Source organism: Variovorax sp. V213 (assembly GCF_041154455.1).
Taxonomy (GTDB): domain Bacteria; phylum Pseudomonadota; class Gammaproteobacteria; order Burkholderiales; family Burkholderiaceae_C; genus Variovorax.
On sequence record NZ_AP028665.1, the window covers coordinates 620183 to 674350 of the forward strand.

Here is a 54168-nt window from a genome sequence, read left to right on the forward strand (position 1 = left end):
ATGGCCGGAACAAAGATCCTCGGCGTGTTCTCTGTGCGTGACGCGCTGCCGCGGGAGCTCGGCACGGCGGTGAGCCTGACCGAATTCCGCGAGCAGGTGAATGACGCGCTGGGTTAGGGCAACGGATTCGGAACAAGGACGGCGCCGGAACTCGCCGGGCTCGCGGAATTGCGCTTCCACAATGCACGCCCCCGCTGCTCACCGTCCACACGATCTTTTTTGCTGACGCATGAATCCTTTCCGCTGGGTCTTTGCCGCCGTCCTGGCAATGCTGCTGCTTCCAAATTCGGCCCTGGCTTCGAAATGCTCGGTGGCCGCTGACGTGTTCTTTGCTCCGAACAGTGCCGCCATGGATGAAGAGAGCCTCGAGAAGCTCTTCGAGCCCATCAGGAAAGTTCAGAAGAGCAACACTGTGCTCGCCTTCATTGCGTCTGGACATGCAGACAAATCAGAGGCTACCGGAGAGCAGGCGAAGTCGCTCTCCTTGGCAAGAGCCGGGGAGGTGGCTGCGCAGGTCGTGCGGCGCTACCCAGCGTTGGCCAACGTTGTGCACATCGCAAGCCACGGTTCAACCCAGCCAGTCGCAGCCGACGCCTACAAGAACCGAAGAGTGGAGGTTGAAGTGGTGTGCGTCGTGCCACCTCCACACTTTGACAAGAAGGGCAATCCAGTCATGTGAGCCGGTGAATCAGTGGGGCGATCGAGACGTTCCGGCATGGGCTTGACACAGCGCTCCCGAACCTCGTGGGAGCCGGTGGGACTGGGCGACCGGCCCCTGCTTCCGGGACTTGGCATTCGCGGCGACGTGCACATGGTGATGACGGACCGCTGCCTCCTTTCCTACCAGACATGCGGAATGAGGCGATAGCGCACACGGCTTGCGTATTCGTTGTAGCCGGGAAGATCGCGGCGCAAGATCTTTTCCTCATCGAGAAGCCGCCATAAAAGCACCGGCAGGACGAGCGGGACGAGACAGATCGTGAGCCACGAGCCGAGTGCCAGCGGCATGCCGATGAAGAGCCAGAGCGCGCCAGCGTACATGGGATGACGCACATAAGCGTAGGGGCCGCTGTCGATCACCTTCTGGTCATCCGCGACGCTGATGTTGGCTGCCGCATAACTATTGACCTTCAGCACCCAGAAAATGAAGAGGAAGGACAAGACGATCACGATGTTCCCTACAAGGGACAGGTATGCGGGAACCGGCGAGACGCCAAATCGGTAATCGAGCGGGGGCAGGATGATAAAAACAAAAAACGCGAGGATGATGAGCGACACGATGATCTTCTGTGGCCACTCTTTCTCATGCTGTGGTCCGGCATTCATGCGGCGCTCGAGAAGCGGCCTGTCGTGGAGGGCGAGATAGACGGTGAAGGCGATGGTCGAGACGGAAAAGACGCCGATAAAGAGCCAGCCCTGCCAGTATTGCCACGTGCCCGCGGGCAAGAAAATGAAGGCAACGAATACGGCCATTCCCGCAACCCCTTGCGCGATGGCTTTCTTGTACAGCGGATCCATAGACAAGTGAATGGTATATCCGACGCCCCATTCCGCAATGACCGATGACTGGGTTCAAGCGGCAATCCGCCTTCTCGTCGACGCTTGCGCCTCATGCAGATACGTCGTGAAGCCATCCTTGGCCGGTGGAACTGAATTGAGCAGCATCACTGCGCTGACCTGCCCACGATGACCTGTTCCGTGCGTGACGACATGCATGAGCATCTCCTCGCGAGACATACGCCCCGGTGCGCCGTCAGTGAACGCGAAATCGATTCGTTCGGCCAATTGGGAAAGATCGAGCGTCGATACATAGTCGATGTATTCCTGATCGCTTCTTCTGAGGTCAGCGGCTAGAGCTTCAAGCGTTGGCAACTCACTCAAGTTGGCCGAAGGGTACGCGTGAGCTTCTCGTCTAATGTGCGCGGCGAATATGCGGTCGACCACATACGTGTGGCTCAAAGCCTTGATGGCCAATGCAGTGATTGGAGAGTTGTCGCCGAGCCGGGCAAGCGCCGTCAATAGCTGGTCGTTTGCCCAAGCTTTGAATGTGAAGAGATGGTGCAAGGTGCCGTCCATGTCATGGGTCTCCTAGGGTATTTGCGCTATGGGCCTCGCATGCAAGATGCTGCGCTGCCTTTGCGCGTCTGCCTAGAATATGAGCGATCATTCGCTTTTGCTACTCGCATTGACGGCATCAGAAAATGGCGCGAAGACCGGTCACCAAGCCCAGAAAAATCGCGACTCAGGAGCGATCGCGCGCGACTGTCGACAGCCTGATTGAGGCAACTGCTCGCATTCTGGTCAAGGACGGCTTCGACAAAGCGAGCACCAACCGCATTGCGGAAGTTGCGGGGGTGAGCATCGGCTCGCTCTATCAATATTTCCCGAGCAAGGAGGCACTCGTCGCCGCCGTGATTGAGCGCCACCAGCATCAGATCATGCAAATGGTCCGGCGCGAGTTGGCGCAGGTTTCGACCCAGTCGCTGGACGAGGCGATGCGCAAATTCGTCGCGATCGCGGTAGAAGCGCATCGTCTCGATCCAAAACTGCATCGAGTGCTCGCCGAGCAGATCCCGCGCGTGGGAAAGCTCGAGAAGCTGGAAACCTTCAGTCGTGAAAATTTCAGTCTGTTCAGAGCCTATCTCGAAGGAGCTCGGGACGAACTCGGCGTCGATGACCTCGAGCTCGCATCATTTGTATGTGTCACCACAATCGAGGCGTTGACGCATAACGCGGTCCTGCACCATTCCAAAGTGCTGGCCGACGATCGAATGGAAACGCTCATCGACGAGGGCGCGCGCCTCGTGATCGGATATCTCAAAGGCTAGCGCGGAAACCGTCTTGACGAGAGCCGCTATGGCCGCCCCCGACTTGCGAGATTTCAGGGCGACCGCGCGCATCTCGCACTGCATTCGATGGTGGGATGGGTTGCATGAACCATTTGTCATAGAGCTTGGCCACCGTGCCGTCTTTGACCTGGTGCGCGATGCTGTCGTCGACGGCCTTCTTGAACGCCGGGTCGTCCTTGCGGATCATGAGGGAGATAGGTTCGATTGAAAGGGCCTCGCCGACGATCTTGAAGTCCTTGGGATTTAACGGATCTGCAACATGTCGTTGAGAGCATCAGATATTGTTCCCATCAGCGAAGCGCGCGCCCGGCTCACCGAGTTGGCCGAAGACGTGGTCGGCAGCGGCTCAGAGAAGGTGCTGACCAAGAACGGGGCGAGCTACGTTGCCTTGGTCGATGCGCGCCGGCTGGACTACTACCATGCCCTCGGGTCGGAGCACGCCAACCTTGTGCTGGCTGAAGACGCCATCACCGGCCTGCGGCAGGCCTTGGCACGACAATTCGTGTCTGTCGAGGAACTGGACCGGGCACTCGGCGTCGCATCGGCACCATGAGCATCCCAGTCAACTCAAGGGTTCGAGCGGTTCCGAACTTTCTGGTGTGCCTGCACGCTGCACGTAGCTTGATGGAGGAACAGGACACCGCTTCTGCGCCTGTGCGCTTCAAGAAGTTGCGTCTTGCTGTACGCACATTCTGAGCGAGAAGTGGTGCTGCTCTCAACACGGCACGAGGGAGTTGGGCTACGGGTTGCTCAAGCCATCCACCTGACGAGCGCTGAGGAAGACTTGACCGCCAGCAGTCGGCCACAAGAGAAGCGGACCGTTGCACCCACCCTCTGGAGCGGCCAGCTGACCGTTCGACGCTTTTCAGGGCGACCCCGGAATTCCTCAAGACCCACTTGATTCGGCTGGCAGAAAAGCAGAAATGCGGTCTGACGCATGGCGCCGCGGCGCCCATCAAGGACGATCGGGCCTGATGTCCGGTGCGGGGGTCGAGGAGACGCCCTGCGCCTTGGCGGCGCTCGATTGCGCAGCCATCGCGGCCTTGAAACCCGGTCGCGCCTGCAGACGCTCCCAGTAAGCCGCCACCGAGGGAGTGAAGCGCTCGGACAGGCCCAGGTGCTCGGCCAGCAACAGGGCGTAGCCGACCGATACGTCCGCCGCAGTGAAGCGGCCTGCACAAAGATAGTCGCGCGCGGCGAGCAGCGGCTCCAGCGTCCGCAGGCGTGCCAGGAACCACTTGGCGTAGTCGTCGGCGACCTGCGGCTGTTTTCGCTCCGCCGGTTCGAAGTGTGCGTACCGCAACACGAGCGTTTGCGGAAAGGTCAAGGTCGCCTCGCCGAAATGGAGGTAGTTGAGGTACGGCCCGAAGTCCGGCTCGCCGCAACCTACATCCAGCTGGCCCGCCGAGAATCGCGCGGCCAGGTATTGGCAGATCGCGGCCGATTCCGTCATTCGCATGGCGCCATCGGACAGCATCGGCACCGTGCCGAGTGGGTTGACATCGAGATACGGCCGCGACAGCACGCGCGGTGGAAAGGGCAGCATCTTGAGGTCGTAGGAAAGCCCGATCTCTTCAAGCGTCCACAGGGGCCGGAACGAGCGTGCGCTGACGCAGTGGTGCAGGGTGATCATGTGTGGGGAGCAGCTGCTCATTGCGGAGATAAGAACAAGGATTCGATCTCCCGGGCTGCAGAGGCGATGCGTGCCTGCATGCTCTGCAAGTATTCAGGCGACGAGTACCGCGTGCTGGTTCCCGAGAGCGAGAGCGCGCCGAGCAACTTGCCTCTCGCATCGAAGACCGGCGCGGCGACGGCCGCGAGTTCCGGATCGCGCTCCCCAAGGCTCGTCTGCACCACGTCCGGGTTGCCGGCAGGCCGGCCTCCTTCGTACTGCCTCAGCACCCGTCCTCCAGCGCCGCGCTCCGTGGTCAGCACGTCGCCAACCTTCAACGTGTGGCCGACGGCACGGTGGCCGGTTGCGACCGCCACGCACAACCGCAAATCGCCGTGCCTCACGAAGAAGCCCGCGGTCTCGCCCGATTCCTTGGCGATCCGATCGATGACCGGCTGCACGACCGCTGCGATCCCCTGCGTGGTGTCGCCCGTGGCCTCGAGAACAGCCGTCGCCGGTCCCAGGCGATAGCGCTCCTCGTCGTCTTTCATCGCGAACGAATACCGCATCAAGGAGCGCAGCAGCCTGGAGGCGGTGGCCTTGTCGAGCTGGGTTGTCCGGGCCAGTTCGCTGAGCTTCTGACCCTCGTCCTTGCGCAAGGCCATCAAGAGCCGGAGTCCGCGTTCGAGCGCGTTGACCCCCAGGCCCTTTGGAGAAGCCGCCGGGGGAGTACTTTCGTTGATTGACATCAGGTACCTCGATCCCTATAGTTTCATACAACGATCATAAAGGATCACTAGATGAAACACAACAATGATTTGGGCGACGCAGAACTGCCACTGACCGGAGTGAAAGTTCTTGATTTCGGTCATACGGTCATGGCACCCACCTGCGGGCTCATCCTTGCGGACCTGGGTGCCACGGTGGTCCGGATCGAACGCCTCGAAGGCGACCCGACACGCACCTTGGCGGGTTTCGGCTCTGGCTTTTTTGGCTACCTGAACAGAAACAAGGAAAGCGTGGCGGTCGATCTGAAGAATCCGCAGTCACGTCCCATCCTGGAGAACGCCATCCAGTGGGCCGACGTCCTGATCGAGAACTTCGGGCCCGAAGTCATGACGCGCCTGGGCTACGGCCATGCCGCTGCCAGCGCGCTGAACGAGCGGCTGGTGTACTGCTCGCTGAAGGGCTTCCTGCCTGGGCCCTACGAAACGCGCACCGCGCTGGACGAGGTGGTGCAGATGATGGGCGGCCTGGCGTACATGACCGGGCCGGCCGGGCGCCCGATCCGTGCGGGGGCGTCGATCGTCGACATGACGGGTGGCATGTTCGGTGTCATCGGCATCATGGCCGCCCTTCGCGAACGCGAGAGGTCCGGGCGCGGCGCCCTGGTGACCAGCGCGCTGTATGAAACCACGGCATTCCTGGTCGGGCAGCACATGGCCATGGTGCAGTTGGGCGGCACTGAACTGGTCCCCATGCCGGACAGGACGCAGGCCTGGGGCGTGTATGACCTGTGCCAGTGTTCCGATGGCCAGATGTTCATTGGCCTCACGAGCGATGCGCAATGGCTTCGCTTTTGCAACGAGTTCGGTCTCGACGATCTGCGCGACGACCCGCGATTGGCAACCAACACGGCTCGCGCGGCCGCCCGGAGCTGGATGCTGCCGCGCTTCAACGAGGCGTTGTCGGCGTTCTCGATGGCAGAGGTAGAGGCGCGCTGCATTCGAGCCCAGGTTCCGTTCGGACCTGTGCGCACTCCCCTCGACCTGCTGGACGACGAGCACCTGGGCGCAAACGGCTCCTTGCTGGATGTCTGCGTCGAAGGCAAGCATGCAGCACTCCCGGCAATGCCGTTCCGCATCAACGAGCAAAAGCCTGCGGTTCGCCTGCAGCCACAGAGCGTGGGTGCGCAGACGGCCAAGTATCTCGAGGCTTGGGGATTGTCGGCGACGGATTCACGCGATCTCTTTGCATCCGGCGTTGTCACCGGTCCGCACTGAACACGCAAGAGCGCATCGTGCCGCGGCGCAGCTAGCCACTCAAAAGAACAAGACCCATCACGCGCACAAATCAACCACATGGAGACAACATGCCCCACCTGAACCGAAGAACGATCGTCACCGCGCTTGCAGGCCTCGTTGCCACATTCGGGCCGGCCTGCGCAGCCGAGCCCTACCCCAGCAAACCCGTCCGGTTGATCACGCCGAACTCGGCCGGCTCCGGCGCCGACAACATGACGCGACGCCTGGCCGACCAGATGTCCAGGGCATTGAAGCAGCCGTTCGTCGTGGAGAACATACCGGGCGCCGGTGGCGTCGTGGGCACCGAGGCCTTGCTACGGGCCCCTGCCGATGGATACGCGATCGCGCTGATCAGTTCGAACTACGTCGTGTTTCCGCACGTCTACAAGAAGCTGACGTTCGACGCGATGAAAGACATCACGCCGATCGCAGGCGTCGCGACGTCGCCCATGGTTCTGGTCGCGCGTTCTGACCTGCCCGCGAACAATGTCGGCGAACTGAAAGCGCTGGCGTTGAAGCAACCGAACAAGCTGACGCTGGGCTCCTCCGGCAACGGAACCATTCTTCACCTTGCTGGCATGTTCATGCAGGACAAGGGGCAGTTCTCGCTGCTGCACGTTCCATACAAGGGCGTGGCCCCGGTGCTTCCGGACCTTGTCAGCGGCGTTGTCGATGTGGCTTTCATGTCATACGCAGCGGTGGAAGGGCTGGTCCAGCAGGGCCGACTCAAGGTGCTGGCGGTATCCAGTGCCAAGCGCGCCCCGGCGCTGCCCAATGTGCCCACCCTGTCTGAAACCTTTCCCGGCTGCGTCCTCGAAGCCTGGTACGCCGTGATCGGCCCCAGGGGGATGCCCCCAGAGGTGGTCGGCAAGCTCAACGAAGTCATCAACACAACGCTGCAAAGTCCGGCCTTCCAGAAACAGATCGCGGCCGAAGGCGCGCTGGTAGCGCCCATGACGCCGGATCAATTCAAGGCGTTCATCGCGTCGGAGTACGTCAAGCACGGCGAACTGGTGGCACGCTCGGGTGTCGTCATCCAGTAAAGGCGGGTTGCCATGACGCCGCGCACGCTGTTCCAGAAGCTCTGGGATCAACATCACATTGCCGACCTTCCAGGTGGCGAGTCGCTGATCCACATCGACCGGCACCTGCTGTACGAGATCACGAGCGCCCAGGCATTCGAGGGTTTGCGATCCACCGGACGCACCGTGCGCAATCCGGAGCTGACCTACGGAACCACGGACCACCTCATTTCGACGGAGCGCGGCCGCGGAGACGACACGGTCGAGGGGGGCAAAATACTGATCCAGGCTTTCCGGAAGAACACGCGCGAGCACGCGATCCGGCACTTCGATGTGCACGATCCGCAGCAGGGCATTGTTCACGTCGTCGCGCCCGAACTCGGCATCGCACTTCCCGGCGTCACGCTGGTCTGCGGGGACAGCCACACCGGAACCGTCGGCGCGCTGGGTGCGTGGGCGTGGGGCATCGGTACATCGTCGGTCGAGCAAGTTCTGGCAACACAAACCCTGGCCGTACGCAAACCGAAAACGATGCGCATCCGTGTGGATGGCGTGCTCGGCGATGGTGTCACCGCCAAGGACCTCATCTTGTATCTGATCGGTCAGATCGGCACCGCGGGTGCAACAGGGTACGCACTGGAACTGTCAGGCCAGGCCATCTCTGCGATGCCGATGGAAGGAAGATTCACCTTGTGCAACATGGGTGTCGAAGCGGGAGCCAGGACAACGTTGATTGCACCGGACGACACCACGTTCGACTACGTCAGGGGACGCGAATTCGCGCCCGCCGGCGATGCGTTCGAGATGGCTGCTTCGCACTGGCGCGAGCTTGCGAGCGACGAGGGAGCCGCTTACGACGCCGAGCTCCACTTCGACGCCAGCGTCGTCGCACCGCAAGTGACGTGGGGTACCAGTCCGGAGCAGGTTGCCGCCATCGATGCACTCGTGCCCGACCCGGCACACATCGTGGACAAGGAAGAGCGCGACGCCGCGCAACGCGCCATCGAATACATGGGCATCCGGCCCGGAGCGCCATTGCTTGGCCTGAAGATCGACAACGTCTTCATCGGCTCTTGCACCAACAGCCGCATTTCAGACCTGCAAGCCGCGGCTGCCGTCGCACAAGGCCGCAAGGTTGCCGCGCATGTGCGGGCCATCGTGGTTCCGGGATCCATGAGCGTGAAGCGGGAGGCGGAAGCGCTCGGCCTGGACCGCATCTTCCTGGATGCAGGTTTCGAGTGGCGCGAGCCGGGGTGCTCGATGTGCGCTGCCGTCAACAATGATCGGGTCGCGCCGGGCAGCCGCTGCGTGTCGACTTCCAACCGCAATTTCGAAGGACGCCAGGGGCCAGGTGCGCGCACGCATCTCGCCAGCCCGGCCGTGGCAGCCGCCGCAGCCATTGCGGGCAAGCTGACCGATACCCGCGAACTTGGAGCAAGCTGATGGAACCGTTCGTTCAATTGCGAGGCACTGCGGCACCGCTGCCCAGGATCAACGTCGACACCGACGCCATCATCGCCGTCCAGCATGTCTACACGCTGTCGAAAGCCGGGTTGGGAAAGTACCTCTTCCATCGATGGCGATACGCCGAGGACGGCACCGAGACGCAAGAATTCGTGCTGAACCGGGAGCCTTTCCGGCGTGCCTCGATCCTCGTCGCGCGCGCAAACTTCGGGTGCGGCAGCTCTCGGGAGCATGCGGTATGGGCACTTGCCGACTTCGGTTTCCGCGGCATCATTGCGCCGTCGTTCGCATCCATCTTCTACGAGAACTGCATCAAGAACGGCATCCTGCCGGTGACGCTGCCTGAGGACGCCGTGGAAGAGCTGTTGGCCGTGCTGGAGCGGAACCCCGGCGAGACAGTGACGGTGGATCTGCGCTCATGCCGGGTGGTGTTTCCGGATCGAACGATTCATGCCTTCGAGATCGACGAAGCACGGCGAGACACCCTGCTCCAGGGGCTGGATCCGATCACCCTTGCCGAAAGCCACGAGGAAGACATCGCCGCCTACCAGCGCAGGGACCGCCAGGCACGCCCGTGGGTGTGGGCTCAGCGCATTGATTTGATGAACAGGCTCTCATGAATGCGTCCACACCCGTGATCATTCGCGAAGTCGGCTTGCGCGACGGTCTTCAAAGCATCGCCAGGACGATTCCCACCGAGCAGAAACTCGAATGGCTGCATGGCGCATACGCAGCCGGACTGCGTGAGATCGAGGTCGGCTCCTTTGTGCCGGCACGCCTGCTCCCCCAGTTGGCAGACACGGCGGACCTGGTGGCGAGCGCCAAGAGGTTTCCAGGACTGGTGACGTCCGTGCTGGTGCCCAACCTCAAGGGTGCGCAAGCCGCGCTGGAAAGCGGCGCAGACGTCATGCTGCTTCCCCTGTCTGCGAGCCATGCCCACAGCCTGGCCAACTTGCGCAAGACGCCCGACGAGGTGGTGGCGGAAATCGCCCGCATCCGCAGCCTGCGCGACAGCAGCGGATCAGCCTGCTTGCTCGAGGTCGGCCTCAGCACGGCATTCGGTTGCACGATCCAGGGCGCCGTCGCTGAAAGTGAAGTTCTGCGGCTGTTGCACGCCGTGCTCGATGCGGGCGCAGACCGCGTGGGGTTGGCCGACACGGTGGGCTATGCACAGCCGATGCAGGTGAAGCGCTTGTTCGAGAGGGGTTTCGCCGTTGCCGGCGATCGCCTGGCATGCGGACATTTCCACGACACGCGGGGCCTGGGCCTGGCCAACGTGTTTGCGGCGTGGGAGGCCGGTGTCCGCCGGTTCGATGCCTGCACCGCCGGCATTGGCGGATGCCCGCATGCACCGGGCGCAAGCGGCAATGTATCTACCGAAGACACGGCCTTTCTTTTTGCCAGTATGGGCGTGCCGACAGGGTTGGATTTTGATGCGCTCATCGCACTGCGCGCCAGGGTTGCGCAGTGGTTGGAAGGCGAGACTCTTCACGGCGCGGTGTGGCGTGCGGGGCTGCCCAAGACGATGCTACCTGCAGCTTAGATGCCAAGAACCGTGCTCGATTTCTACCCACTTCTGGTAGTGCGCACAGCCGAGGCGGGCCGGCAGCCGGAGTCGCGCACGCCGGCAAGTCACGTCGTCTCGGCTTGGCGCGCCAGCACCTGCAGCAGGTTCTTGGCGGCGCCCACGCCCATGTTCACATAGGCATCGCTGGTGACACCGCCGATGTGCGGGCTCAGCACGATGCGCTTTTCGCCCTGGAAGGGGTGGCCGGGTGCCATCGGTTCGACCGCGAAGCTGTCGAGCCCGGCCATGGCGACCTGGCCCGAGCGCACGGCTGCGAGCAGTGCTTCCTCGTCGATCAGGCCGCCACGCGCCGTGTTGATGACGATCACCCCATGCTTGCATTGCGCCAGTGTCCGCGCGTTGAGCAACCCTCGGTTGTCTTCCGTCAGCGGGCAGTGCAGCGAGAGGGCGTCGGATTCGCGCCAGAGGGTCGGCAGGTCCACGGCTTCGACATGCGCCGGCAGGTCCCTGGCAAATGGGTCGAATCCCAGCACGCGCATGCCGAGCGCATCTGCCATGCGCGCGAAGCGCAGCCCGATCGCGCCCAGTCCGACCAGGCCGATGGTGCGGCCACCGAGCTCGAGGCTTTTGTGCGTGGCCTTGTCCCAGTGGCCGGTGTGCATGCGCGCGTCCAGTGCCACCACCGACTTGGCGCAGGCAAGCAGCAATGCGAGGGCCTGCTCGGCGACGGCCGCGGCGTTGGCGCCGACGGCGGCGACAACCTCGATGCCGCGGGCGCCCGCTGCCGCCTTGTCGATCGTGTCGGTACCGCTGCCGTGCTTCGAGATCACCTTGAGGGAGGGGGCGGCGTCCATGACGGCCGCGCCCACTTTGCCGTAGCGCACGATGATGGCCACCGGGTCATGCCTGCGGCACAGGGCAACAAGGTCTTCCTCGGTCGGCGCCTTGCCCGCGTAGACGACGTCATGCCCCTGGAGCAGGGCGAGGGCTTGCGGCGCCAGGTCGGCGCCCGTCACGACGATGGCGGTCATAGCGTCTCGCCTTCCTTCAGCACGCCGGCCGTCCGCAGCGCCGACACGAGCCACTTGGCCGCGGTGTCGCCCTCCCTGATGGCAGCGATGCGCGCGGCTTCGTCGCTGACCTTCTTCGCGGCCAGCGGCAGCAGGGACTCGATCTTTCCGCGCTCCACCACGACCACGCCGTCACCGTCGCCAATGACAAAGTCCCCCGCGTTCACGGTGACGCCGCCAATCGACACCGGATGGCCGATGCGCCCGCCGATGTTCTTGGTCGGGCCATTCGGATTGGTGCCGACGCAGAAGACGGGGAAGTCCATCTCGTCGATCTCGACGCTGTCGCGGCACGCTCCGTCCATCACGACGCCGGCGATGCCGAGCTGCTTGCATGCGGTCATCATGATCGTGCCCATGAGCGCTGAGGTCTGGTCGCCCTTGCCGTCGATGACCAGCACGTCACCGGGTTTGGCCATGGCGATGGCGGCATGGATCATCAGGTTGTCGCCGGGTCGCACTTCCACCGTGATCGCCGTGCCGGCGAGCTTCATGCGGGGACGCAGCGCCTTGATGCGGCCGTCCACGGCGCCGCGCCGCCCGGCGACGTCGGCCAGGATCGCCGGTTGGAAGTCGGCCGCCAGGGCCACGATGTGCGCAGGCACGCGTTCGAAGTTGCGGATGATGTCGGGAAGGGTCGATGGCATGGAGTGCTTTCGGAAGTCAGGGAAAAAGGGGCGGCTCATTCCGGCCTGAAGCCGGCGTCCTTTTCATGCGCGCTCAGTCCAGCTTGATGCCCGAGGCCTTGACGATGGCACCCCAGCGCACGCCGTCGGTGCGGATCAGCGATGCGAACTTTTCAGGCGGCCCGACCACCACTTCGGCGCCTTGGGCCGCGAGCTTCTTCTGTACGTCGGCAGTCGCCAGCGCCTTGTTGAACGCGGCGTTGAGCTTGCCGATCACCTCTTTCGGCATCGCTGCCGGGCCGGCGACGCCGAACCACGTCACGGCCTCGAAGTCCTTGTAGCCCGATTCGGCCATGGTGGGAACGTCGGGCAGGTCGCGATTGCGCTGCAGCGAGGTCACAGCCAGGGCGCGCAACTGGCCGCTCTTGATCTGGGCGATCAACGTCGGCACCGACGAGACGTACATCTGGATCTGCCCGCCCACGAGATCGGTCAGGCCCTGGGAGGCACCCTTGTAGGGCACGTGGGTGAACTGCACCCCGGCGGCCTTCTGGAACTGCTCTGTCGCAAGGTGGGCGACCGTGCCGTTGCCCGAGCTCGCGTAATTGAGGGCGGTGGGCCTGGCCTTGGCGGCAGCGACCACGTCCGCGAGCTTCTTGTAGGGCGATGCGCTCGACACCACCACGACCAGCGGCGCGGAGGCGACGAGGCCAACCGGAGCGAGATCCTTCACCGGGTCGTACGGCAGCTTGGCGTAGAGCGACGGATTGATCGCGAGGTTGCTGGTCTGCCCCAGCACCAGCGTATAGCCATCGGGAGTGGCCTTGGCCGCCGCGTCGACCCCGATGTTGCCGCCAGAGCCGGGCTTGTTGTCGATGACGATGGTCCAGCCTTCGGCGGCCGCAACCTTGTTCGCCACCTCGCGGGCAATGATGTCCGTTCCACCGCCGGGGGGGAACGGCACCACCAGGCGAATCGGGCGCGTCGGATAGCCCTGTGCCAGCGCAGTGCCGCAGGCCAGGACAAGGGCAAGGCCGAGCACGGCGCGGCGAGGAATGGAACCGTGGTTCGCGGGATGCATTGGTTTGTCTCCGTATCGTTCGATGGGCCTGCAGAGCGGTGCTCCCAGGAATGCCGCAACTCTAGGGTCGCGTTTCGCCTCATACAATGGTGGTCCACCAAACGGACCATGGTCCACTCCGTGAAACGATATGCCCGCAGCCAGAGCCAAGCGTTCAACCGAGGTCGTCGAGCAGCCGCGAGCGATCGACAGCGACGTGAGCGGCGGCGTCACCGCCGTTACGCGCGCCCTTCACTTGCTCGATGCGTTCGGCATGCGCGACGAGCGGCTCTCGCTGGCCGAACTGACCCGCCGAAGCCAGATGCACAAGACCACCGCGCTGCGGCTGCTGCGCACGCTCGCGCTGGCCGGCTACGTGGTGCAGCGCGACGACGGCGAATGGAGGCTGGGGCCTGCGGCAGGCTGGCTGGGCGCACGTTACCAATCGAGCTTCGATGCAAACAACGTGGTCGAGCCGATGTTGCTGGCGCTGTCGCAGGCGACCGGTGAAAGTGCCGCGTTCTATGTGCGCGAGGGCAATGCCAGGACCTGTCTGGCCCGCGTCGAAGGGCCGCAACCCATTCGCCACCACGCGCGCATGGGTGCAATGCTGCCGTTGGACCAGGGATCCCCGGGGCGGGTCATCCTCGCGTTCTCGGGCGAGCCCGGCAAGCTGTATGAGGACATTCGCAAGAAGGGCTATCACTTCTCCATCGGCGAGCGCGAGAAGAACGTCGCGACCGTATCGGCCCCCGTTTTCGGCTTGCGTTGGGTGCTGCTGGGTTCCGTGTGCATCTCGGGTCCCGCGGATCGGTTGCCCAAGGCAAAGTTGCTCGGCCATGCCAAGACGATCATGAAGGCCGCAAACGAGCTGTCCTATGCGCTCGCCGGACGTCCAACGGCGGAAACTCCCGCGGTTGTGTCCACGTGGCACCCCTAGTCTCGGCCCGAGCATGCGCGCGAGGCGGGCGCAGCCGAGAGCCGGCGGGCGGCAGGGAGAAGCGACGGCAGAGTCATCGGGATTGATGTTGCGCAAGGTCCGCGCCGCCCGGCGGGCCTAAGGTCTGCCCACGCACACCATTTCTGGAAGGAGCTTCCATGCCAACCCCGAAATCGATCCTCTTGCATCTCGACGGCTCCGCCCGCACGGCGGAGCGCGTCGAGCTCGCGCGCCGCCTGGCCGATGCGTTCGATGCACAGGTGACCGGCATGCCGTGCACCATCTCCGCGCTGATGCGCTACCCCTTTGCGCTCGAAGGTGCGGCAGAAGCCATTGCGATCATGCGCGACAGCGACAAGGCCGCGCGCGACAGGATGTACGCCAGCTTCACCGCCCATGCGGCCGGTTCGCACCGCATGCACTGGACCGAACCCGAGAGCGATGCGCCGTGGGGTTTTGCCCGCCGTGCGTTGTACGCCGACCTGGTGATCGTGGGCCAGCGCGACCGCAAGGACCCCATGGCCTCCGAACTTCCGGGCGATTTTCTGCCCAGCCTGCTGGTGGAGAGCGGGCGGCCCGCGCTGGTGCTTCCATATGCGGGGCCGCTCGAGCCGCTGGGCGACACCGTGCTGCTGGCGTGGAAGGAAAGCCCCGAGGCCGCGCGCGCCGTATCGGCCGCGCTGCCCTGGCTCCGCAAGGCGTCGCGCGTGCACGCGGTCTGCTACGGCGATGAAGCCGACGCGTCGCTGAAGAAGCTGCAGGGCTACCTTGCCGCACAGGGCATCGCAGGCATCTCGCTGCATGACGGCGGAAACGAAGAGGGCGACGCCGGCGACAGGCTGCTGTCATTGGCCGCCGACGTGGGCGCGGACCTGCTCGTGATGGGCTGCTACGGTCACAGCCGGGCGCGCGAATGGATCCTGGGCGGCGCCACGCGAACCATTCTCGAGTCGATGACGCTGCCGGTCCTGATGTCGCACTGACGACGAGCCGACCACCCGCGCCAAGGAGCAGCCATGCGCATCGATTTTCTCGGCGGCACCGGCACGGTGACCGGTTCCAAGTACCTGCTCACGCACGAGGGCCGCCGGCTGCTGGTGGACTGCGGCCTGTTCCAGGGGTTGAAGCAGCTTCGGCTGCGCAATTGGGACGCACTGCCCTTCGACGCCTCGGCCATCGATGCCGTGCTGCTGACGCATGCCCACATGGACCACAGCGGCTTCGTGCCGCGGCTGGTGAAGCTCGGCTTCAAGGGAAAGGTCTATTGCACGGCCGCCACCCGCGACCTGTGCGAACTGCTGCTGCCCGATTCAGGCCGGCTGCAGGAAGAAGAGGCCGACTTCGCCAACAGGCATGGCCATTCCAGGCACAAGCCCGCGCTGCCGCTCTACGCCGAGCAGGACGCGCGCGCCGCGTTGAAGCGATTCGAATGCGTGTCCTTCGACGAAGAATGCTCGCCATGGCCCGGCTGGTCGTGGCGGCTGGTCCGGGCCGGCCACATCCTGGGCGCAGGCAGCCTGCGCGTCGCATGGGAGGAGGGCAGCATCCTGTTCTCGGGCGACCTGGGCCGCAGCGACGACCTGGTGATGCGGCCACCGCAGGAGGCTGCGCCAGCAGACTACGTGGTGGTGGAGTCCACCTATGGCAACCGCCTGCACCTTCAAGCGGACACGCTCGGCGAACTGGCGGGCGTGATCAACCGGACGGCCGCGCGTGGCGGTGTGCTGGTCGTGCCGGCCTTCGCGGTGGGGCGCGCGCAAACCCTGCTGTATTGCATCCAGATGCTCAAGCGCGAAGGCCGCATACCGGACATGCCGGTGTACCTCAACAGCCCGATGGCCGCGGATGCCACGCGCCTGTACAAGGCGCACCTCGACGAGCACCGCATGAGCGCCGAACAATGCGCCGACATGAGCGGAAACACGAGAATCGTCAACACGCTGGAAGAGTCCAAGCGCCTCAACACGCTGGGCTATCCGTCGATCATCGTATCGGCCAGCGGCATGGCCACGGGCGGCCGCGTGCTGCATCACCTGAAGGCCTATGCGCCGGACCCAAGAAACACGATTCTGTTCGTGGGCTTCCAGGCCGCGGGCACGCGCGGTGCGGCATTGGTGGGTGGCGCGGATGCGGTCAAGATCCATGGCGCCTACGTGCCTGTGCGCGCCGAGGTGGCCAACCTCGAAACCCTGTCCGCCCATGCCGACCGGGAGCAACTGCTTGGCTGGCTCGCTTCGCAGAAGGCGCCGCGCCGCGTGTTCGTGACCCACGGCGAACCGGTGGCCGCCGATGCGCTGAGGCTGGCCATCGAGGAGCGCTACGGCTGGCCGTGCACCGTGCCCGAGTACCGTGAATCCCGGGAGCTGTGAGGTCGCCGGCTCAGGCTTCCACGGCCAATTCGTTGACCACTGAAACGACACCCGGCGCGGACCACACTGCACCGTAGACAGCCTTGAGTTCCGCCCAGGAGCGCACCTTGCCGCGCAGCACGATCTGCGAGCCGGTCACATCGACTGCAATCTGCCGCGGCTCGCCACGGAACACCCGGATGAGCGCGTCCTGCACCTGCCGTTCCACGTCGGCGGAACACGTCTGCAGCTTGATCTTCACGAGGTTCGTGATGCCGGTCACGCCCAGCAGATTGCGCACCGTGGATTCCGCGGCCTGGCGCTGGTAGTCCCACTCGACTTCACCGGTCAGCGTGACCCATCCGCCTTCGACCATCGGCCTGACCGTGTCGTGCGGCACCTGCACGTTCCATGCGAGTGCATGCTCGACGGCCTGTGCGATGTCGGCATCGGTGCGTTGAAACCCGGCGGCCAGCTTGACCGAGGCCTCGACGGCCAGCGCTTTGACGCCGCCGACGCGCAGCACGGCGCGTTCTGCTGCGAGCTTCTCGGCATAGCTGCAGAGATGGCCCGTCAGCGTGACCACGCCGTGATCGACGATGACGCCAACGTCCGCAGAGGTCACGGCCGGATCCCATTCCAGTTCGGCCTGGATGTCTGCCCTGAGTTGTGTATCGGACTTCACCGGTCAGCCTCCTGATTCCTCGCGCACCAGCAGCACGGGTGCCGGGCTGCCGCGCACGACGAGGTCGGCGTCGCTTCCGAGCGCGAGGCGGCTGAAGCCGCGCCGGCCGTGGGTGCCCATCACGACCAGGTCGCATGCCGCGTTCTTGGCCTCGTCGATCACGACGTCGGCAATGCGTCCTCGCGTGACCTCGCGCAGGATGGTGTCGGCCTCCACTTGCGAGTGCGCCGCGGCGGCCTTGCCGGCGGCGAGCACGGATTCCCCGTAGGCCCGCATCTTCTGCATGCCGGCTTCGAAGCTGGAGATGGTCGACATTTCCATCAGCGTCGCAAAGTCGTCGATGACGTGCAGCAGGCGCAGTTTTCCCTTCTGCTCCGCGGCCAGGCGGATCGCTTCGCGCAATCCGCGTTCTGAGGTGGGGCTGCCGTCGATGGGGACAAGAATGTGGTGGTACATGGCGTTGTCTTCCTTGGGGCCGGGCTGCGGTGAGGTTCGCCGCCGGCCGATCAGCGAACACCTCGATTTTTCGGCCGTGCCGCGGGCGCGGGCTTGCGCCATGTCAAGCCAGCGACGGCGCACTGCATGGAGACTGGAATCCGCATTCCACTTCAGGATGGATTCAGCATGTATCACCGCATTCTTGTCCCCATCGATGGCAGCCCGACTTCTCTTCGAGGCCTGGACGAGGCGATCCGCCTGGCCGGGCTCATGGGCTCCGTCCTGCGGCTCATCCATGTCGTGGACGAGTTGAAATACGTCACCGGCTTCGGGAGCCCCTCCGCCCCCGATCTGCTGCCGCTGATGGAAGAGGCCGGCGAGCAGATTCTTCAGCAAGGCAGGGAGCGTGCGGAACACGCCGGCATCCGGACCGAGACCCTGCTGTTCACCTCGTTGGCGGGCCGCCTGTGCGATCACGTTGCCGAGCAGGCCAAGGCCTGGAATGCCGATCTGATCGTGATCGGCACTCACGGGCGCCGCGGTGTCGGACGGGTGCTGCTGGGCAGCGGTGCCGAGCAGATCCTGCGCTTGGCGCCGGTTCCGGTACTGCTCGTGCGGGCCCCGTCGGGCGAGGAAGAGACCGGCGGCGCCTCTGGCCCGACGCGCGTCGACATCACAACAGCCTGAGCGGCGCCGCCATTCCCCGGCGGAGATGCAGGTAGACGGTCAGCGGCGCTGAGCCCGCTCCCCCGCGGCTTGGCAGGCGGCGCAGCGAATGGCCGTGGGCTGTGCCAGCAGGCGTTCGCGCGGAATGTCCTCGCCGCAGTCGATACAGATGCCGTAGCGGCCTTCGGCCATGCGTTGCTGCGCCTGCTCGATCTCGCTCAACCGCTGGCGATCGACCTCGATTTCGGCGAAGCGCACATCGTTCTGCCGCACGGTTTCGGCCTCGTCGGCATGGCTTCGGACGTCGTGCGCATCCTCGGTCGAGCTTCCATCGATGCCCGGGGCGGTCTCGCGCAGCTCCTTCAGGGCCTGGCTCTTCATGAGATCGAGTTGCCGGGCCAGCGCGTCGCGGTCGGTTGCGTTCAGATGTTTCATTGCGTTCTCGTTGAAATCGGCGTTCGGGGGGTTGGAGTGCGTGCCGCGGGCTGTTGTTCCGGCATGCGGACCGCGACATAGGCGAGCCGCCGGTCGCGCAGCACCAGCAGCGCGACCGACCGGCCGGCCGGCATGCGCGACAGGGCTTGCCTGAACTGATCGACGCGATCGAGCCGCGTCTCGTTGAGGGCCACGATGAAATCGCCGGCGCGGATCCCTTCGCTGCGTGCGAGGCCGGTGGCGTCGCGAACCAGCAGGCCGCTGTCGATGCGCAATTGCGCCTTCTGCGCCGCGGACACCTCGCCAAGGCTCAGGCCCAGGCCGTCGTTCCATTCCGGCGGGTCGGCGGACAGGAGGGAGACCTTGGCGACCCGCCGTTCGGACGGCGTGATCCAGACGGTGTGCTGCGCGCCGTGTCGCCAGATTTCCATGCGGCTGCGGTCGCCCGGGACGCGGTCCTCGATCTGGCGCAGCAGGTCGGTCAGGCGCAACACCGCTATGCCGTCGAAGGCCGTGACGATATCTCCCTGCGCAAGACCGGCGGCGTGCGCGGGGCTGTCTGCGTCAACGCGGACTACCAGCGCTCCCGAGCTTGCGGGCAGCGCGAAGGATTGGGCCAGCGCGGGCGTCAACTCTTGAAATTCGGCGCCCAGGTGGGCGCGCCGGACGGTGCCGCCCGCGCGCAGCTGCGTCGCGATCCGCATCGCCAGGTTGATGGGCACGGCGAACGACAAGCCCATGTAGCCGCCGCTGCCGCTGTAGATCATCGAATTCATGCCGACGACCTCGCCGCGGCTGTTGAAGAGCGGGCTGCCGGAGCTCCCTGGATTGATGGCGACGTCGGTCTGGATGAAGGGAACGTCCCCGGCCCCGCCCACGAGACGGTCGACGGCGCTGACCACGCCCGCGGTCACGCTGCCGTGGAAGCCGAACGGCGCGCTGATGGCGGCAACCCAGTCGCCCGGCGCCAGCCGCGAGGAATCTCCGATGACGGCGGCGGGCAGGCCGGTGGCATCGATTTTCAGCAGGCCGACGTCGCTGCGCCTGTCGGCGCCGACCACGCGCGCCGTGAAGCGCCGGCCGTCGTCGAGACGGACCTGAGCTTCGTCGATGCTGGCGACCACATGCGCGCTGGTGAGGATCAGACCGTCGCTGCTGACGATCACGCCCGAGGCCAGGTCACGGATCTGGCTGACGCGCACGCTGGCCGGCAGCGGCCAGGCGAGGCGATCGGCGAAGTCGTGCTCGGGTGCGATCTCCAGTTCGATGTCCTCCGGACTCTGGTCGCGCCCGATGCGCAGCGTGCTGATGTCGACGACCGAGGCGCTGCGGCTTGCCACAAGAGAGGAAAAGACTGGTGCCGAAGGCGCCCCGGCCGATCGGGCGGCGCCAAGCCCCGGCGTAACGGCCGGTGCGGGCGCTGTGGCGCACGCCGTGAGCGCCGCGAGCAGTGCGGCACACGCCGGAGCGAGGAAGATGCGCTGGATCGATTGCACGAGGTATCCGATCAAGACACCTGCGTGCAGGAGCAAACGACCACGAGGATCTTGTTCATGGCTGTGCTTGATGTGCATTCATGGAGCGATCAATGTAGGCCGCGCCCGGCACGGCTGGCTTGATCTTCGTCAATCCGGCGGGCCGGAGCCGAACCGATGATTCCTTGTCAACTTTTCAAGGATTCGCCATGAACGTTATTCACATTCTGGGAGCGGCTTCACTGGCATTCCTGGCCGGTTGCTCCGCGTTGCCCTCGATGGACGGCAAGCAGCCCAAGGATCATGCGCTGCACCATCCGTCCGCAGGGCCTGCGCCCACGGCCATGAAGTCGGACCTGCAGATGGCGCAGATGCGCGAGATGCATCAGAAGATGATGTCCGCCAGGACCTCGCAGGAACGCCAGGCGCTGATGGCCGAGCACATGAAGGCCATGCAGGGCGGGATGTCGATGATGTGCGAGATGGGCGCCGCGCCGGGCCCGCAGTCCGGTGCCCCGGCCGACGAAATGATGAAGCGCTGCATGGCCATGAAGGACATGACCATGCAGATGATGCTGGACCGCGAAAAACTCCAATCGCCCGCGCGGTAGGGCGGGCCGGCGCTGGCCGGAACAGCGCGATGGCGGGAGGCCCGTTCAGGGCACCAGAACCGCGGCTCCTTCGATCCGACCTGCGCGCAGGTCGGCCAGTGCTTCGTTGGCCTGCGCCAGCGGATAGGTCCTGACATGGACCTGCAGCGGATGCGTCTGTGCGAAGTCCAGGAACTCGCGGGCGTCGGCGCGGGTCAGGTTTGCCACGGATGCCACGCTGCGCTCTTCCCAGAGCAATCGATAGGGAAAGGCGGGGATGTCGCTCATGTGGATGCCGCCGCACACCACGCGTCCACCCTTGCGTACCGCGCGCAACGCGGCCGGCACCAACTCGCCGGCAGGCGCAAAGATGATCGCTGCGTCCAGCGATTCGGGCGCCTGCTCATCCGACGCACCGGCCCACCTGGCGCCGAGGCCACGCGCGAAGGCTTGCGCCTCGTGGTCGCCGGGCCGGGTGTAGGCGTAGACGTCGCGGCCCTGGGCAACAGCCGCCTGCGCCACCAGATGCGCCGCGGCACCAAAGCCGAAGAGCCCGAGCCGGTGCGCGCCTTCGCCCGCCGCCTTCAGGCTGCGCCAGCCGATCAGTCCGGCGCAGAGCAGGGGGGCAAGGCGGGCGGCATCCGGTTCGGGCATGGCCAGCGGAAAGCAGAATACCGCCTCGGCGACCACGTGGCTCGCGAAGCCGCCGTCGCGGTGGTAGCCGGTGAAGCGCGGTGCGTCGCACAGGTTCTCGCAGCCGGTGATGCAGAAAGCGCAGCAACCGCAGCTGTGGCCCAGCCACGGCACCCCCACGCGGTCGCCGATGCGATGGCCTTCCACACCCGCACCGAGCGCCTCCACCACGCCCACGATCTCGTGCCCCGGCACGATCGGCAGCACGGGCAGCGGCAGTTCGCCGTCGACGATATGCAGGTCGGTGCGGCAGACCGCGCAGGCCAGCACGCGCAGGCGCAGTTCGCCGGGGCCGGGGAGAGGGACTTTGCGCCGCTCCAATTCGAGCGGCAGCATCGGCGCGCTCAGAACCATGGCGTGCATGGAGTCAGGCTCGTCAGTCATGTCGACACTCGCGCCGAACGCTTCGGCCGTGGCCGCGCCGACGCCGGCGGTTCCGCCGGCGACCAGCGCGACGCGCGTCAATTGTCCACCGCGAGGTCGTTCACCACCAGCGAAACGCCGGGCGCTGCCCACGCCGCGCCCTGCACCGCATTGCGCTCGGCCCAGGAATGGACCTTGCCGCGCAGCGTGACCTGGGACCCGTTCACCGTGATGGCCAGGTGCTTGGCTTCGCGCTCGGCCTGGCGCGCGAGCGCGTCGTGAATCTTCTTCTCGACGTCGGCGGGACGGACCTTGGGCGTGACGATGACCAGGTTGGACACGCCTCTCACGCCCATCAGGCTGCGCACGGCGCTTTCCGCGGCACGGCGCTGGTAGTCCCATTCGACCTCGCCGTTGAGCGTGAGCCAGCCTTTTTCCACCATCGGGCGGATCTTGCCGTCCGGCACCAGCACATTCCATTCGAGCGCGCGTTCGGCGGCCATCGCAATGTCGGCATCGGTACGCTCGTGGTCGAACGGCAGCTTGACCGAAAGTTCGACGGCAACGGCCTTCACGCCGTGCACGCGCTGCACCGCGCGTTCGACGGCGTACTTCTCGGCATAGCTCGCCAGGTGGCCGCTCAGGGTGACCACGCCATCCTTGACCGTCACGCCGACATCGGCGGCCGTGAACGATGGATCCCAGGCCAGTTCCGCCTGAATGTCGTCTCGCAATTGAGCATCGGTTTTCATGGGGTGTCCTTGCAGTGAATGAGGTTGAACGGTCCCGCGAAAGAAACCGGCGGCCACCGTGCATTGACTGTATGAACGCTGCGCGTCCGCCGCATTGCGCTGGATCAAATCGCCCGGCAGGGAGCCTCCGGAGGGGGGAAAATGCACCATGACTCGATGCTTCGACATCTGCAACGGTGATGCCGACGGCCTCTGCGCGGTCGTCCAATGGCGTCTTCAGGACACCCGGCCGGCCGAGCTCGTGACTGGGCTGAAACGCGACATCGCGTTGCTCGCCCGGGTCGTCGACGTCCAGGCGGGTGACCAGGTCAATGTGTTCGACCTGTCCATGCAGCGCAATCGCACCGACTTGCTGCGATTGCTCGACCGGGGCGTGCACGTGCGCTACTTTGATCACCATGCGTCCGGAGGAATTCCCTCCCATCCCCACCTGGAATCCCATGTCGACGAGGCCAGCGATGTCTGCACCAGCCTTCTGGTCGACGCCCATCTGGGCGGTGCGCGCCGCGCCTGGGCGCTCGTCGGCGCTTATGGCGACAACATGGCCGCCGTCGCCGACCGGCTGGACTTCGGCGACGGCTTCGAGCCCGGAGACCGCGCCGGACTGCGGCGCCTGGGCGAGCTGATCAACTACAACGCCTACGGGGACGACGAACGCGACGTCTGCATCCCGCCGCGCCAGCTGTACCCGCTCATGGCACGCTACGCAGACCCGCGCGACATGATGGCGCACGAACCCATCGTCGACGACATCGACGCCATGCGGCGCGGCGACCTTCGGCTGGCGGCGAGTGCGACCGTGCTCTGGCAGGGGCCCGCGGGCAGCGTGCACATGCTGCCCGACGCGCCATGGAGCCGGCGCGTGCTCGGGTGCTTCGCCAACCACCTGGCCGACAAGGCGCCGGACTTCGCGCACGCCGTGCTGAGACCTGCGGGCGATGGCTGTGTCGTCAGCGTGCGGGCACCGCTGGCGAATCCCCAGGGTGCCCATGCGCTGTGCAGCCGGTTCGGTGGCGCCGGACGCGCACGCGCCGCCGGCATCGACAGCCTTGGCGCCAGTGACCTGGCGCGCTTCATTGCCGCCTTCGCCAGCGCGGGCTGGGCCAGTGGGTCGGCGAATCCCGGGCCTTCGGAATCTTCATGAAACAGGGGATGCGGCCGGGCCTCGACCTGTTGCTCGCTGCTCGCATGGAACTGCTGGACGCAGGCCCGCAGTGTCGTGGCGTCGGCGCGTTGCGGCAGGTTCCCTTGACGTGCGTCAATCCTGTGGAAAAGCACCACGCCTAGCATGGGTGATGCGTGCCGGGATGCACGCCAACATGATGGAAAGGACGATGCCATGAACGCGACAATTCATGCCGCCACGCAAGCGCTTGAGCGGGCCCTGGACGAGACGGTCGGCGAGGCGCGGTTCGCCGAGGCCGGCGACAAGCTGATCGCGAACTTCAAGCGGGCGTGCTCGCAAGTCGACGCGCTGCAGGGCGAAACCGTGCGCGCGGCGAGATCGGCGGTTCGCCGCACCGACCGGGCAATCCACCGTCATCCCTACAGCGCGATCGGCGTCGTGGCGGTGGCTGCGGTCATCGTCGGGATCCTGGCGGCCAGGCGCTGACCCGCGCCTCTTGCGATCGCCTGGCTGCTCCCGGCTATCGGCCGCCGCCCGGCGGCTGGCGGCGCATCCATTCCCTGGCCTTGGCAATGCCGATGCGAATGGCCTTCCCGTCGTCATACCCCTCGGCGAGCAGGGCGTTGGCGATCTCCACCGCCTTTTGCCGCACGCGCGGCGGCAGCCGGCGCATGGCCGCGGGGTAGCGCTCGGCGGTCCAGGGCATGCTTCGCTCAGCCGCCCGCCGCGTCGGTGCGCGGCTCCTCGGCGGGGGCCAACCCGTGGCGTATCGCGTCGTCCACCGTATCCAGCCCGACGATGCGAAGCGTCGCGCGAACGCTGTCGGGGACATCGCGCAGATCCTTCAGGTTGCGCGATGGCAGCAACACGGTGCGGACACCGGCGCGCTGCGCCGCGAGCACCTTTTCCTTGATGCCGCCGACCGGCAGCACCAGGCCGCGCAGGCTGATCTCCCCGGTCATGGCCACGTCGTGGCGCACCGGCCTGTCGGTGTACAGCGACGCGAGCGCAATGAAGAGCGCAACGCCGGCGCTCGGGCCATCCTTGGGGATGGCTCCGGCCGGGATATGCAGATGGATGTCGACGTCTGCGAAACCCGCCGGCGACACGCCCAGCGAGACTGCGCGCGCCTTCATCAGCGTCAGCGCGGCCTGCGCGCTTTCCTTCATCACGTCGCCCAGGTGGCCCGTGAGGTTCAGCTTGCCATTGCCCGGCACCCGCGTCGCCTCGATGAAGAGGATTTCGCCGCCCGCGGGCGTCCAGGCCAGTCCGGTGGCCACGCCTGTCACGTGGCCGTTACCGGTCAAGGCGGCTTCGTGTTCGTAGGGCGCGGGGCCCAGGATCGCATCGAGGTCGCGGGCGTCGATGCGGATGTCGGCCGTCGAGCCTTCGGCGACCTTCACCGCTGCGTGCCGCATGACGCGCCCGAGTTCGCGCTCGAGCTGGCGCACTCCCGCCTCGCGGGTGTAGTCCGAGACAATGGCCCGCAGCGCATCGGCCGAGATCTCGCATTGCCCTTCCTTCAGGCCGTTGGATTCGCGTTGGCGCTGGATCAGGTAGGTCAGCGCGATCTGCATCTTTTCTTCCTGCGTGTAGCCCGGCAGTTCGATCACCTCCATCCGGTCGCGCATCGGCGCCGGGACGTTGTCGATCACGTTCGCGGTGGCGATGAACACCACCCGGCTCAGGTCGAAGGGCACGCCCAGGTAGTTGTCGCGGAAGCTGTTGTTCTGCTCGGGGTCGAGCACTTCGAGCAGCGCTGCGGAGGGGTCGCCCTGGGCGCTCGCGCCGATCTTGTCGATCTCGTCGAGCATCATCACGCAGTCCCGGGCGCCGGCGCGCCGCAGTCCCTGCACGATGTTGCCGGGCATCGCGCCGATGTAGGTGCGCCGGTGTCCCCGGATCTCGGCCTCGTCGTGCACGCCCCCGAGCGACACGCGCGTGAAGGGCCGCTGGATCGCGCGCGCGATGCTCTGGCCGAGAGAGGTCTTGCCGACGCCCGGCGGCCCCACGAAGCACAGGATGGGCGCGCGGCCGGTGGGGTTGAGCTTTCTCACCGCGAGAAACTCGACGATGCGCTGCTTCACGCGCTCGAGCCCGAAATGGTCGGCTTCGAGCGACCGGCGCGCCGCCGCGAGGTCGAGCGGCGCCTCGGGCTCGATGGTCCATGGAAGCTCGACCATCCAGTCCAGGTAGTTGCGCAGCATCGAGTATTCGCCCGACGCGTCGGGCATCCCGCGCAGGCGGCCGAGTTCCTTGCGGGTGTGCGCCTCGACCTCCGCAGGCATGCCGGCCGCGGCAATCGCCGCTTCGATCCGCGCGAACTCCTCGTCGTCGGCGCCCGTTTCGCCGAGCGCGGCCTGAATCGTCTTCAGCTGCTGGCGCAGCACGAACTTGCGCTGCTGGTCGTCGAGCTGCTCCTTGGTCCGCTCGCCGATTTCCCGCGACAGCCGAAGGACCTCCAGGCGGTGCGAGAGCAGCTTCAGGAGCTGGCCGACGCGCTCCGAGGGCGACAGCATTTCGAGCAAGGCCTGTTTCTCGTTCACATCGGCGTCGATCACGCTCGCGGTGATGTCGGCCAGGGCGGACGGCTCGCGCGTGGTCTGCAGCGCATGCACCAGCTCCGCCGGCACACTGGGCAGCAGCGACAGGAGTTCGATTGCGCGCTCGCGAAGCTGAAGCGCCAGGGCTTCGGACTCGGCGGACACGTCGGCGAGCTCTTCGACGATCTCGATCTTCGCGGCAAGGTAGGGTTGGCCTTCCACGGGTGCCACGATGCGAAACCGTTTCAAGCCCTGACAGACGGCGTGGTGCTGGCCTTCGCCGGAATCCAGGTGGTGCACGATTCTTGCCAGGGTTCCCACGCCGCACAGGCTGGCGACCGACGGATCGTCTTCGCCCGGTTCCTTCTGCAGAACGATGCCGATCGGCACGTCGTCGGCAATCGCATGCTGGAGTGCGGCGATCGATTTTTCGCGTCCCACGCTCACTGCCGTCACGACATGCGGGAACAGGACGAGGTTGCGCATCGGGATCAGCGCCGCCGTCTCGGGCAACACGGCGGCGGGGGGCGCGACGGGGGCGGTCATGTGGTTCTCCATGGACGCGAGCGGCGAGCGTCAGTAGAGATCGCCGCCGGGGCCGCGTTGAGCGTCCGGAGAGTCCTTCTTCGGAGCGATGGCGATCATGCAGTCGGTGGTCAGGATCAGGCTGGCGATCGATGCGGCGTTCTGCAGGGCCAGGCGCGTCACCTTGGCGGGATCGACGACGCCCATCTCCAGCATGTCGCCGTACGCGCGAGTCGCCGCGTTGTAGCCGTAGCTCGGCTGGGCCGCCTCGTCGACCCTGGCCAGCACGATGGAAGGCTCGTCGGCCGCGTTGCTGACGATGCGGCGCAAGGGCTCCTCCAGCGCGCGCTGGACGATCTTGATGCCCGACGCGTGGTCGAGGCTGGGAGCGGCAAGTTGCCTCAGGCTCGTGCGCGCCCGCAGCAGCGCCACGCCGCCGCCCGGGACGATGCCTTCCTCCACGGCCGCCCGCGTCGCGTGCAGCGCATCCTCCACGCGCAGCTTGCGCTCCTTCAGCTCGGTCTCGGTCGCGGCGCCCACCTTGATCACCGCGACGCCGCCCGAGAGCTTCGCCACGCGCTGGTCCAGCTGTGTGCGCTCATATTCGCTCGTCTGCGCTTCCCGCTCCTGGCGGATCGCAGCGATCCGATCGCGGATGGCCTGGGGTTCGCCAGCGCCGCCGATCAGCGTGGTGCTGTCCTTGTCGATCACGACGCGCCGTGCACGGCCCAGGTGCTCGAGTGTGGCCTTTGCCAGGCTCAGGCCCAGTTCGTTCGAGATCACCTGCCCGCCGGTCAGGATGCCGATGTCCTGCAGCAGCAGCTTGCGCCGGTCGCCGAAGCCCGGCGCCTTGACCGCGCAAGTCTTCACGACGCCGCGCATGCTGTTGATCACCAGCGTGGCCAGGGCATCCGCATCCACGTCCTCGGCGATCACGAGCAGGGGGTCGCCCGACTTCGCCGCGGCTTCGAGCAGCGGGACGAGGTCGTTGATCGCCGACAGCCTCTGGTCGCACAGCACCACCAGGGCGTTCTCCAGGAGCACGGTCTGCTTCTCGGCATTGTTGATGAAGTAGGGCGACAGGAAGCCGCGGTCGAACTGCATCCCCTCGACGATTTCCAGCTCGCTGACGAGCCCCGAGCCGTCCTCGATGGAGACCGCGCCCTCGCGGCCGGCCCTGTCCATCGCGCGTGCGACGAGGTCGCCGATCGACCGGTCGTTGTTGGCCGAGATCGCGGCCACGTGCGCGACCTCCTGCGAACTCGTGCAGGGTTGCGAGATCACCTTCAAATCGCCCACGACGGCCTCGACCGCGAGGTCGATGCCGCGTTTGAGCTCCATGGGGTTCATGCCCGCAGCCAAGTACTTCAGCCCTTCCTCGATCATCGCGTGGGCCAGCACGGTGGCGGTGGTGGTGCCGTCGCCCGCCATCTCGCTGGTGCGGGCAGCGACTTCCCGCAGCAATTGCGCGCCCATGTTCTCGAACCGGTCCTCCAGCTCGATCGCCCGGGCGACGACCACGCCGGAGTTGACGATCTGCGGCGCGCCGTATTCGCTGTCGATGATCACGGTGCGCCCGCGCGGACCGAGCGTGACCTTCACCGCTTCGGCCAGTGCATCCACGCCGCGGCGAATCTTGTCGCGGGCCTCTTGGCGAAAAAGCAGTTGCCTGGCAGTCATCGGGAGAATCTCCAGTGGCGGCAGCGCGCAGGCCGCGCGGGTTCAACGGTCAGGCGCCTACAGATGATCTCCGGCCACAGCGTGGTCGATGCGAGGCTGCAGTGCCACACGATCCTGCGCACCCTGAGACGGACCTTGGCTTCCTGCGGAGCGCATTGCCCATTCTGGACAGCGCGGGCCGCGGCGCATTGCGCTGGATCAAGGATCTGCCCCGACGTCTGTCGGGACAGGTGCGCGCGAGCGCCTCTTCCGGCCGGCGCCGGGGCGGCGAATGCCCTGCGGCGGCTTCCTTAAGCTTGCGTTAATCGGCGGCCGCGACCATGCACCCCATGCCCGGACCGTTTGCTGGCGGCGGGTTTCCTGAGGAAAGTGCATGTTCATGTCCCTGTCGTCGCGCACCCGCATGGTCGAGCCGCCAGCCGGCGTCCCCGCCACGCCCCCGGCCGAATTCGCGGTGCACGGGCTCCACGATCCGCACCGCGCCGCGGTCGAGGAATTCATCCGCGGGATCTACGAGCGCCGCTACGGCGCGCAGGTGACGCACTTTGCGCCGTGGCTGGTGAGCCTGCGCAGGAACGGCGAACTGGTCGCAGCGGCCGGCTACCGCAACGCCGCGCGCGACACGCTGTTTCTCGAGCACTACCTTCCAGCGCCCGTCGAGGTGCTGCTCGCTGGATGCGCGGGCACGCCGGTGGCCCGCGAGACCATCGGCGAGGTCGGCCATCTCGCTGCAAGCCGGGCGGGCGAGGGACCGCAGCTGATCCAGCGGCTGGCGCCGCATCTCGCGGCCGAAGGCTTCGAGTGGATCGTCGGCACGGTGACCCAGGAGTTGCGCAAGATGCTCGTGCGTCTCGGTGTCGTTCCGTTGACGCTCGGAGCGGCCAACGCATCCGCGCTGGGTGCCGACGCCGCGCACTGGGGCAGCTACTACGACCACCATCCCGTGGTGCTGGCCTGCCAGCTGAGGCTTGCATTGCGCCACCACCTGGCGCGCCGTTCCAAAGCGCCGGGAGCGCGAAAGTGAGCCCGCGTGCAGAGGCGTCCGGCGTGGCACTGGACGATGGCGGACGCCGGGTCACGTTCGCCGAACTGGACGACGAAGCGAACCGGCTCGCCGAACGGCTGCGGGCAGAGGGCGCCCGCGTCGTTGCCACCCTGATGGACAACTCGCCCGCCTGGGTGGTGGCCGACCTGGCTGCGGCGCGGGCGAAGGTGGTGCATGTGCCGCTGCCGGTGTTCTTCGCACCCGGACAGATCGACCATGCGCTGCGCGCCGCCGGTGTGGACACTGTGCTGACCTTGCCGCCTCTCGCCGCGCGCTGGCCGGCAGGCGCAGCTTCGGACCTTGCGGTCGCAGGCCAGCCGCTGTCGATCGTGCATCTGGCGGCGGCGGCCCCGCCGATGCCCGTGGGCACGGCCAAGATCACCTTCACCTCCGGCACCACCGGCGCGCCCAAGGGCGTGTGCCTCGATGCCGATGCCATGCGCCGGGTGGCCGAAGGCCTCGTCGAGGCGATGGCGCCGCTCGACATCCGCCGCCACCTCTGCGCGCTGCCGTTCGCGGTGCTGCTGGAGAACATCGCGGGCGTGATGGCGCCGCTGCTGCGCGGCGCCACCTGCGTCACGCTGCCGCTGCAGCAGCTGGGCCTGAACGGCTCCTCGGGCTTCGACGCGGACCGGTTTCACGCCTGCGTGCTGGCGCAGCAGCCGCACAGCATCATCCTGCTGCCGCAGATGCTGCGCGCCTGGTCCGGCTACCTGCTGCAGAGCGGCCAGCGCGCGCCGGACTCGCTGAAGCTGGTGGCCGTGGGCGGCGCGGCGGTGGGCGCCAAGCTGCTGCACGACGCGCGCGCGCTCGGCATTCCGGCCTTCGAGGGTTATGGCCTGTCCGAAGGCGCTTCCGTGCAGACGCTCAACCTGCCCGGGCACGACCGTCCCGGCACGGCCGGCCGCGCGCTGCCGCATGCGCGGCTGCGCATCGCGCCGGACGGCGAAGTGGAGGTGGCCGGCAGCCTGTTCCTCGGCTACCTCGGCGACGCCACCGCGCCGCCGCAGTGGTGGCCCACCGGCGACCTGGGCCGGATCGACGCCGACGGCTACCTGCACATCAGCGGCCGCAAGAAGCATCTTCTGATCACCGCCTTCGGCCGCAACGTGTCGCCCGAATGGGTCGAGACGGCCCTGCGCGGCGAGCACGCCATCGCCCAGGCCGTGGTGTTCGGCGATGCCCAGCCGGCGCTCTGCGCCGTGCTCTGGCCGGTGCGCGCCGACGCCCCCGATGCGCAGCTGCAGGCCGCCGTCGACGCCGCCAATGCCACGCTGCCCGACTACGCCCGGATCCAGCGCTGGGTCCGCGGCCGGGCGAACTTCGATGCCGCATCCGGCATGGCCACGGCCAACGGCCGTCCGCAACGCGCGGCGATCCTGCCACTGCACGCCGATGCCCTCGGCATCGCCGCCGCACCCTGACCGAATCCACTGGAGTCCCCATGAGCTTCCATGACCGCCTGGTCGAACAGACCGCCGACACCCGGGCGAACCTGCTCGGCACGCCCATCATCCAGGGCTGCCTGCGCGGCGAGGTCTCGCTGCCGAGCTACCTGGCCTTCCTGCGCGAGGCCTACCACCACGTGCGCCACACCGTGCCCCTGCTGCAAGCGTGCAAGGCGGCATTGCCGGCACGCAACGCGTGGCTGCGCGAACCGCTCGACGAATACGTCGAGGAAGAGCGGGGCCATGACGAGTGGATCCTCGACGACATCCGCGCATGCGGCGGCGATGCGCAGGCCGTGCGCGACGGGCAGCCCGGCCATGCCACCGAGGTCATGGTGGCCTACGCCTACGACACCATTGCGCGGCGCAACCCGCTCGGGTTCTTCGGGATGGTGCACGTGCTCGAGGGCACGAGCGTGTCGCTGGCGCTGATGGCCGCCGACCAGATCCAGAAGCCGCTGCAGCTGCCCGATGCTGCGTTCACCTACCTGCGTTCGCACGGCATGCTGGACCGGGAGCACACCGCGCATTTCGAGCTGCTGATGAACCAGGTCGAGGACCCGCAGGACCAGGCGGACATCATCCATGCCGCGCGCGCCTTCTACCGCCTGTACGGCGACGTGTTCCGCAGCCTGCCGCTGCCGCAGGCGAACACCGGCGCGGAGGTGAAGGCATGAAGACCTCGCAAGCCCGGGTGTTGCTGACCGGCGCGAGCGGCGGCATCGGACAGGCCGCGGCCACCCGGTTGGTGAACGCCGGGGCATCGGTGATGCTGGTGGGTCGATCTCCGGCGCGGCTGGCGATGCAGGCGCGCACGCTGGTTCGCGACTGCGGCGTGCCCCGGCCCACGGTGGAATGGTACGCAGCCGACCTGACGCGCATCGCCAGCCTTGCGGCCATTGCCGAGGTGGCTTCCGGGTGGGGCTGCAACGTGCTGGTCCACAACGCGGGCCTGTCGGGCTTCGGCCGGCTCGAATCGCTGGCCGCCAACGACATGGCGCAGGTGCTGCACCTCAACCTGCTGGTGCCGATGCTGTTGACCCAGGCCCTGCTGCCCCATCTGCGCAGCCTGCCGCGGGCGCAGATCGTCTGCGTGGGTTCGGTGCTGGGGCGCCTGGGCCTGCCGGGCTTCAGCGTGTATTGCGCCAGCAAGTTCGGGCTTCGCGGATTCGCGGAATCGCTGCGCCGCGAACTCGGCGATACGCAGGTGCGCGTGCAATACCTCGGCCCGCGCACCACGCGCACCGATTTCAACAACGCCGAGGTCGAAAGCTACAACGAGGCCACGGGCACGGCGACGGACCGGCCCGACATCCCAGCGGCGGCGCTGCTGCAGCTCATCGAGAGCGAGGCCGCCGAGTGCTTCCTGGGCTTTCCCGAGAAGCTGGCCGTCCGGCTCAACGGGCTCGCGCCGGAGTTGCTGGACGGCGCGTTCGACAAGCACCGGCGCGCGCTGCCGCCGCCCGTACAGCCGGCGCAGCCCTTTCTCGAGGGCCCGGACACCCCGGGCGCTCCCGCCGAAGCCGATTCCCATTCGCTGCTGCACAGCGCACATTGACCCACGGAGGACGACACATGACACAACAAGCCCTTTCACTCGCTTCGCCCATGCCCACTGCGGTGAATCGCCGTTGGCTGATCGGCATCGCCGCCGCCGCGCTCCTGGGAGCGATGGTTCCGCGCGCGTCCTTCGCGGCGGGCGTCGAAGACGCCGTCGTCGACCTGCAGCACGACTGGGAAGTGATCCGCTACCAGACGCCCGCGCCCGAACGCGGGAAGCGTTTCGAGGCCCTGGCGGCCAAGGCCCGCAAGGTGAGCGAAACCTACCCGGGTCGCGCGGAGCCGCTGGTCTGGGAAGGCATCATCGTCAGTTCATGGGCCGGTGAGAAGGGAGGCCTCGGCGCGCTGGGGCTGGTAAAGCAAGCCAAGGCGCTGTACGAAGGTGCGATCGCGATCGACGGCGATGTGCTCGACGGCTCGGCCTACAACAGCCTGGGCGTTCTCTACTACAAGGTCCCGGGATGGCCCGTGGGTTTCGGCGACAAGGCCAAGGCGAAGGAACTGCTGCAGAAAGCGCTGTCGCTCAACCCGAAGGGGATCGATCCGAACTTTTTCTACGGCGAGTACCTGGTCGAGACGGGGCAGGCCGACCTGGCCGTCGCGTACCTCGAGCGGGCATTGCAGGCGCCGCCGCGGCCGGGCCGGCAGGTGGCCGACAGCGGGCGGCGCGAGGAAGCGCGCTTGCTGCTGGAGAAGACCAGGGCCAGGTAGGCCGGCTGCTCCTTCAGCGGTGCGCCGCATCGAACTGGAGCGTCACCTTCACACCCCGGCCGCCTGCGCCGGGGCCGAACAGCAACTCGAGTCCGTGCAGCTCGGCAATGCGCCGCACGATCGAAACCCCCAGGCCGCTGCCGCCTTCCTGCTGGCCGTCGGGCCGGTAGAAGCGCTCGCCCAGCCGCGTCAGCTGCTCGGGCGACAGGGGCTCTCCTTCGTTTTCGAGCTCCAGGTCTTCGCGCCCGATGCGCAGCACCACGCTCGATCCTTCCGGCGCATAGCGAACCGCGTTATCGAGCAGATTGCGCAGCAGCATCGTCAGCAGATGCTCGTCGCCCAGGAGCGGCAAGGGGTGCGATCCCCTTGGCGGCCACTCGCAGGCCAGCTCGATGCGGCGGCGCTCGGCCGTCGCCAGGCAATCGCTCATGGCCTGTTCGACGATCCGTGGCCATTCCACCTCTGTGGTCAAGGGTGGCGCGACGCCGGACTCCACGCGCGAAAGCGAGAGCATCTGCGTCATCAGCCGTTCCATGCGGTCGAGGCCGGCGCTGAGCTTGGCTTCGGCCGCGGCGCGTTCGGTCTGGCTGCCTGCGCGGCGCACCACGTCCCACTGGGCGCGCAGCACGGCCAGGGGCGTGCGCAGTTCGTGCGCGGCGTCGGCCGTGAAGCGGCGCTCGCGCACCAGCAACTGGTCGATGCGGGCGAACAGACCATTCATGGCGCCCAGCAGCGGCTTGAGCTCGGCCGGCGCGCGCTCGACGGGCACGGCCTGCAGATCGTCGGCCTTTCGGCGGCGCAGCTCGGCGGTGAGCTGGTGCATGGGCGCCAACGCACGGCGCACGGCCCATGCCATCACGGCCAGCAGAAAGGGCAGCACCAGCAGCCAGGGGACAACCTGCGTCACCGTGAGGCCGTACACCAATTCGTCACGCTCGTACGCATCCTGGCCGGCGGCCACCAGCCAGGCGCCGTCGAAGGACTGCAGGTAGTAGATGCGCCACATCCGGCCCTTGACCCTTTCGTCGACAAAACCGCTCGCGTCGGGCCGCCGCGGCAGCACCACGCCTTCGTGATCCGACAGCATGAGGCGGCCTTTCGCGTCCCACGCTGCCACGGCGAGATCCCGGACGTCCGACTCCCCGGCCTCCCTGGTGCCTTCCCGGGGCGGGGGCGGCAGCACCGGGGTGGTCCCCGGATAGCTGGGGCTCAATGTGGACTGCACCTGGCGCGCCAGCCGGATCAGCTCGGTGTCGTAGAGCTCGTTGACCTCGTGCCGCGCGCGGCTGATGGAGAAGTACAAGGCCACGCCCCAGACCAGCGGCGCGCAAACCAGCAGATAGAGCAGAAGGCGACGCTGCAGGCTCATGGCGATGGCTGGCCGGACCCGAGCGCATAACCCACGCCGCGCACGGTCCGCACGATGCCCGGGTCGATCTTGCGCCGCAGGTGGTGGATGTGGACCTCGAGGACATTGCCTTCGGGCTCCGTGCCGCTCCAGTCATAGAGCTTTTCCTGCAGGTGGGCCTTCGAGAGCACGCGCTGCGGCTGCGCCAGGAGCGCCTCGAGCACCGCCAGTTCGCGCCCGGTCAGATCGACGCGTTCGCCCTTCCAGTGCACGAGTTTGCTGGCGGGGTCGTACTCGAGCGCTCCGTGCTGCCAGACCGGTTGCGCGCGGCCGGCGGCACGGCGCACCAGTGCCCGAAGGCGAGCGGCGAGTTCGTCGATGGTGATGGGCTTGACGAGGTAGTCGTCGGCCCCGGCATCGAGGCCGGCGATGCGCTGTTCGACGCCGTCGCGCGCCGTCAGGATGAGCAGCGGCAGTTTCAGCCCCCGATCCCGCCAGCGGCGCAGCCAGGTCATGCCGTCGCCGCCCGGAAGCCCCAGGTCCAGCACCAATGCATCGAACGAGGCGCCGGACAACGCTGCATCGGCCTGGCCGCCGTTGCCGAACCAGTCGACGGCATGGCCGAGCTGGCGCAGGCCGGTGGCCAGCGCATCGCCGAGCAGGGGATCATCTTCGACAATCAGCAAGCGCATGTGAATGCGGCTCGAAACCGGGAGCGCGGAAACCGCCGCGGCGGTGCAGGCGCATGGCCTCAGAAGCCGGCCAGAGCCAGGATGCGAGACAGTGTAGACCCGCTCATGCCGAACCACTCGTCGTCGAAGGCGTTGTAGACGCCGCACACCAGTGCGGCGGCACCGATGGCCAACAGCAGCATGACGGCAAGGGCTGCGACATCCGCAAGGCGGGCACGGCCTGGGGCGGCCGGGGCTTGCGCACCGGGCGGCTGCGGCGCGCCGGCGCGCGATGGCGCGGCGCGGGACTGGGCTGCAATGTCCATTGGCATCTCCACGTAGGCTCATGTCGCGACCACCCCATGGGTCACACGATTCACATGATGGCGGCGGCAGATTCGATTTGCCTTAAGACGCCCGCAGAACACGGATTCACGGGACAGCGCCGGCCCGCTCGCTTGACGGGCATCAACCCCCTTTCGCGCGGCGCGTGCCAAGCTTCATGCAGCCAAGGAGCGCCCATGCCGCCACACAACCGCCTGCTGGCCCGCCGTGCCGGCATCGACACCTACCAGCAGTCGGTGGTCTACATGCGCAGCGACTGTGCGGTTTGCCGGGCCGAAGGCTTCCAGTCGCAGGCGCAGGTCGAGGTGATCGGCAACGGGCGCCATCTGTTCGCGATCCTGCACCAGGTGAACAGCGACTGGCTGCGCAACGACGAAATCGCGCTGTCGGAGGCGGCCTGGAACCTGATGGGCGCGACCGAGGGCGAAGAGCTGATGGTGCGGCACCCGCCGATACTCGATTCGCTGGCGCATCTGCGCAACAAGGTGCACGGCGGCAGCCTGGCCTACGCCGCGCTGCGCGCACTGATGGAAGACGTGAGCCATGGGCGCCTTCCCGACATCCACCTGGCTTCCTTCGTGACGGTCTGCGCCGGCCGCGGCCTCGACCTGGGCGAGACCGTGGCGCTGACCCGCGCCATGGTCGACGTGGGAGAGCGCATCGACTGGGGCGCCTCGCCCGTGATGGACAAGCACTGCATCGGCGGACTGCCGGGCAACCGGACCACGCCTTTGGTCGTTGCCATCGTCGCGTCGTGCGGCGTGGTGATGCCCAAGACTTCGTCGCGCGCCATCACGTCGGCGGCGGGTACTGCCGACGTCATGGAGATGCTTGCGCCCGTCGACCTGGACCTGGCGGCCATGCGCCGTGTGGTCGAACGTGAAGGAGGATGCGTCGTATGGGGCAGCGCCATGCGCGTCAGCCCGGCCGACGACATGCTGATCCGGGTGGAGCGGCCGCTCGGCATCGACAGCGAGGGCCTCATGGTGGCGTCCATCCTGTCCAAGAAGGCGGCCATGGGCTCGCAGCGCGTGCTGATCGACATTCCCGTCGGTCCCCTGGCCAAGGTGCGCAGCGACGCCGCTTCCAGCCAGTTGTCGCGCAGCCTGGTATCGGTCGGCGCCGCGATGGGCATGCAGGTACAGACGGTGTTCACCGACGGCAGCCAGCCGGTCGGCCGCGGCGTGGGCCCCGCGCTCGAAGCGATGGACGTGATGGCGGTGCTCGAACGCCGGGCCGACGCGCCGCAGGATTTGCGCGAACGCGCGCTCCTGCTGGCCGGGCTCGTCCTGGAGATGGCGGGCAAGGCCGCGGCGGGTGCGGGACAGGCGATGGCGCGCGAGGCGCTGGATGGCGGCCGCGCCCTCGCCAGGTTCATTGCGATCTGCGAAGCGCAGGGCGGCCTGCGCGTGCCGCCCAAGGCCGCCCATACGCACTGCGTGACCGCTCCCGCCAACGGCGTGGTGTCGGCGATCGACACCCGCCTGGTTGCGCGCATGGCCAAGCTGGCCGGCGCGCCGCGCGACCCGGCCGCCGGTGCGACGCTGCACGTGCGCGTGCAGGACAGCGTCAGGCTCGGCCAGCCGCTCTTCACGCTGCATGCCGAAAGCCTCGGCGAGCTTCAGTACGCCATGAGCTTCGTGCGCTCTCAACTGCCGATCGTTGGCATCGAGCCCGCGCCATGAGGCGGCGGCAGGCAGGGTTCGATGCGACCGACCCAGGATGCCATGTGCAGTCGGCCGCTGGCGCCAGATTCTTCGATCAGGCAGGCTGGCCTGGAGTTGACGAAGATCAGAACCCGGAGCGGCATCGCGCCGCAGGATCGACGCATGCCTCCCGATCCACTGCTTCCCGTCTTCCGGGCCCGTGGCCTCGGAAAGACCTATCGTGCCGGCGACATCGATGTCGTGGCGCTGCGTGATGTCGATCTCGACATCATGGCGGGCGAGTTCGTGGTTCTCCTCGGACCTTCCGGCAGCGGCAAATCGACCCTGCTCAACATCCTGGGCGGCCTCGAGGTGGCCAGTACCGGCAGCCTGCACTACTTCGATCTGGATCTGATCGCCGTCGGCGACAAGGCGCTCACGCGCTACCGGCGCGAGCACGTGGGGTTCGTGTTCCAGTTCTACAACCTCATACCCAGCCTCACGGCCCACGAGAACGTGGCGCTGGTCACCGACATCGCGACCGATCCGATGCCGATCGACGACGCGCTGGACCGCGTCGGCCTATCGGCGCGGCGCGACCATTTTCCTTCCCAGCTCTCGGGCGGCGAGCAGCAGCGCGTGGCCATAGCCCGTGCCATCGTCAAGCGGCCCAGGGTGCTGCTGTGCGACGAACCCACGGGGGCGCTCGACTACGCGACCGGCAAGCTGGTGCTCGACGTGATCGCACGCGTCAACCGCGAGCTCGGCACCACCACGCTGGTGATCACGCACAACGCCTCGATCGCGGGCATGGCCGATCGCGTGATCTCGCTCGGCGACGGGCGGGTTCAGAAGATCGAACGCAATGCGCGCCGTCTCGCGCCGGCGGAACTCTCGTGGTAGCACGGCCATGAAAGCGCTCGACCGGAAACTGCTGCGCGACCTGCGCACGATGTGGAGCCAGGTGCTCACGATCGCGCTGGTGGTGGCCAGTGGCGCCGGCGGCTTTCTCACCAGCCTGTCGGCGATCGACTCCCTGGCCGACGCCCGCGACATCTTCTATGCGCAGGGACATTTCGCGGACATCTTCGTCACGGTCAAGCGCGCACCGCTTTCGCTCGTCGAGCAGCTGCGCGGCGTGCCGGGCGTGGCCGAGGTCCAGCCGACCATCGAGCAGGTCGTGCGCATACAGCTGCCGTCGAGCAGCGACCCCGTGCTCGGCCAGCTGATCGGCATCGACCGCGTGACGCCACCGCGCCTGAACCAGGTGAGCATCGTGGCCGGCCGGGGTTTGTTCGATGGCGCCGCGGCCGCGGGCGGCGGGCTCGATGCCATCGACGCACTGGTGTCCCTCGGCTTCGCGCAGGCGCGCGGCCTGAAACCCGGCGATACGTTCGGCGCGCTGCTCAACGGCCGGCAGCGGCAACTGCGCGTCGTCGGAACCGCGGTGTCGCCGGAGTTCGTGTTCGCAGGCCTGTGGGGCATGCCGGACCAGCGCGGGTTCGGCATCTTCTGGATCGACCAGGAGGTGCTGGCGGGCGCCTACGACATGGAAGGTGCATTCAACACGCTCGCGGTCCGGCTCGCTCCGGCAGCGGTGCGGCGCGTCTCCGACGCCGAGGTGGCCGACGCGCTGGCCCGGCCGCTGGCGCCCTACGGCGGCGCCGCGCCGCGCACGCGGGAGGAGCAGGTGTCCCACGCCATGCTCGACAACGAGATCAAGGAACAGCGTGTGCTCGGCATCATGCTCCCGTCCATCTTCCTCGGGGTGGCCGCCTTCCTGCTCAATGTCGTGCTCGCGCGGCTGATCGCCACGCAGCGCGAGCAGATCGCCGCGCTGAAGGCGCTGGGCTACGCGAATCGCGCCATTGCCGCCCATTTCCTGAGCCTGGTGCTGGTGATCGTCGTGCTCGGCCTGGGCCTGGGCATCGCGCTGGGCGACTGGCTGGGTGGCCGCCTGGTCGGCCTCTATGCGGAAGTCTTTCACTTCGCGGCGTTCGAGCACCGCATGGACCCGCGCCTCGTGCTGCTGGCGTCCGGCGCGACGCTGGCCACCGCTCTGCTGGGCACGCTCTCGGCCATCGCGGCCACCGTTCGGCTGACGCCGGCCGAGGCCATGCGGCCGCCGGCGCCGGGGCGCTACCGCCGTACGCTGGCCGAACGGCTCGGCGTGGCGAATCTCAGCCCGGCCCTGCGAATGATCCTTCGCAACATGGAGCGCCGCCCGTTGCGCACGGGCCTGTCGATCGGCGGCGTCGCGGCGGCGGTGGCCATCGTGGTGATGGGCAACTTCTTCCGCGACGCGATCGAGGTGATCGTCGACAGCACCTTCACCTTGTCGATGCGCAGCAACGTCTCGGTCTGGCTGGTGGAACCGACGGACAACGCCGTTGCGCTGCAGCTGGCCCGCCTGCCCGGCGTGCTCGCGCACGAGTCGCTGCGCGACGTGCAGGTGACGCTGGTCAACGGCCATCTGCGCAAGCGCCTGCAGATCCGGGGCGGCCCGGTGCGAAGCGAGTTGCTGCGCATCGTGGACGCGAGCGGCCGGCAATCGATGCCGCACGGCGATGGGCTGCTGCTGACCGACCGGCTGGCCGAGAAGCTGGACCTGCGCGTGGGCGACGTGGTGCGCGTCGAAGTCCACGAGGGCCGCCGGCGCACTTTCGAGGCGCGGGTGGACGGCACGGTGACCGAGATGATGGGATTGAACGCGTACATGAACCGCGAGGCCCTGAACCGCGCGCTGGGCGAGGGCGACATCGCGACCGGGTTCGTGCTCGCGCTGGAGCAGGGCAGCGAGGCGCGGCTGCTGCAAGCCATCCAGGCGCTGCCACGCGCGGCCGGCGCATTCAGCAAGGCGACGATGCTGCGCAACATGCAGGAGGTGACGGCGCGCAACATTCTGATCATGAGCACGGTGCTCACGCTCTTTGCCTCGGTGATCGCCGTGGGCGTGGTCTACAACAACGCCCGCATCGCACTGGCCGAGCGCGCGTGGGAGCTGGCCAGCCTGCGCGTGCTCGGCTTCACGCGTGCGGAAGTGTCCGGCCTGTTGCTGGGCGAGATGGCGATCGGCATCGCGGTCGCACTGCCGATCGGCATGCTCGCGGGTGACGCGCTGGTCCACCTGATCGCCTCGCTCCTGAAGTCCGACCAGTTTCTTTTTCCCGTGGCGATTCGTGCGCGGACCTATGCCGTGGCCGGCCTGGCGGTGGTGGTGGCCGCGGCAGCCAGCGCGCTGATCGTGCGCCGCCGCATCGATCGCATCGACATGGTCTCCGCCCTGAAGACAAGAGAGTGAAAGCCATGAACCCCAAGCCCCTGTGGATATCGATTGCAGCGGCCGCGGCCATGTCGGCCGTCCTGGTCTGGGCCTTCGCGCCGCGGCCGCTGGCCGTGGAGGTGGCGCGCGCCACCATGGGCCCCTACGAACAGTCGGTCGTCGAAGATGCAAGGACGCGCCTGCGTGACCGGTATGCCTTGAGCGCGCCGCTGGCCGGCCGGCTGGCCCGCATTGCGCTGCGCGAAGGAGATGCGGTGCAGGCCGGTGCCGTGGTTGCCACAATCACGCCGGCCCTCTCGCCCATGCTCGACGAACGCACCCGGCGCGAACAGTCCGCACGCGTGGAAGCCACCGAAGCAGCGGTGCGCCGTGCCGACGCCGGCATCCAGCGCGCGCGCGTTGCGGTGGAGCAGGCGCGCATCGAGCTTCGGCGCAACGAGCAGCTTGCGCAGCAGGACTTCGTCTCGGCTGCCAAGGTCGACGCCGACCGCCTGGCACTCCAGGCCGCCCAGACGGACCTGGATGTCGCGCTGCAGTCGCGGCAGGTGTCGGGCTACGAACGCGACACCGCGCGCGCCGCACTGGTCGCCATCCGCGCGACGGGCTCGAGCGAGGGAATCTTCGCCGTGCGCGCGCCGGTGAGCGGCAGCGTCCTGCGCGTGGCGCAGACCAGCGAGACCACGGTGGCGCTCGGCGCTCCGTTGATCGAGATCGGCGACACCGCACGGCTGGAGATCGTTGCCGAGCTTCTGACCACCGATGCGCTGCAGGCGCTGCCCGGCGCGCCGGTGCGTGTGGAGCGCTGGGGCGGCGGGGGCGTGCTGGAAGGCCGTGTGCGCCGGGTCGAGCCGGCGGCGTTCACCAAGGTGTCGGCGCTGGGCATCGAAGAGCAGCGTGTGAACGTGCTCATCGATCTCGTCGGGTCGCCCGACCAATGGCGGGCACTGGGCGACGGCTACCGGGTGGGCGTGCGCATCGTGACGCTGTTCCGCTCCTCGGTCCTGCGGGTGCCGGTGAGCGCGGTCTTTCCGCAGCCTGGCGGCGGAATGGCCGTCTTCGTGGTGGATGGCGCACACGCGCGGCTCACGCCGATCGAGCACGGCGGGCGCAACGGCAGCGAAGCCTGGGTGCGCGGAGGGCTCGCCGAGGGCGCCGAAGTGATCGTCTACCCGCCGGTGGCGCTGCGGGACGGGATGCGCGTCAAGGTGCGCGCGGTGCGTTGAGACTCCGCGGGCGCCTGGCCGGATGCCGGCAAGATTGCCGGCATCCGGCCCGGGCGCCTATTGGATCTTGAGCGTGCTGCGGCCGGTGCCTTCCCGCTTGGGAAGCGTCAGGCGCAGCACGCCGTCTTCCAGCTTGGCGACGGCGGTCTTCTCGTCGACCTCGGTCGCGAGCGAGAAGCCGCGCGACACGCTGCCGCGATAGGTCTCGGTGATGAGCGAGCGTCCGTGCTTCTTTTCCTGATCCTTCTTGATTTCGGCGGTGATCGACACATAGTTGCCATCGACCGAAACGCGGACGTCCTCCTTCTTCGCGCCGGGGATCTCGGCGGTGACGAGGTATTCCTTGTCGTTCTCGTTCACGTCGACGCGGATGTCGGCTGGCAGTTCGACGTCGTCGATCAGTTGCAGGGGCCGGGACCAGCGGCGCAGCATTTCGGGAAAAAGGTTTTCGAGCCGATCAAGGCGGGTGAGTGCGTTCATCATTTGCTCCAGAAGTTGGGTTGGATTTCGCGCCGGATCTGCCCTCGCAGGGAGTCGGCGCGAACAGTCACTCTAGGCATCTGCAGACACCGGGGTTTTGCGTTGAATCAACCGTACTCCCGGTGCGCATGCTTTCTCGCAGTGCAGAGGGGGTTGATGCATGTCAACGCACGAGCGCACCATGGGCGCAAGCTCGCCGATTCAAGAAGGAACCATCATGCGTATCGAATACGGAGACGATCCCCATGCTGCCCACCTTTGATCCATGGCAGACGGGCGCGGCCGCGGCGGATGTGTCCCTGGCCGCGCATGCGTCTGACGAAGCGCTTCGCCGCCGGCGCGCCGACCGGCTGGCGTCTCTCCTGGGGGCGGCGGCGGCGGGATCGGCCCTGTACCGGCGTGTGTTGGCGGGCCGCGATCCTGCGGCCGTCAGGCTGGAAGATCTGCCTGTCGTAAACAAGACGGACCTGATGGCCGATTTCCGGTCCTGGGTGGCCGACCCGGCACTCGATCCCGACGGGTTGCACCGCTTCGTTGCAGGCCGCGCGAACATCGCCGAGCCTTACCTCGACCGCTACATGGTGTGGGAGAGCTCGGGCAGCACTGGCGAGCCGGGCCTCTTCGTTCAGGATGCGGCCGCCATGGCGGTGTACGACGCGCTCGAAGCGATGCGCCGGCCGGTGCTTCGTCCGCTTCAGCGGTGGCTGGACCCGTGGGGTCTGACCGAGCGCATCGCCTTCGTCGGCGCGACGGGCGGCCATTTTGCAAGCACGGTGTCGGTCGAGCGTCTGCGCCGGCTCCAGCCGGGTCTTGCAGAGCGTCTGCGCAGCCTGTCTTTCCTGCAGCCGATCGATGCACTGGTTGCGGAACTGAATGCGTTTGCGCCGACAGTGCTCACCACCTACCCGAGTGCGGCCGTCCTGCTGGCGCACGAGCGCCGGTCCGGCCGGCTGAAGGCGTCGCCGCACGAAATCTGGACCGGCGGCGAGGGCTTTTCGCCCGCCAGGCGTGCGTTCGTCCAGAACGCCTTCGGTTGCCCGGTTGCCAACAGCTATGGCGCTTCGGAGTTCCTGTCGCTGGCGTTCGAATGCGCCCGCGGCGTGCTGCACCTGAACAGCGACTGGGCCATCCTCGAGCCGGTCGATGCGCAGGGTCGTGCCGTGCCCACCGGGCACGTCGGCGCGACCACGCTGCTCACCAACCTGGCCAATCACGTGCAGCCGCTCATCCGCTACGACCTGGGCGATCGCGTCACGCTGCTCGCCGCGCGCTGTGCATGCAGCTCACGCCTTCCGGCCATCGAGGTCAAGGGGCGGGACGATGACACGCTGGTGTTTCGCGGTGGTCGCGGCGCGCCGCCCGTGCAGATCGTCCCGCTGGCGGTGAGCACCGTGCTCGAGGAGGAGGCCGGCCTGTTCGACTTCCAGCTGGTGCAGCAGGCCCCCGGCGAGCTGCTGCTGCGAACCGGCCGGCATGGCGCGGACGCGCAGGCAACGCTGCAGAAGGCGCGAAAGATGCTCCTGGCGTTTCTGGCGGCGCAAGGAGCAAGCGGCGTGCACGTTCATTGCCGTGTCGGCGAGAGCGCCAGCTGCGGACGCAGCGGCAAGATGAAGCGCGTGGTTTCCTCGCTGCACGGGTCCGTTCATGTGCCGGAAAGCGCCACGAGCACCCGCTTCAGATAGCGGGAGGCCTGCGGCAGCCATTTCTCCGGATGGCGGGGATCGGTCTCCAGCAGGTGAGCGGCGCTCAGGCGCGCCCGCATCAACGCATTTTTTGCCGCGTACAGGCGCAGCAGCGCGGGCGGGGGCGTGTCGTCCAGGGCTGCAGCCATCCGGGTACACAACAGCGGACCGACCGATGCGTCGCCGGCCATGTCGCATTCCAGGCCCAGAAAACACAGCTCGTCGAATGGGTCGACCTCGCCCAGGCGGGCATCGAACTCGAGTGCGTCGAATACTGCCGGCGGGTCCACCAGGCACACGTGCTCGGCCCGCAGGTCGCCATGGCCTTCGACGAGACGTCTCTCGGCGACACGTGCGCGCAGCAGCCCTTCGTGCATCAGCAGCGCGTCGTGTGTTCGCTGGCATGCTTCGTGAACGCCGGGCAGGACGGAGGCGAACTGCTCGAGGACGCTCGCACCGAGCGCGAGCCCGTGGCGAAGGCGCGCGGCGTATTCGCCCTCGTCGATGTCGGCATGCACGGCCCCCCGGTAGAAGGCCGCCAGGGTGCCCACCAGCGCATCGACATCGCGCGGCAGGAGTTCGCCGCGCCGGATCACCTCGTCGAGCATGCGTTCCTGCGGTAGCCGCCGCATGACGACGACCCAATCCACGGTCTGCCGATCCGGCCGAAGGTAGGTTTCCGGAACGGCGCTGAGCGTCCCGTCGTGCCATTGCAGGGCGAGCAGCCCGAGATAGACGCCCGGCGCCAGGCGCCGGTTCAGGCGCAGTTCCCGCCTGGCATTGCACTCGCGCGCTTCCACGCTGGAATAGTCGACGGGCGGATGGCACACGGGCTTTTTCAGCTTCAGCACTTCGGTCCTGCCCACGAGCACCCACGACATGTGGGTTTCGATGCGCTGCGCCCGTGCACCCGCGTCGCTCGCCGCAAGAAAGGACTCGAGGCAGCGGACCTTGGCTTCGGTGTCGGGGGCCTGCTCGGACTGTTGCCCGGTGGCGGAGGGCGAACGGCGCAGGGCAGTGGCGGTATGGGGGGTCATCGGCTTGCGTGGCTCAGTGGGCCATCCACACAGGCACGGTGGCCGAATCCAGCACGGTGCGCGTGACGCCGCCCAGCACCAGCTCTCTGGCCCGGCTGTGCCCATAGCAGCCCATCACGAGCAGATCGGCGCCCACGTTCCCGGCGAGCGACAGCAGGGCCTTGCCCGGGTATCTGGCGTCCAGGGGCGGATGCTCGTGCATCTGCCCGACGCCATGCATCAGCAGATAGCTTCGAACCTGCGCCATCGCAGGCGCCAGGCCGCCGGGACTCTCGTCCGCGGTACCGACGAGGTGAACCTGTTTCGCATTCCGCAGCAAGGGCAGGGCGGTGGCCAATGCGTTCGCAGCTTCGCGTGTGGAACGCCATGCGACCAGCACCGTCTCCAGCCTTGCCGATGGCTCGCCTGCGAAAGGAACGATCAGGGCGGGCTTGCCGCTGCCGAGCAGCGCCGCCTCGACGAAATCTCCGGGCACGTCGAAGCCGGTGGCGTCGCGCGGATTGCGCTGTCCAAGCACCATGAGGTCAGCGGTCAACGCACGGTGCACAAAGCTTTCGGTGACCGGCTCGCCGCGAAGCTCCTGCCAGTCGCTGCGCACGGGGCTGTCCTGCAGCGCGCGCTCGAACATCGCCAGCGCGCGCGCCCGATGTTCCGGATCGACCGGGCCCCGCGTGGGCATCGCCGGCAGGCCGCCGGGCAGGGCCAGCGTCGGCAGCACTGCAGGCGTGACTGCGAAGAGCGCGGTCAGCGTGCACTGGTGGGCCTGTGCGAGCCGTTGGGCGAGCCGCAGCCGTGCCTCGGCGCGGGCGGTGCCGTCCAGATGGACGAGGATGGAACGGAGCGGATTCATGGTCGACCTTGCAGTTATGCGGAATGCGACGGGCCAGCGTAGGCCGGCAAGCCTCGCCGCGGATTGCGCTCGATCAACTCCGGCGCAAGGCAGTTACTTGCCGTTTCGGCGGCGGCGTGCCGCGGCGATGAATTGATGAATATCAACAGGTTCTTCTCGCGGGCGCCGAAGATTCGCCTACCGCCTTCTTCTTGCCCAGCGCACCACAGACCGGGAGTCTTCCCCATGAAATTCAAGACCATCCTCGTCCACCTCGACCATTCGGACCGCAGTCCGGCGCGCGCAGCGCTGGCGGCGCGATGGGCCAGGGTGCACGGAAGCCATCTTGTCGGCCTCCTGCCCACAGGGACGTACGACGGAGTGATTCCAGCCGATGCCATCCCCACGGGCATGACCGACTTCATTGCGGAATCGGCCGACTACCTGCGCCGGCGCGCTGAAGCCATCAGCCGGGAGTTCAGGGAAGGCATCGCGGCGACGGGCATCCTCCCGTACGAGGTTCGTCTGGTCGACGGCGCGACCATCGATGCCGTGGTGCAACATGGCCACGCGAGCGATCTCGTCGTGCTGGGGCAGGACGACGCCTCGAGCGCGACGGACGTCTCGGTGCACGGGCTCGCGGGCCATGTGCTGATGGAAGTGGGGCGGCCCGTTCTGATCGTGCCGTCCGCCGGGCAATTCGAAGGCGTCGCAAGGAACGCCGTGGTCGCATGGAACGGCTCGCGGGAATCCGCCGTCGCCCTGCATGCGGCCCTGCCGGCGCTGCGCTGCGCATCGCGCGTGACGCTCGTTTCCTTCCGGCATCCCAACGAAGATGACGACGATCGGCAACCCTCCATCGCGGACATGCTCCAGTTCCTGTCGCGACACGGCATCCATGCGACGTTCGAGCGGAACATCACGGACATCGACGTCGCGGACGCGCTGCTGTCGCGCGTCTCGGACCTGGGGGCCGACCTGCTCGTGATGGGGGGATACGGGCATTCGCGGCTGCGCGAACTGGTGCTGGGCGGCGTCACGCGGCAGATTCTTGCGAAGATGACCGTGCCGGTCCTGACGGCGCATTGAAGGCGCGCCCCCTGAACCTCCCATGGAACGAATCGATACGACCCTCGTCACGGCGCTGCGAGAGCGATTGCGGCAGGTGTCGGGCACCGAAATCGAAACGGTCGAGACGCACATCTCCTGGGTATTGCTGACGCCGGCGCTGGCCTACAAGCTCAAGAAGCCCGTGCATCTTCCGTTCGTCGATTTCTCCAGCGTCGCGGCGCGCGAGCACTTCTGCAACGAGGAACTCAGGCTCAACCGGCGCTTCGCCCCGTCGCTGTACCTGGGCGTGGTGCCGGTATACGGCACGGTCGACGCGCCGCGGATCGGCGGTGACGGAAAGGATGAAACCAGCGAGCCGATCGACCACCTGGTCTGCATGCGTCGCTTTCCCGAATCGGCGGTGCTGCGCAGCCAGTTGCGCGCTCCTTCTTTCGATCCGGCGCTGCTCGATCGCTTTGCGCAGCGCCTGGCGGCCTCCCATGCAAGCGCCGGCCGCGCAACGCCGCCCAGCCCGTTCGGCGACCCCGGGCAAATCGCCTTGGCGGCGACGCGCATCGTCGCCCAGTTGCGCGCGCAGGTTGGCATCCCACGTCTCGAGCCGGTGCAGCAATGGATCGACGACAAGGCGTGCGAGCTGCGCATGGCCTGGTTCGCTCGCCAGCAGGGCGGTGCGGCACGGGAATGCCACGGCGACCTGCACACCGCGAACATCGTCTGCCTGGACGCCGAACTGGTGGCCTTCGATTGCATCGAGTTCGACCCCGCGCTGCGATGGATCGATGTGATGAGCGATGTCGCGTTTCTCACCATGGACCTGAAGGCGCGAGGCCGGCGCGATCTCGCGTTTCGCTTCCTCGATGCCTGGCTGCAGCACAGCGGCGACTACGAAGGCCTGCCGGTGCTGGTGTTCTACGAGGTGTACCGGTCGCTCGTGCGGGGGCTTGCGTCTTGCCTCGGCCCAGGGCACGAGGCGCCGGATGGCACGGCCGGCGGCGTCGACTACATGGCGTGCGCGCACGAGCTGATGCGGGACACCCATGGCGGCGCCCGTCTCATGATCACCCATGGCTTCTCCGGTTCGGGCAAGTCGAGCATTGCCTCGCAGCTGGTGCAGTTCGCGGGTGCCGTCCGCATCCGCTCGGACGTGGAGCGCAAGCGCCTTTTCGGCCTTGGCCCGCTGGCCCGATCGGCGGGGCAGGGCATCGACATCTATACGCCCGAAGCCACCCGGCGCACGTTCGACCGGATGTGGGCCTGCGCGCGCTCCGCCTTGCTCGCGGGCTGCCCGGTGATCGTGGACGCGGCCTTCCTGCGGCGGGGCGAGCGCCGGAACTTCGAACGCCTTGCAGCCGAGTTGGGTGTGTCCTGCTCGATTCTCGATTGCCGCGCGAGCGATGCGGTGCTGCGGCACCGGGTGGCCCAGCGCTGCGCCCATGGGGACGACGCGTCCGAGGCCGACCTTCAGGTGCTCGATCGGCAGCTGGCGTACCACGAACCGCTGGACGACGGGGAAAGCGCGCGCGCCATCGAGGTGTTCACCGACGGCGCCGTCGACGTTGCGTCGATCGAATCGCGATGGCGGGATGCAGCCGCCAAAAGCGCGTAGCAGCGCCCGCGAATTCAGCGTGAAAGTCTGCCGGCATGAGCGCGACCCGCCCTGATAGGCATCAAGGCATATCTTCCCTGCTGCCATTTGCGCATCGTCAAGGCCTGATTGCCCGTAACGAGCACGATCGCCGGATGAACGATCCGCAAGATGCCGGCACGCTGGCGCGCGACGCGCACCTGCATCCCGTCGCCGCGCTCGCGGCTCACCTGGGCGTGGACCCCCGCGAGGGCCTGCGCGCCGACGAGGCTCTGAAGCGCCAGGAGTTTCACGGCCGCAACAGCCTGCCGGAATCACCGCCCCGCAGCCTGGCTCGACGGGTGCTCGATCAGTTCCGAGACTTCATGGTGCTGGTCCTGATTGCGGCGGCATTGCTGTCCGGCCTCATCGGGGATGTCGCGGACACCGTGGCCATCGGCGTCATCGTCGTGCTCAACGCCGCCATCGGCCTCGCCCAGGAGTGGCGGGCAGAGCGCGCGCTCGATGCGCTCAAGCGGTTGGCCAGTCCGCATGCCACCGTGCGGCGCGAGGGCAGTACCCAGATCCTGGAGACGAGCCAGCTGGTGCCTGGCGACGTGGTGCTGCTCGAGGCAGGCAACCTCGTGCCGGCCGATCTTCGCCTGCACCATGCCGCGCATCTGCGGGTGGATGAATCGACGCTGACCGGGGAGTCGGTCACGGTGGAAAAACACACCGCGCATCTGCCCCATGGCGCGCACGCGCTGGGCGATAGGCTCAACATGGCATTCAAGGGAACGCTGGTCACGCACGGCCGGGCCGAAGGACTGGTGACCGCCACCGGCGCCCAGACCGAGCTGGGCCGCGTGGCCGGCCTGCTGCGCGACACAGAGGCGCGAAGCACGCCGCTGCAGTTGCGCCTGGCTTCGTTCGGCAAGCGGCTGTCCCTGGTGGTCCTGTGCATCTGCGCGCTGATCTTTGGCATTGGCGTGGTGCGCGGCGAAGCGGTGCTGCTCATGGCGTTGACCGCCATCAGCCTGGCGGTCGCGGCCATTCCCGAGGCACTGCCTGCCGTGGTGACCGTGCTGCTCGCGCTGGGCGCTCGCCGCATGGTGAAGGTGAACGCGCTCGTTCGCCGTCTGCCCTCCGTCGAAACGCTCGGCTCCGTGAGCGTGATCTGCTCCGACAAGACCGGCACCCTGACGCAGAACCGGATGCGGGTCCAGGTGGTGGATCTTCTTGCCGGTGGATCACGGGAATCCATTTGGCGTGCGGTGCTGCTGTGCACCGACGCCAGCATCGATGCCCAGGGAGCGTGGATGGGAGACCCCACCGAGACCGCACTGGTCGAAGCCGCCCAGGCCGATGGCGTCGATCCCGGTGCGGTGCGCGCAGCCCATGCCCGCTTGCACGAGTGGCCTTTCGACTCCGAGCGCAAGCGCATGAGTACGCTGCACCGCGCGCATGAAGGCTGGCTCGCCGTCACCAAGGGCGCACCCGAAACGGTGCTGCCGCGCTGCACCCGACTGGCATCAGGGCAGGGAGATCTGCTGCTGGACGGCGCCGAGGCCCTGTTCGCCGCGGAGGCACTGGCAGCGCAAGGGCTGCGCGTGCTCGCGGTGGCGCACCGCTGCTTCGCCAAGGACCCCGCGGGCCAGGCCGCCGATGCCGTCGAATCCGACATGGTCCTGCTCGGGCTCGTGGGGCTGGCCGATCCGCCGCGCCCTCAGGCCAAGGCCGCCGTGGCCGACTGCCGCAGCGCGGGCATCACGCCGGTGATGATCACCGGCGACCATCCGGCAACGGCAATGGCCATCGCGCGCGAACTCGGCATTGCCGAGGGCAACGCGCCGCCGCTCACGGGTGCGCAGCTCGGCGCGATGGACGACGACGCGTTGCAGCGCGCGGCCCGCGACGTGCGCGTGTATGCACGGGTCGACCCGGCCCAGAAGATCCGGATTGTCAGGGCGCTGCAGGCCCAGGGCCAGTTCGTGGCCATGACCGGCGACGGCGTCAACGACGCGCCCGCGCTCAAGCAGGCGGACATCGGCGTGGCGATGGGATTGGGCGGCACCGACGTCGCTCGCGAGGCGGCGAGCCTCGTGCTGCTCGACGACAATTTCGCGAGCATCGTGGCGGCCGTCGGCGAGGGACGGCGTATCTTCGACAACATCCGAAAGTTCATCCGCTACGCGATGACGGGGAACTCCGGGGAGATCTGGACCTTGTTCCTCGCACCTCTGATGGGCATGCCGATCCCGCTATTGCCGCTGCACATTCTCTGGGTCAATCTGGTGACCGACGGGCTACCTGGCCTCGCCCTTGCCGCCGAGCCTGCCGAGCGAGACGTCATGCGGCGCCCGCCGCGCGCGCCAGGCGAAAGCGTGTTTGCGGGCGGGCTGTGGCAGCACGCGCTGTGGGTCGGCTTGCTGATTGCCGCGCTGTGCCTGGGCATCCAGGCCTGGGCCCTGAAGACCGGCATGCACTGGCAGACGATGGTGTTCACGGTGCTCACGCTGTCGCAGATGGGGCATGTGCTGGCCATTCGCTCGGAGACCGATTCGCTGTTCACCCAGGGGCTGCGAAGCAACTTGCCGCTGGCCGGCGCGGTCCTGTCAACGCTGGTGCTCCAGCTCGCGGTGATCTACGTGCCTGCCTTGCAGGCGGTGTTTCGCACCGAGGCTCTGACGGCCGGCGAACTGGGGCTGTGCCTGGCCTGCGCGGCGGGGGTCTTTTTCGCGGTGGAGGCTGAAAAATGGATCCGCCGCCAGACGGCTCGCAGGCTTCGGCGCGTCAGTGCGACGGGCTGACGCGCACTTGGGGCCAGGCCAACTCCAGCCCCATCATCGCGCGTGCATAGAGGTAGTTGTTGAACATCGGTTCGCTGAGCGAGTCCATGTCGACGTGGCCGACTGCGTCACAAGGAAATGTGAAGGCGCGGTGATTGGCGTACAGCGGTTGAAAGCGCAGTTCGTAGCCGCCGGATGCATTGAGTGTGGCCATTTGGGTCTCCTTGTGCGTTGCGTGAGCCGTTGCAACAAGAGAACGAATCGCGCCATCTCAATTTAGACCTCGTGCTTGACCGCATAGCCAATGCTGCGCATCAGACGGAAACACTGTGTCAACCGTCGGTGTCAGCCCGCCCGGGCACATCCGGGTGGTCGCACGTCGCCCGGCCGGGCCGGCGGCGAAAACTGCTGAGCCAGGCGGCCAGTTGCGCGAAATTCAGCGCCGCGCTGCCCGAGCGCGGGCGTTCCTGCCGTGGCGGGGGGAGCGGCGCGTCCTCCACCACCCGATTGGTGCGCAGGGCTTCCCATCCGCGGGATGTGATCTCGAGCACGGTGGCCGGGTCCTGCCGCTGGCAGTGGTCGCAGTCGACGTGCACGGGCGGGATCAGCACCTTGACCAGACCGGCGGCCTCCAGAAGGCGCAACCTGTCGATCATCGCCGGATCGCCCTTTGTGCAGGGCAGCGGCGTTTCGGACAGCTCTCTCAGAAGGATCAGGGACATGTTCGAACCTCCCGAGATTCAGTCGAGCGTGACCCAGAAAACGAACATGTTCAGCGCGAGACACGCTCCCGCGGCAAGCAGCACCGCGATCAGCGCGATGGCGAGCCACTGGAGCATGGACATGGACGGCCTCGTTTCTTTCTCTCGGGTTGGAGAGCATCTTCTGCGGCACACCGCCTCGGCTTCGACGGGATTTCAAGGAATGCCGCGTCGGACTACTTCTTGTCGGTTCCCGCGGGACGCGCCGCATGCTTGATGGCCTCGACCGTCCTGGCAGAAGCGTCCGCAGCGGCCTTTGCAGCGCTGCGCGTGGCTTCCACGGCCTTGTCGAGCGCTTCGCGCGTGGCTTGCGCGGCCTTTTCAGCATCCTCCTTGCTGGCTTCGGCGGAACGCTTGAGCGACTCCTCCGCCCTTCGAAGCGCTTCCGCAGTGGCAGCTGAGGCCTTCTTGCTTTCTTCCTCCACCGTGCGCGCGGCGTCCTTGCTTTCGTCCAGCGCCTTGCTTGCCGAGGTGCTCGCCTTTTCCTCCAGCCGGTTGGCGGCCTCGGCGGCTTTCCGGGCGGCGCGGCGCACGCCTTCGGCCAGCGCCTTCGACACCTTGCCGGTGGCAATCCTGCTCTTTTCTGCCGCGGCCTTTGTGGCATCGGCGGCTTCGCGCGCCGCTTTCTCGGCGTCTCTCGCGGCCCTGCCGGCGGCGTCTCCGGCTTTCTGGCTCGTGCTCGAGGGCGGGCTCAGCTGGCCCGGCGCGGTGCTGTCCGCGGCAAAGGCGATGCTGCCCAGCGCAACGGCGAGCGGCGCCAGCAAGAAGCGAAGTTTTCTGGATGTCATGTTGTGTTCCTGAATTGATGTGAAAACACTGGATCCATTCATTGGCCGGCCTGTCGGGCCGCCCAGTCCTGCCGCCCAGCAGAAAGGAGAATCATCGGAAATCCACTCTAGCCATCCCCACCGGCGCATCCGTTGCGCTGGATCAAGCGAGCGCGCAGTCTCCGGGCGGACGATGGCGCCTCCACCCGCTGCGGTCGAACAGGAGACGAGCATGCGTCCTACACCGATCCCTCTCGACGGCCCTCGAAGCCGCCTCGGCCGCCGGCATGCGCCAAGCCGGGTCCCGCTGGCGGCGGCCGTGTTGGTCGTGACCGCGCTGCAGGGCAGCCCGGCCCAGGCTCAGACCCAGGCCCAGTCCCGCGGCGAACTGCTCTACAACACGAACTGCATCGCCTGCCACAGCACGCAGATGCACTGGCGCAGCAGGAGGCTGGCCACCGACTGGAACAGCCTCGAGGTCCAGGTCCGCCGCTGGCAGCAGGCCGCGTCGCTCGGCTGGCGCGACGAGGACATCGTGGAGGTCGCGCGCTTCCTGAACGAGCGCTACTACGGCTTCACGCCGACGACCACGTCGGGATCGCTCGGGGCGCCAGGTCCATCACCATTCGCCGCAGGCCCGAGGCCGGCGGCTCCGCCGGGTCGGCCTTGAAGCCCAAGGCGGTCGAGAGCTTCAGCATGCGCGTGTTCTCGCGCAGCACGAAGCCGACCAGGCGCTCGATGCCGCGGCGGCGCGCATGCTCGATCAGGCGCTCGAAGAGCAGGGTGCCCAGCCCCTGGCCCTTGAGGTCGGAGCGCACGATGATCGCGAACTCGGCCTCCACGTTGTCGGGGTCGCTCACCGTGCGGGCCACGCCCAGGGTCTCGGCGCAGCCCTGGGCATCGAGGCCCTCGGCGATGAAGGCCATCTCGCGGTCGTAGTCGATCTGCGTGAGGCGGGCGAGTTCGCTGCGCGGCAGTTCCCTGCGGGTCGAGAAGACGCGCATGCGGATGTCTTCCGCGTCCAGCGATTCGAAGAAGCGCCGGTGCTGCGCCTCGTCCTCGGGGCGGATCGGCCGCACCACGATCTGGCGGCCGTTCCAGCTTTGCGTGCGCACCCACTGCGCCGGGTAGGGCAGGATGGCGAAGCGTTCGGCGCCGGCCACGGGCGTGCGCGACAGCCGAACACGCGCATCGAGCGCCAGCGCGCCGTTCTCGTCGACCCACAGCGGGTTGATGTCGAGCTCGGCCAGCTGCGGCAGGTCGGCCAGCATCTGCGAGACCGCCACCAGCACGTCGTACAACGCGTCGAGCCGGGCCGGCGGGTGGTCGCGAAAACCGGCCAGCAGCCGCGCCACGCGGGTGCGCGACACCAGCTCGCGGGCCAGCGCGCGGTT

56 protein-coding genes and 1 pseudogene (2 of these 57 only partly in view) are annotated in these 54168 nt (G+C 67.3%); 30 read left to right on the forward strand and 27 right to left on the reverse strand.

Features of this window, described 5'->3' with window-relative positions; translation table 11 throughout:
- On the forward strand, nt 1–117 hold the final stretch of the coding sequence (locus ACAM55_RS28070; RefSeq protein WP_369656539.1) for a CBS domain-containing protein. Its footprint begins 321 nt before the window's first position; the window shows 117 of its 438 coding nt (coding positions 322–438); its start codon lies off the left edge, out of view; the stop codon is at nt 115–117.
- A gap of 112 nt (nt 118–229) precedes the next feature.
- Complete coding sequence (locus tag ACAM55_RS28075) at nt 230–679, forward strand: OmpA family protein (RefSeq protein WP_369656540.1); 450 nt, start codon at nt 230–232, stop codon at nt 677–679.
- Between the two features lie 161 nt (nt 680–840).
- On the opposite strand, the gene ACAM55_RS28080 is transcribed toward ACAM55_RS28075, so the two are convergent.
- Both ACAM55_RS28080 and ACAM55_RS28085 read right to left on the reverse strand, forming a co-directional pair.
- Entirely contained in the window at nt 841–1518 is a 678-nt protein-coding gene (locus ACAM55_RS28080) for an isoprenylcysteine carboxylmethyltransferase family protein (RefSeq protein ID WP_369656541.1), read from the reverse strand.
- Between the two features lie 54 nt (nt 1519–1572).
- A complete protein-coding gene (locus ACAM55_RS28085) occupies nt 1573–2076 on the reverse strand; it encodes a DinB family protein (RefSeq protein ID WP_369656542.1) in 504 nt (167 codons plus the stop codon).
- A 125-nt stretch (nt 2077–2201) separates the two neighbouring features.
- Between ACAM55_RS28085 and ACAM55_RS28090 the strand changes: the two genes are divergently transcribed.
- The gene (locus tag ACAM55_RS28090; RefSeq protein ID WP_369656543.1) at nt 2202–2828 is read left to right on the forward strand and encodes a TetR/AcrR family transcriptional regulator; all 627 of its coding nucleotides are present in this window, start codon (nt 2202–2204) and stop codon (nt 2826–2828) included.
- A gap of 82 nt (nt 2829–2910) precedes the next feature.
- Here the strand turns inward: ACAM55_RS28090 and ACAM55_RS28095 are convergent.
- Nucleotides 2911–3084 (reverse strand): annotated as a pseudogene (locus ACAM55_RS28095) (transporter substrate-binding domain-containing protein); the annotation flags it as partial.
- A 24-nt stretch (nt 3085–3108) separates the two neighbouring features.
- Here ACAM55_RS28095 and ACAM55_RS28100 point away from each other — a divergent pair.
- Complete coding sequence (locus ACAM55_RS28100) at nt 3109–3402, forward strand: type II toxin-antitoxin system Phd/YefM family antitoxin (protein WP_369656544.1); 294 nt, start codon at nt 3109–3111, stop codon at nt 3400–3402.
- A gap of 402 nt (nt 3403–3804) precedes the next feature.
- On the opposite strand, the gene ACAM55_RS28105 is transcribed toward ACAM55_RS28100, so the two are convergent.
- Nucleotides 3805–4482, reverse strand: coding sequence for a glutathione S-transferase family protein (locus ACAM55_RS28105; RefSeq protein ID WP_369656545.1), 678 nt, complete (start codon nt 4480–4482; stop codon nt 3805–3807).
- A 17-nt stretch (nt 4483–4499) separates the two neighbouring features.
- Nucleotides 4500–5126 (reverse strand): IclR family transcriptional regulator, encoded by a 627-nt coding sequence (locus ACAM55_RS28110; RefSeq protein WP_369656546.1) that lies wholly within the window; start codon nt 5124–5126, stop codon nt 4500–4502.
- Nucleotides 5127–5261: 135 nt separating this feature from the next.
- Here ACAM55_RS28110 and ACAM55_RS28115 point away from each other — a divergent pair, with 135 nt between their 5' ends.
- The 5 genes from ACAM55_RS28115 to ACAM55_RS28135 all read left to right on the forward strand — a co-directional run bounded on the left by ACAM55_RS28115 (nt 5262) and on the right by ACAM55_RS28135 (nt 10514).
- The gene (locus ACAM55_RS28115) at nt 5262–6464 is read left to right on the forward strand and encodes a CaiB/BaiF CoA transferase family protein (RefSeq protein WP_369656547.1); all 1203 of its coding nucleotides are present in this window, start codon (nt 5262–5264) and stop codon (nt 6462–6464) included.
- Between the two features lie 89 nt (nt 6465–6553).
- Complete coding sequence (locus ACAM55_RS28120; protein WP_369656548.1) at nt 6554–7528, forward strand: Bug family tripartite tricarboxylate transporter substrate binding protein; 975 nt, start codon at nt 6554–6556, stop codon at nt 7526–7528.
- Between the two features lie 12 nt (nt 7529–7540).
- Complete coding sequence (gene leuC, locus ACAM55_RS28125) at nt 7541–8950, forward strand: 3-isopropylmalate dehydratase large subunit (protein ID WP_369656549.1); 1410 nt, start codon at nt 7541–7543, stop codon at nt 8948–8950.
- Nucleotides 8950–9591: a 3-isopropylmalate dehydratase small subunit gene (gene leuD, locus ACAM55_RS28130; RefSeq protein ID WP_369656550.1), complete on the forward strand. Its 642-nt coding sequence runs from the start codon at nt 8950–8952 to the stop codon at nt 9589–9591. The genes leuC and leuD overlap by 1 nt, the downstream gene beginning before the upstream one ends.
- A complete protein-coding gene (locus ACAM55_RS28135) occupies nt 9588–10514 on the forward strand; it encodes a hydroxymethylglutaryl-CoA lyase (protein WP_369656551.1) in 927 nt (308 codons plus the stop codon). Before leuD ends, ACAM55_RS28135 begins: the two co-directional genes overlap by 4 nt.
- Before the next feature lie 89 nt (nt 10515–10603).
- On the opposite strand, the gene ACAM55_RS28140 is transcribed toward ACAM55_RS28135, so the two are convergent.
- From ACAM55_RS28140 to ACAM55_RS28150, 3 genes are all read right to left on the reverse strand, one after another.
- Complete coding sequence (locus ACAM55_RS28140) at nt 10604–11530, reverse strand: NAD(P)-dependent oxidoreductase (protein WP_369656552.1); 927 nt, start codon at nt 11528–11530, stop codon at nt 10604–10606.
- On the reverse strand, nt 11527–12216 hold the full coding sequence (locus tag ACAM55_RS28145) for an RraA family protein (RefSeq protein WP_369656553.1): 690 nt from the start codon (nt 12214–12216) through the stop codon (nt 11527–11529). The genes ACAM55_RS28140 and ACAM55_RS28145 overlap by 4 nt, the downstream gene beginning before the upstream one ends.
- A gap of 73 nt (nt 12217–12289) precedes the next feature.
- The gene (locus ACAM55_RS28150; RefSeq protein ID WP_369656554.1) at nt 12290–13276 is read right to left on the reverse strand and encodes a Bug family tripartite tricarboxylate transporter substrate binding protein; all 987 of its coding nucleotides are present in this window, start codon (nt 13274–13276) and stop codon (nt 12290–12292) included.
- 130 nt (nt 13277–13406) lie between these two features.
- On the opposite strand from ACAM55_RS28150, the gene ACAM55_RS28155 reads away from it, so the two are divergent.
- The 3 genes from ACAM55_RS28155 to ACAM55_RS28165 all read left to right on the forward strand — a co-directional run bounded on the left by ACAM55_RS28155 (nt 13407) and on the right by ACAM55_RS28165 (nt 16564).
- The gene (locus tag ACAM55_RS28155; protein ID WP_369656555.1) at nt 13407–14195 is read left to right on the forward strand and encodes an IclR family transcriptional regulator; all 789 of its coding nucleotides are present in this window, start codon (nt 13407–13409) and stop codon (nt 14193–14195) included.
- A 158-nt stretch (nt 14196–14353) separates the two neighbouring features.
- Nucleotides 14354–15178, forward strand: a complete 825-nt coding sequence (locus tag ACAM55_RS28160) for a universal stress protein (RefSeq protein WP_369656556.1) — start codon at nt 14354–14356, stop codon at nt 15176–15178.
- A gap of 33 nt (nt 15179–15211) precedes the next feature.
- Nucleotides 15212–16564: an MBL fold metallo-hydrolase RNA specificity domain-containing protein gene (locus ACAM55_RS28165; protein ID WP_369656557.1), complete on the forward strand. Its 1353-nt coding sequence runs from the start codon at nt 15212–15214 to the stop codon at nt 16562–16564.
- A 10-nt stretch (nt 16565–16574) separates the two neighbouring features.
- On the opposite strand, the gene ACAM55_RS28170 is transcribed toward ACAM55_RS28165, so the two are convergent.
- Together ACAM55_RS28170 and ACAM55_RS28175 are read right to left on the reverse strand one after the other, a co-directional pair.
- Nucleotides 16575–17228 carry a BON domain-containing protein gene (locus tag ACAM55_RS28170; RefSeq protein ID WP_369656558.1) on the reverse strand — a complete coding sequence of 218 codons (654 nt, stop codon included), beginning with the start codon at nt 17226–17228 and terminating at the stop codon, nt 16575–16577.
- Between the two features lie 3 nt (nt 17229–17231).
- Nucleotides 17232–17684, reverse strand: coding sequence for a universal stress protein (locus ACAM55_RS28175; RefSeq protein WP_369656559.1), 453 nt, complete (start codon nt 17682–17684; stop codon nt 17232–17234).
- A 168-nt stretch (nt 17685–17852) separates the two neighbouring features.
- On the opposite strand from ACAM55_RS28175, the gene ACAM55_RS28180 reads away from it, so the two are divergent.
- Nucleotides 17853–18353: a universal stress protein gene (locus tag ACAM55_RS28180; protein WP_369656560.1), complete on the forward strand. Its 501-nt coding sequence runs from the start codon at nt 17853–17855 to the stop codon at nt 18351–18353.
- Between the two features lie 39 nt (nt 18354–18392).
- Here the strand turns inward: ACAM55_RS28180 and ACAM55_RS28185 are convergent, their stop codons facing one another.
- On the reverse strand, nt 18393–18767 hold the full coding sequence (locus ACAM55_RS28185) for a TraR/DksA family transcriptional regulator (RefSeq protein WP_369656561.1): 375 nt from the start codon (nt 18765–18767) through the stop codon (nt 18393–18395).
- Nucleotides 18764–20341 carry a trypsin-like peptidase domain-containing protein gene (locus ACAM55_RS28190; RefSeq protein ID WP_369656562.1) on the reverse strand — a complete coding sequence of 526 codons (1578 nt, stop codon included), beginning with the start codon at nt 20339–20341 and terminating at the stop codon, nt 18764–18766. Before ACAM55_RS28190 ends, ACAM55_RS28185 begins: the two co-directional genes overlap by 4 nt.
- Before the next feature lie 110 nt (nt 20342–20451).
- Between ACAM55_RS28190 and ACAM55_RS28195 the strand changes: the two genes are divergently transcribed.
- Nucleotides 20452–20853, forward strand: a complete 402-nt coding sequence (locus tag ACAM55_RS28195; protein WP_369656563.1) for a hypothetical protein — start codon at nt 20452–20454, stop codon at nt 20851–20853.
- 45 nt (nt 20854–20898) lie between these two features.
- Here ACAM55_RS28195 and ACAM55_RS28200 read toward each other — a convergent pair whose 3' ends face one another.
- Nucleotides 20899–21888, reverse strand: coding sequence for a zinc-dependent alcohol dehydrogenase family protein (locus ACAM55_RS28200; RefSeq protein WP_369657488.1), 990 nt, complete (start codon nt 21886–21888; stop codon nt 20899–20901).
- Nucleotides 21889–21986: 98 nt separating this feature from the next.
- Nucleotides 21987–22640 (reverse strand): BON domain-containing protein, encoded by a 654-nt coding sequence (locus tag ACAM55_RS28205; protein ID WP_369656564.1) that lies wholly within the window; start codon nt 22638–22640, stop codon nt 21987–21989.
- Between the two features lie 148 nt (nt 22641–22788).
- Here ACAM55_RS28205 and ACAM55_RS28210 point away from each other — a divergent pair, with 148 nt between their 5' ends.
- Together ACAM55_RS28210 and ACAM55_RS28215 are read left to right on the forward strand one after the other, a co-directional pair.
- The gene (locus ACAM55_RS28210; RefSeq protein WP_369656565.1) at nt 22789–23784 is read left to right on the forward strand and encodes a hypothetical protein; all 996 of its coding nucleotides are present in this window, start codon (nt 22789–22791) and stop codon (nt 23782–23784) included.
- Between the two features lie 195 nt (nt 23785–23979).
- Nucleotides 23980–24252 carry a hypothetical protein gene (locus tag ACAM55_RS28215; protein WP_369656566.1) on the forward strand — a complete coding sequence of 91 codons (273 nt, stop codon included), beginning with the start codon at nt 23980–23982 and terminating at the stop codon, nt 24250–24252.
- A gap of 34 nt (nt 24253–24286) precedes the next feature.
- Here the strand turns inward: ACAM55_RS28215 and ACAM55_RS28220 are convergent, their stop codons facing one another.
- From ACAM55_RS28220 to groL, 3 genes are read right to left on the reverse strand one after another with little or no spacing between them, the layout of a single operon-like run.
- Nucleotides 24287–24472 (reverse strand): hypothetical protein, encoded by a 186-nt coding sequence (locus ACAM55_RS28220; protein WP_369656567.1) that lies wholly within the window; start codon nt 24470–24472, stop codon nt 24287–24289.
- Nucleotides 24473–24479: 7 nt separating this feature from the next.
- A complete protein-coding gene (gene lon / locus ACAM55_RS28225; RefSeq protein ID WP_369656568.1) occupies nt 24480–26855 on the reverse strand; it encodes an endopeptidase La in 2376 nt (791 codons plus the stop codon).
- A gap of 30 nt (nt 26856–26885) precedes the next feature.
- On the reverse strand, nt 26886–28514 hold the full coding sequence (gene groL / locus ACAM55_RS28230; RefSeq protein ID WP_369656569.1) for a chaperonin GroEL: 1629 nt from the start codon (nt 28512–28514) through the stop codon (nt 26886–26888).
- 373 nt (nt 28515–28887) lie between these two features.
- Here groL and ACAM55_RS28235 point away from each other — a divergent pair, with 373 nt between their 5' ends.
- From ACAM55_RS28235 to ACAM55_RS28255, 5 genes are all read left to right on the forward strand, one after another.
- On the forward strand, nt 28888–29538 hold the full coding sequence (locus ACAM55_RS28235) for a thermostable hemolysin (RefSeq protein ID WP_369656570.1): 651 nt from the start codon (nt 28888–28890) through the stop codon (nt 29536–29538).
- Nucleotides 29535–30983, forward strand: coding sequence for an AMP-binding protein (locus tag ACAM55_RS28240; RefSeq protein ID WP_369656571.1), 1449 nt, complete (start codon nt 29535–29537; stop codon nt 30981–30983). The genes ACAM55_RS28235 and ACAM55_RS28240 overlap by 4 nt, the downstream gene beginning before the upstream one ends.
- A 20-nt stretch (nt 30984–31003) precedes the next feature.
- Nucleotides 31004–31684: a TenA family transcriptional regulator gene (locus ACAM55_RS28245; RefSeq protein WP_369656572.1), complete on the forward strand. Its 681-nt coding sequence runs from the start codon at nt 31004–31006 to the stop codon at nt 31682–31684.
- Complete coding sequence (locus ACAM55_RS28250) at nt 31681–32565, forward strand: SDR family oxidoreductase (RefSeq protein WP_369656573.1); 885 nt, start codon at nt 31681–31683, stop codon at nt 32563–32565. Before ACAM55_RS28245 ends, ACAM55_RS28250 begins: the two co-directional genes overlap by 4 nt.
- A gap of 113 nt (nt 32566–32678) precedes the next feature.
- Nucleotides 32679–33278: a tetratricopeptide repeat protein gene (locus ACAM55_RS28255; protein WP_369657489.1), complete on the forward strand. Its 600-nt coding sequence runs from the start codon at nt 32679–32681 to the stop codon at nt 33276–33278.
- A 13-nt stretch (nt 33279–33291) separates the two neighbouring features.
- On the opposite strand, the gene ACAM55_RS28260 is transcribed toward ACAM55_RS28255, so the two are convergent.
- Genes ACAM55_RS28260 through ACAM55_RS28270 form a run of 3 tightly spaced genes read right to left on the reverse strand, consistent with a single transcriptional unit; the run spans nt 33292 to nt 35623 of the window.
- Complete coding sequence (locus tag ACAM55_RS28260; protein WP_369656574.1) at nt 33292–34647, reverse strand: ATP-binding protein; 1356 nt, start codon at nt 34645–34647, stop codon at nt 33292–33294.
- Nucleotides 34644–35318 (reverse strand): response regulator, encoded by a 675-nt coding sequence (locus ACAM55_RS28265; protein ID WP_369656575.1) that lies wholly within the window; start codon nt 35316–35318, stop codon nt 34644–34646. The genes ACAM55_RS28260 and ACAM55_RS28265 overlap by 4 nt, the downstream gene beginning before the upstream one ends.
- 59 nt (nt 35319–35377) lie before the next feature.
- Entirely contained in the window at nt 35378–35623 is a 246-nt protein-coding gene (locus ACAM55_RS28270; RefSeq protein WP_369656576.1) for a hypothetical protein, read from the reverse strand.
- 195 nt (nt 35624–35818) lie between these two features.
- Here ACAM55_RS28270 and ACAM55_RS28275 point away from each other — a divergent pair, with 195 nt between their 5' ends.
- From ACAM55_RS28275 to ACAM55_RS28290, 4 genes are all read left to right on the forward strand, one after another.
- On the forward strand, nt 35819–37327 hold the full coding sequence (locus ACAM55_RS28275; protein ID WP_369656577.1) for a thymidine phosphorylase family protein: 1509 nt from the start codon (nt 35819–35821) through the stop codon (nt 37325–37327).
- Nucleotides 37328–37471: 144 nt separating this feature from the next.
- Nucleotides 37472–38191 carry an ABC transporter ATP-binding protein gene (locus tag ACAM55_RS28280; RefSeq protein WP_369656578.1) on the forward strand — a complete coding sequence of 240 codons (720 nt, stop codon included), beginning with the start codon at nt 37472–37474 and terminating at the stop codon, nt 38189–38191.
- A 7-nt stretch (nt 38192–38198) separates the two neighbouring features.
- Nucleotides 38199–40589, forward strand: a complete 2391-nt coding sequence (locus ACAM55_RS28285) for an ABC transporter permease (protein WP_369656579.1) — start codon at nt 38199–38201, stop codon at nt 40587–40589.
- A 5-nt stretch (nt 40590–40594) separates the two neighbouring features.
- The gene (locus tag ACAM55_RS28290; protein ID WP_369656580.1) at nt 40595–41794 is read left to right on the forward strand and encodes an efflux RND transporter periplasmic adaptor subunit; all 1200 of its coding nucleotides are present in this window, start codon (nt 40595–40597) and stop codon (nt 41792–41794) included.
- Nucleotides 41795–41851: 57 nt separating this feature from the next.
- Here ACAM55_RS28290 and ACAM55_RS28295 read toward each other — a convergent pair whose 3' ends face one another.
- Nucleotides 41852–42274 carry an Hsp20/alpha crystallin family protein gene (locus tag ACAM55_RS28295; protein WP_369656581.1) on the reverse strand — a complete coding sequence of 141 codons (423 nt, stop codon included), beginning with the start codon at nt 42272–42274 and terminating at the stop codon, nt 41852–41854.
- A gap of 245 nt (nt 42275–42519) precedes the next feature.
- On the opposite strand from ACAM55_RS28295, the gene ACAM55_RS28300 reads away from it, so the two are divergent.
- Entirely contained in the window at nt 42520–43956 is a 1437-nt protein-coding gene (locus ACAM55_RS28300; RefSeq protein ID WP_369656582.1) for a phenylacetate--CoA ligase family protein, read from the forward strand.
- Here ACAM55_RS28300 and ACAM55_RS28305 read toward each other — a convergent pair.
- Nucleotides 43917–44993 (reverse strand): hypothetical protein, encoded by a 1077-nt coding sequence (locus ACAM55_RS28305; RefSeq protein ID WP_369656583.1) that lies wholly within the window; start codon nt 44991–44993, stop codon nt 43917–43919. The two genes, ACAM55_RS28300 and ACAM55_RS28305, sit on opposite strands and share 40 nt — an antisense overlap.
- Nucleotides 44994–45006: 13 nt before the next feature.
- On the reverse strand, nt 45007–45843 hold the full coding sequence (locus tag ACAM55_RS28310) for a universal stress protein (RefSeq protein WP_369656584.1): 837 nt from the start codon (nt 45841–45843) through the stop codon (nt 45007–45009).
- Between the two features lie 225 nt (nt 45844–46068).
- On the opposite strand from ACAM55_RS28310, the gene ACAM55_RS28315 reads away from it, so the two are divergent.
- The 3 genes from ACAM55_RS28315 to ACAM55_RS28325 all read left to right on the forward strand — a co-directional run bounded on the left by ACAM55_RS28315 (nt 46069) and on the right by ACAM55_RS28325 (nt 51267).
- Nucleotides 46069–46911 carry a universal stress protein gene (locus ACAM55_RS28315; protein WP_369656585.1) on the forward strand — a complete coding sequence of 281 codons (843 nt, stop codon included), beginning with the start codon at nt 46069–46071 and terminating at the stop codon, nt 46909–46911.
- Nucleotides 46912–46933: 22 nt separating this feature from the next.
- Complete coding sequence (locus ACAM55_RS28320; RefSeq protein ID WP_369656586.1) at nt 46934–48499, forward strand: AAA family ATPase; 1566 nt, start codon at nt 46934–46936, stop codon at nt 48497–48499.
- Nucleotides 48500–48633: 134 nt separating this feature from the next.
- Nucleotides 48634–51267, forward strand: coding sequence for a cation-translocating P-type ATPase (locus tag ACAM55_RS28325; protein ID WP_369656587.1), 2634 nt, complete (start codon nt 48634–48636; stop codon nt 51265–51267).
- Here the strand turns inward: ACAM55_RS28325 and ACAM55_RS28330 are convergent.
- From ACAM55_RS28330 to ACAM55_RS28340, 3 genes are all read right to left on the reverse strand, one after another.
- Nucleotides 51251–51460, reverse strand: coding sequence for a hypothetical protein (locus tag ACAM55_RS28330; RefSeq protein WP_369656588.1), 210 nt, complete (start codon nt 51458–51460; stop codon nt 51251–51253). The two genes, ACAM55_RS28325 and ACAM55_RS28330, sit on opposite strands and share 17 nt — an antisense overlap.
- 118 nt (nt 51461–51578) lie before the next feature.
- Nucleotides 51579–51968 (reverse strand): hypothetical protein, encoded by a 390-nt coding sequence (locus ACAM55_RS28335; RefSeq protein ID WP_369656589.1) that lies wholly within the window; start codon nt 51966–51968, stop codon nt 51579–51581.
- 215 nt (nt 51969–52183) lie between these two features.
- On the reverse strand, nt 52184–52795 hold the full coding sequence (locus ACAM55_RS28340) for a hypothetical protein (protein ID WP_369656590.1): 612 nt from the start codon (nt 52793–52795) through the stop codon (nt 52184–52186).
- Nucleotides 52796–53006: 211 nt separating this feature from the next.
- Between ACAM55_RS28340 and ACAM55_RS28345 the strand changes: the two genes are divergently transcribed.
- Nucleotides 53007–53444 carry a hypothetical protein gene (locus tag ACAM55_RS28345; protein ID WP_369656591.1) on the forward strand — a complete coding sequence of 146 codons (438 nt, stop codon included), beginning with the start codon at nt 53007–53009 and terminating at the stop codon, nt 53442–53444.
- Here ACAM55_RS28345 and ACAM55_RS28350 read toward each other — a convergent pair.
- Nucleotides 53350–54168, reverse strand: the end of a protein-coding gene (locus ACAM55_RS28350) for a GNAT family N-acetyltransferase (protein ID WP_369656592.1). Its footprint extends 1872 nt past the window's final position; the window shows 819 of its 2691 coding nt (coding positions 1873–2691); its start codon lies beyond the right edge, outside the window; it ends in the stop codon at nt 53350–53352. The genes ACAM55_RS28345 and ACAM55_RS28350 overlap by 95 nt on opposite strands.

Bases quoted from the DNA above. Each gene is read 5' to 3' on its own strand.
- ACAM55_RS28075 (WP_369656540.1), top strand. From the start codon at position 230: ATGAATCCTTTCCGCTGGGTCTTTGCCGCCGTCCTGGCAATGCTGCTG.
- ACAM55_RS28080 (WP_369656541.1), bottom strand. From the start codon at position 1,518: ATGGATCCGCTGTACAAGAAAGCCATCGCGCAAGGGGTTGCGGGAATG.
- ACAM55_RS28085 (WP_369656542.1), bottom strand. From the start codon at position 2,076: ATGGACGGCACCTTGCACCATCTCTTCACATTCAAAGCTTGGGCAAAC.
- ACAM55_RS28090 (WP_369656543.1), top strand. From the start codon at position 2,202: ATGGCGCGAAGACCGGTCACCAAGCCCAGAAAAATCGCGACTCAGGAG.
- ACAM55_RS28100 (WP_369656544.1), top strand. From the start codon at position 3,109: ATGTCGTTGAGAGCATCAGATATTGTTCCCATCAGCGAAGCGCGCGCC.
- ACAM55_RS28105 (WP_369656545.1), bottom strand. From the start codon at position 4,482: ATGATCACCCTGCACCACTGCGTCAGCGCACGCTCGTTCCGGCCCCTG.
- ACAM55_RS28110 (WP_369656546.1), bottom strand. From the start codon at position 5,126: ATGGCCTTGCGCAAGGACGAGGGTCAGAAGCTCAGCGAACTGGCCCGG.
- ACAM55_RS28115 (WP_369656547.1), top strand. From the start codon at position 5,262: ATGAAACACAACAATGATTTGGGCGACGCAGAACTGCCACTGACCGGA.
- ACAM55_RS28120 (WP_369656548.1), top strand. From the start codon at position 6,554: ATGCCCCACCTGAACCGAAGAACGATCGTCACCGCGCTTGCAGGCCTC.
- leuC (WP_369656549.1), top strand. From the start codon at position 7,541: ATGACGCCGCGCACGCTGTTCCAGAAGCTCTGGGATCAACATCACATT.
- leuD (WP_369656550.1), top strand. From the start codon at position 8,950: ATGGAACCGTTCGTTCAATTGCGAGGCACTGCGGCACCGCTGCCCAGG.
- ACAM55_RS28135 (WP_369656551.1), top strand. From the start codon at position 9,588: ATGAATGCGTCCACACCCGTGATCATTCGCGAAGTCGGCTTGCGCGAC.
- ACAM55_RS28140 (WP_369656552.1), bottom strand. From the start codon at position 11,530: ATGACCGCCATCGTCGTGACGGGCGCCGACCTGGCGCCGCAAGCCCTC.
- ACAM55_RS28145 (WP_369656553.1), bottom strand. From the start codon at position 12,216: ATGCCATCGACCCTTCCCGACATCATCCGCAACTTCGAACGCGTGCCT.
- ACAM55_RS28150 (WP_369656554.1), bottom strand. From the start codon at position 13,276: ATGCATCCCGCGAACCACGGTTCCATTCCTCGCCGCGCCGTGCTCGGC.
- ACAM55_RS28155 (WP_369656555.1), top strand. From the start codon at position 13,407: ATGCCCGCAGCCAGAGCCAAGCGTTCAACCGAGGTCGTCGAGCAGCCG.
- ACAM55_RS28160 (WP_369656556.1), top strand. From the start codon at position 14,354: ATGCCAACCCCGAAATCGATCCTCTTGCATCTCGACGGCTCCGCCCGC.
- ACAM55_RS28165 (WP_369656557.1), top strand. From the start codon at position 15,212: ATGCGCATCGATTTTCTCGGCGGCACCGGCACGGTGACCGGTTCCAAG.
- ACAM55_RS28175 (WP_369656559.1), bottom strand. From the start codon at position 17,684: ATGTACCACCACATTCTTGTCCCCATCGACGGCAGCCCCACCTCAGAA.
- ACAM55_RS28180 (WP_369656560.1), top strand. From the start codon at position 17,853: ATGTATCACCGCATTCTTGTCCCCATCGATGGCAGCCCGACTTCTCTT.
- ACAM55_RS28185 (WP_369656561.1), bottom strand. From the start codon at position 18,767: ATGAAACATCTGAACGCAACCGACCGCGACGCGCTGGCCCGGCAACTC.
- ACAM55_RS28190 (WP_369656562.1), bottom strand. From the start codon at position 20,341: ATGCACATCAAGCACAGCCATGAACAAGATCCTCGTGGTCGTTTGCTC.
- ACAM55_RS28195 (WP_369656563.1), top strand. From the start codon at position 20,452: ATGAACGTTATTCACATTCTGGGAGCGGCTTCACTGGCATTCCTGGCC.
- ACAM55_RS28200 (WP_369657488.1), bottom strand. From the start codon at position 21,888: ATGCACGCCATGGTTCTGAGCGCGCCGATGCTGCCGCTCGAATTGGAG.
- ACAM55_RS28205 (WP_369656564.1), bottom strand. From the start codon at position 22,640: ATGAAAACCGATGCTCAATTGCGAGACGACATTCAGGCGGAACTGGCC.
- ACAM55_RS28210 (WP_369656565.1), top strand. From the start codon at position 22,789: ATGACTCGATGCTTCGACATCTGCAACGGTGATGCCGACGGCCTCTGC.
- ACAM55_RS28215 (WP_369656566.1), top strand. From the start codon at position 23,980: ATGAACGCGACAATTCATGCCGCCACGCAAGCGCTTGAGCGGGCCCTG.
- ACAM55_RS28220 (WP_369656567.1), bottom strand. From the start codon at position 24,472: ATGCCCTGGACCGCCGAGCGCTACCCCGCGGCCATGCGCCGGCTGCCG.
- lon (WP_369656568.1), bottom strand. From the start codon at position 26,855: ATGACCGCCCCCGTCGCGCCCCCCGCCGCCGTGTTGCCCGAGACGGCG.
- groL (WP_369656569.1), bottom strand. From the start codon at position 28,514: ATGACTGCCAGGCAACTGCTTTTTCGCCAAGAGGCCCGCGACAAGATT.
- ACAM55_RS28235 (WP_369656570.1), top strand. From the start codon at position 28,888: ATGTTCATGTCCCTGTCGTCGCGCACCCGCATGGTCGAGCCGCCAGCC.
- ACAM55_RS28245 (WP_369656572.1), top strand. From the start codon at position 31,004: ATGAGCTTCCATGACCGCCTGGTCGAACAGACCGCCGACACCCGGGCG.
- ACAM55_RS28250 (WP_369656573.1), top strand. From the start codon at position 31,681: ATGAAGACCTCGCAAGCCCGGGTGTTGCTGACCGGCGCGAGCGGCGGC.
- ACAM55_RS28255 (WP_369657489.1), top strand. From the start codon at position 32,679: ATGGTTCCGCGCGCGTCCTTCGCGGCGGGCGTCGAAGACGCCGTCGTC.
- ACAM55_RS28260 (WP_369656574.1), bottom strand. From the start codon at position 34,647: ATGAGCCTGCAGCGTCGCCTTCTGCTCTATCTGCTGGTTTGCGCGCCG.
- ACAM55_RS28265 (WP_369656575.1), bottom strand. From the start codon at position 35,318: ATGCGCTTGCTGATTGTCGAAGATGATCCCCTGCTCGGCGATGCGCTG.
- ACAM55_RS28270 (WP_369656576.1), bottom strand. From the start codon at position 35,623: ATGGACATTGCAGCCCAGTCCCGCGCCGCGCCATCGCGCGCCGGCGCG.
- ACAM55_RS28275 (WP_369656577.1), top strand. From the start codon at position 35,819: ATGCCGCCACACAACCGCCTGCTGGCCCGCCGTGCCGGCATCGACACC.
- ACAM55_RS28280 (WP_369656578.1), top strand. From the start codon at position 37,472: ATGCCTCCCGATCCACTGCTTCCCGTCTTCCGGGCCCGTGGCCTCGGA.
- ACAM55_RS28285 (WP_369656579.1), top strand. From the start codon at position 38,199: ATGAAAGCGCTCGACCGGAAACTGCTGCGCGACCTGCGCACGATGTGG.
- ACAM55_RS28290 (WP_369656580.1), top strand. From the start codon at position 40,595: ATGAACCCCAAGCCCCTGTGGATATCGATTGCAGCGGCCGCGGCCATG.
- ACAM55_RS28295 (WP_369656581.1), bottom strand. From the start codon at position 42,274: ATGAACGCACTCACCCGCCTTGATCGGCTCGAAAACCTTTTTCCCGAA.
- ACAM55_RS28300 (WP_369656582.1), top strand. From the start codon at position 42,520: ATGCTGCCCACCTTTGATCCATGGCAGACGGGCGCGGCCGCGGCGGAT.
- ACAM55_RS28305 (WP_369656583.1), bottom strand. From the start codon at position 44,993: ATGACCCCCCATACCGCCACTGCCCTGCGCCGTTCGCCCTCCGCCACC.
- ACAM55_RS28310 (WP_369656584.1), bottom strand. From the start codon at position 45,843: ATGAATCCGCTCCGTTCCATCCTCGTCCATCTGGACGGCACCGCCCGC.
- ACAM55_RS28315 (WP_369656585.1), top strand. From the start codon at position 46,069: ATGAAATTCAAGACCATCCTCGTCCACCTCGACCATTCGGACCGCAGT.
- ACAM55_RS28320 (WP_369656586.1), top strand. From the start codon at position 46,934: ATGGAACGAATCGATACGACCCTCGTCACGGCGCTGCGAGAGCGATTG.
- ACAM55_RS28325 (WP_369656587.1), top strand. From the start codon at position 48,634: ATGAACGATCCGCAAGATGCCGGCACGCTGGCGCGCGACGCGCACCTG.
- ACAM55_RS28330 (WP_369656588.1), bottom strand. From the start codon at position 51,460: ATGGCCACACTCAATGCATCCGGCGGCTACGAACTGCGCTTTCAACCG.
- ACAM55_RS28335 (WP_369656589.1), bottom strand. From the start codon at position 51,968: ATGTCCCTGATCCTTCTGAGAGAGCTGTCCGAAACGCCGCTGCCCTGC.
- ACAM55_RS28340 (WP_369656590.1), bottom strand. From the start codon at position 52,795: ATGACATCCAGAAAACTTCGCTTCTTGCTGGCGCCGCTCGCCGTTGCG.
- ACAM55_RS28345 (WP_369656591.1), top strand. From the start codon at position 53,007: ATGCGTCCTACACCGATCCCTCTCGACGGCCCTCGAAGCCGCCTCGGC.